General features: G+C 60.8%; 48 protein-coding genes. 22 read left to right on the top strand and 26 right to left on the bottom strand.

All coding sequences use genetic code 11. The features are described from left to right. Positions 1 to 848: 848 nt before the first annotated feature. Together NTD85_RS09190 and purL are read right to left on the bottom strand one after the other, a co-directional pair. On the bottom strand, positions 849 to 1,160 hold the full coding sequence (locus NTD85_RS09190) for a YqfO family protein (protein WP_064586102.1): 312 nt from the start codon (positions 1,158 to 1,160) through the stop codon (positions 849 to 851). Positions 1,161 to 1,165: 5 nt separating this feature from the next. After that, entirely contained in the window at positions 1,166 to 5,062 is a 3,897-nt protein-coding gene (purL, locus tag NTD85_RS09195; protein WP_262141994.1) for a phosphoribosylformylglycinamidine synthase, read from the bottom strand. Between the two features lie 285 nt (positions 5,063 to 5,347). Between purL and mltF the strand changes: the two genes are divergently transcribed. Next, a complete protein-coding gene (mltF, locus tag NTD85_RS09200) occupies positions 5,348 to 6,808 on the top strand; it encodes a membrane-bound lytic murein transglycosylase MltF (RefSeq protein ID WP_080593223.1) in 1,461 nt (486 codons plus the stop codon). Between the two features lie 125 nt (positions 6,809 to 6,933). On the opposite strand, the gene pdxJ is transcribed toward mltF, so the two are convergent. From pdxJ to lptF, 8 genes are all read right to left on the bottom strand, one after another. Then, positions 6,934 to 7,677, bottom strand: coding sequence for a pyridoxine 5'-phosphate synthase (gene pdxJ, locus NTD85_RS09205; protein ID WP_007957371.1), 744 nt, complete (start codon positions 7,675 to 7,677; stop codon positions 6,934 to 6,936). A 39-nt stretch (positions 7,678 to 7,716) separates the two neighbouring features. Continuing rightward, the gene (gene recO / locus NTD85_RS09210; protein ID WP_103484915.1) at positions 7,717 to 8,406 is read right to left on the bottom strand and encodes a DNA repair protein RecO; all 690 of its coding nucleotides are present in this window, start codon (positions 8,404 to 8,406) and stop codon (positions 7,717 to 7,719) included. A gap of 168 nt (positions 8,407 to 8,574) precedes the next feature. Continuing rightward, positions 8,575 to 9,477, bottom strand: a complete 903-nt coding sequence (era, locus tag NTD85_RS09215; RefSeq protein ID WP_003221935.1) for a GTPase Era — start codon at positions 9,475 to 9,477, stop codon at positions 8,575 to 8,577. Beyond that, positions 9,470 to 10,159, bottom strand: coding sequence for a ribonuclease III (gene rnc / locus NTD85_RS09220; RefSeq protein ID WP_024011703.1), 690 nt, complete (start codon positions 10,157 to 10,159; stop codon positions 9,470 to 9,472). Before rnc ends, era begins: the two co-directional genes overlap by 8 nt. Positions 10,160 to 10,342: 183 nt before the next feature. Next, positions 10,343 to 11,197: a signal peptidase I gene (gene lepB / locus NTD85_RS09225; protein WP_003221931.1), complete on the bottom strand. Its 855-nt coding sequence runs from the start codon at positions 11,195 to 11,197 to the stop codon at positions 10,343 to 10,345. A 9-nt stretch (positions 11,198 to 11,206) separates the two neighbouring features. Next, complete coding sequence (lepA, locus tag NTD85_RS09230; RefSeq protein WP_003221926.1) at positions 11,207 to 13,003, bottom strand: translation elongation factor 4; 1,797 nt, start codon at positions 13,001 to 13,003, stop codon at positions 11,207 to 11,209. A 172-nt stretch (positions 13,004 to 13,175) separates the two neighbouring features. After that, positions 13,176 to 14,237 (bottom strand): LPS export ABC transporter permease LptG, encoded by a 1,062-nt coding sequence (gene lptG / locus NTD85_RS09235; RefSeq protein WP_003221924.1) that lies wholly within the window; start codon positions 14,235 to 14,237, stop codon positions 13,176 to 13,178. Beyond that, positions 14,230 to 15,351, bottom strand: coding sequence for an LPS export ABC transporter permease LptF (gene lptF / locus NTD85_RS09240; protein ID WP_003221922.1), 1,122 nt, complete (start codon positions 15,349 to 15,351; stop codon positions 14,230 to 14,232). Before lptF ends, lptG begins: the two co-directional genes overlap by 8 nt. 308 nt (positions 15,352 to 15,659) lie before the next feature. Between lptF and NTD85_RS09245 the strand changes: the two genes are divergently transcribed. The 5 genes from NTD85_RS09245 (at position 15,660) to rlmF (ending at position 22,411) form a co-directional block, all read left to right on the top strand. Further along, on the top strand, positions 15,660 to 17,150 hold the full coding sequence (locus NTD85_RS09245; RefSeq protein WP_103520578.1) for a leucyl aminopeptidase: 1,491 nt from the start codon (positions 15,660 to 15,662) through the stop codon (positions 17,148 to 17,150). 60 nt (positions 17,151 to 17,210) lie between these two features. After that, a complete protein-coding gene (locus NTD85_RS09250; RefSeq protein WP_262141995.1) occupies positions 17,211 to 17,639 on the top strand; it encodes a DNA polymerase III subunit chi in 429 nt (142 codons plus the stop codon). An 8-nt stretch (positions 17,640 to 17,647) separates the two neighbouring features. Further along, complete coding sequence (locus NTD85_RS09255) at positions 17,648 to 18,043, top strand: hypothetical protein (RefSeq protein WP_003221916.1); 396 nt, start codon at positions 17,648 to 17,650, stop codon at positions 18,041 to 18,043. A gap of 267 nt (positions 18,044 to 18,310) precedes the next feature. Then, positions 18,311 to 21,157, top strand: coding sequence for a valine--tRNA ligase (locus NTD85_RS09260; RefSeq protein WP_262141996.1), 2,847 nt, complete (start codon positions 18,311 to 18,313; stop codon positions 21,155 to 21,157). A gap of 234 nt (positions 21,158 to 21,391) precedes the next feature. Further along, positions 21,392 to 22,411 carry a 23S rRNA (adenine(1618)-N(6))-methyltransferase RlmF gene (gene rlmF, locus NTD85_RS09265; RefSeq protein ID WP_103519983.1) on the top strand — a complete coding sequence of 340 codons (1,020 nt, stop codon included), beginning with the start codon at positions 21,392 to 21,394 and terminating at the stop codon, positions 22,409 to 22,411. A gap of 200 nt (positions 22,412 to 22,611) precedes the next feature. Here rlmF and NTD85_RS09270 read toward each other — a convergent pair whose 3' ends face one another. Next, the gene (locus NTD85_RS09270) at positions 22,612 to 22,893 is read right to left on the bottom strand and encodes an HU family DNA-binding protein (protein ID WP_003221909.1); all 282 of its coding nucleotides are present in this window, start codon (positions 22,891 to 22,893) and stop codon (positions 22,612 to 22,614) included. Between the two features lie 395 nt (positions 22,894 to 23,288). Here NTD85_RS09270 and yejK point away from each other — a divergent pair, with 395 nt between their 5' ends. Then, the gene (yejK, locus tag NTD85_RS09275; RefSeq protein ID WP_003221908.1) at positions 23,289 to 24,293 is read left to right on the top strand and encodes a nucleoid-associated protein YejK; all 1,005 of its coding nucleotides are present in this window, start codon (positions 23,289 to 23,291) and stop codon (positions 24,291 to 24,293) included. Further along, positions 24,293 to 24,643 carry a glutaredoxin family protein gene (locus NTD85_RS09280; protein ID WP_003221906.1) on the top strand — a complete coding sequence of 117 codons (351 nt, stop codon included), beginning with the start codon at positions 24,293 to 24,295 and terminating at the stop codon, positions 24,641 to 24,643. The genes yejK and NTD85_RS09280 overlap by 1 nt, the downstream gene beginning before the upstream one ends. A 117-nt stretch (positions 24,644 to 24,760) precedes the next feature. On the opposite strand, the gene NTD85_RS09285 is transcribed toward NTD85_RS09280, so the two are convergent. From NTD85_RS09285 to NTD85_RS09325, 9 genes are all read right to left on the bottom strand, one after another. Next, the gene (locus NTD85_RS09285; protein ID WP_262141997.1) at positions 24,761 to 25,696 is read right to left on the bottom strand and encodes a glutathione S-transferase family protein; all 936 of its coding nucleotides are present in this window, start codon (positions 25,694 to 25,696) and stop codon (positions 24,761 to 24,763) included. An 84-nt stretch (positions 25,697 to 25,780) separates the two neighbouring features. Then, on the bottom strand, positions 25,781 to 26,083 hold the full coding sequence (locus NTD85_RS09290; RefSeq protein WP_003221903.1) for a GIY-YIG nuclease family protein: 303 nt from the start codon (positions 26,081 to 26,083) through the stop codon (positions 25,781 to 25,783). 39 nt (positions 26,084 to 26,122) lie between these two features. Further along, on the bottom strand, positions 26,123 to 26,593 hold the full coding sequence (locus NTD85_RS09295) for a nuclear transport factor 2 family protein (RefSeq protein ID WP_262141998.1): 471 nt from the start codon (positions 26,591 to 26,593) through the stop codon (positions 26,123 to 26,125). A gap of 236 nt (positions 26,594 to 26,829) precedes the next feature. After that, the gene (locus NTD85_RS09300) at positions 26,830 to 28,116 is read right to left on the bottom strand and encodes a CynX/NimT family MFS transporter (RefSeq protein ID WP_003221898.1); all 1,287 of its coding nucleotides are present in this window, start codon (positions 28,114 to 28,116) and stop codon (positions 26,830 to 26,832) included. Then, the gene (locus NTD85_RS09305) at positions 28,106 to 28,765 is read right to left on the bottom strand and encodes a FadR/GntR family transcriptional regulator (protein ID WP_045122305.1); all 660 of its coding nucleotides are present in this window, start codon (positions 28,763 to 28,765) and stop codon (positions 28,106 to 28,108) included. The genes NTD85_RS09300 and NTD85_RS09305 overlap by 11 nt, the downstream gene beginning before the upstream one ends. A 136-nt stretch (positions 28,766 to 28,901) precedes the next feature. Beyond that, a complete protein-coding gene (locus tag NTD85_RS09310; RefSeq protein ID WP_003221897.1) occupies positions 28,902 to 29,666 on the bottom strand; it encodes an amino acid ABC transporter ATP-binding protein in 765 nt (254 codons plus the stop codon). 13 nt (positions 29,667 to 29,679) lie between these two features. Then, a complete protein-coding gene (locus NTD85_RS09315; protein ID WP_003221895.1) occupies positions 29,680 to 30,777 on the bottom strand; it encodes an amino acid ABC transporter permease in 1,098 nt (365 codons plus the stop codon). A gap of 10 nt (positions 30,778 to 30,787) precedes the next feature. Then, positions 30,788 to 31,969, bottom strand: a complete 1,182-nt coding sequence (locus NTD85_RS09320) for an amino acid ABC transporter permease (protein WP_103484922.1) — start codon at positions 31,967 to 31,969, stop codon at positions 30,788 to 30,790. A 65-nt stretch (positions 31,970 to 32,034) separates the two neighbouring features. Continuing rightward, positions 32,035 to 33,066, bottom strand: coding sequence for an amino acid ABC transporter substrate-binding protein (locus NTD85_RS09325; RefSeq protein WP_047292688.1), 1,032 nt, complete (start codon positions 33,064 to 33,066; stop codon positions 32,035 to 32,037). Positions 33,067 to 33,534: 468 nt separating this feature from the next. Between NTD85_RS09325 and NTD85_RS09330 the strand changes: the two genes are divergently transcribed. The 5 genes from NTD85_RS09330 to NTD85_RS09350 all read left to right on the top strand — a co-directional run bounded on the left by NTD85_RS09330 (position 33,535) and on the right by NTD85_RS09350 (position 38,838). Beyond that, complete coding sequence (locus NTD85_RS09330) at positions 33,535 to 34,191, top strand: alpha/beta hydrolase (RefSeq protein ID WP_262141999.1); 657 nt, start codon at positions 33,535 to 33,537, stop codon at positions 34,189 to 34,191. 96 nt (positions 34,192 to 34,287) lie between these two features. Continuing rightward, entirely contained in the window at positions 34,288 to 35,760 is a 1,473-nt protein-coding gene (gene rhlB, locus NTD85_RS09335) for an ATP-dependent RNA helicase RhlB (protein WP_003221889.1), read from the top strand. A 137-nt stretch (positions 35,761 to 35,897) separates the two neighbouring features. Beyond that, positions 35,898 to 36,842, top strand: a complete 945-nt coding sequence (locus tag NTD85_RS09340) for an ornithine cyclodeaminase family protein (RefSeq protein WP_262142000.1) — start codon at positions 35,898 to 35,900, stop codon at positions 36,840 to 36,842. 149 nt (positions 36,843 to 36,991) lie between these two features. Then, the gene (locus tag NTD85_RS09345) at positions 36,992 to 38,119 is read left to right on the top strand and encodes an NAD(P)/FAD-dependent oxidoreductase (protein WP_003221885.1); all 1,128 of its coding nucleotides are present in this window, start codon (positions 36,992 to 36,994) and stop codon (positions 38,117 to 38,119) included. A 92-nt stretch (positions 38,120 to 38,211) separates the two neighbouring features. Continuing rightward, on the top strand, positions 38,212 to 38,838 hold the full coding sequence (locus tag NTD85_RS09350) for a transcriptional regulator (RefSeq protein ID WP_003221883.1): 627 nt from the start codon (positions 38,212 to 38,214) through the stop codon (positions 38,836 to 38,838). Positions 38,839 to 38,947: 109 nt separating this feature from the next. Here the strand turns inward: NTD85_RS09350 and NTD85_RS09355 are convergent, their stop codons facing one another. The 6 genes from NTD85_RS09355 to NTD85_RS09380 form a co-directional block, all read right to left on the bottom strand. Further along, positions 38,948 to 39,724 (bottom strand): ABC transporter substrate-binding protein, encoded by a 777-nt coding sequence (locus tag NTD85_RS09355; protein ID WP_103521385.1) that lies wholly within the window; start codon positions 39,722 to 39,724, stop codon positions 38,948 to 38,950. Between the two features lie 272 nt (positions 39,725 to 39,996). After that, complete coding sequence (moaE, locus tag NTD85_RS09360) at positions 39,997 to 40,449, bottom strand: molybdopterin synthase catalytic subunit MoaE (protein ID WP_262142001.1); 453 nt, start codon at positions 40,447 to 40,449, stop codon at positions 39,997 to 39,999. A gap of 3 nt (positions 40,450 to 40,452) precedes the next feature. Then, a complete protein-coding gene (gene moaD / locus NTD85_RS09365) occupies positions 40,453 to 40,695 on the bottom strand; it encodes a molybdopterin converting factor subunit 1 (RefSeq protein ID WP_003221876.1) in 243 nt (80 codons plus the stop codon). Further along, a complete protein-coding gene (gene moaC / locus NTD85_RS09370; RefSeq protein WP_095138249.1) occupies positions 40,692 to 41,165 on the bottom strand; it encodes a cyclic pyranopterin monophosphate synthase MoaC in 474 nt (157 codons plus the stop codon). Before moaC ends, moaD begins: the two co-directional genes overlap by 4 nt. A 238-nt stretch (positions 41,166 to 41,403) precedes the next feature. Next, positions 41,404 to 42,798 carry a PhoH family protein gene (locus tag NTD85_RS09375; protein ID WP_003221872.1) on the bottom strand — a complete coding sequence of 465 codons (1,395 nt, stop codon included), beginning with the start codon at positions 42,796 to 42,798 and terminating at the stop codon, positions 41,404 to 41,406. 337 nt (positions 42,799 to 43,135) lie between these two features. Further along, positions 43,136 to 44,212, bottom strand: a complete 1,077-nt coding sequence (locus NTD85_RS09380; protein ID WP_410017534.1) for a polysaccharide deacetylase family protein — start codon at positions 44,210 to 44,212, stop codon at positions 43,136 to 43,138. A gap of 313 nt (positions 44,213 to 44,525) precedes the next feature. On the opposite strand from NTD85_RS09380, the gene yaaA reads away from it, so the two are divergent. The 9 genes from yaaA (at position 44,526) to NTD85_RS09425 (ending at position 57,419) form a co-directional block, all read left to right on the top strand. Further along, the gene (gene yaaA, locus NTD85_RS09385; protein ID WP_003221868.1) at positions 44,526 to 45,305 is read left to right on the top strand and encodes a peroxide stress protein YaaA; all 780 of its coding nucleotides are present in this window, start codon (positions 44,526 to 44,528) and stop codon (positions 45,303 to 45,305) included. A gap of 811 nt (positions 45,306 to 46,116) precedes the next feature. Continuing rightward, entirely contained in the window at positions 46,117 to 47,433 is a 1,317-nt protein-coding gene (locus NTD85_RS09390; protein WP_003221866.1) for a nucleotide sugar dehydrogenase, read from the top strand. 106 nt (positions 47,434 to 47,539) lie between these two features. Then, on the top strand, positions 47,540 to 49,021 hold the full coding sequence (gene alg8 / locus NTD85_RS09395) for a mannuronan synthase (protein WP_207198942.1): 1,482 nt from the start codon (positions 47,540 to 47,542) through the stop codon (positions 49,019 to 49,021). A 36-nt stretch (positions 49,022 to 49,057) separates the two neighbouring features. Further along, positions 49,058 to 50,227 (top strand): alginate biosynthesis protein Alg44, encoded by a 1,170-nt coding sequence (locus NTD85_RS09400; protein WP_262142002.1) that lies wholly within the window; start codon positions 49,058 to 49,060, stop codon positions 50,225 to 50,227. Positions 50,228 to 50,236: 9 nt separating this feature from the next. Continuing rightward, entirely contained in the window at positions 50,237 to 51,748 is a 1,512-nt protein-coding gene (algK, locus tag NTD85_RS09405) for an alginate biosynthesis TPR repeat lipoprotein AlgK (RefSeq protein ID WP_410017533.1), read from the top strand. After that, positions 51,745 to 53,226, top strand: a complete 1,482-nt coding sequence (locus NTD85_RS09410; RefSeq protein ID WP_003221858.1) for an alginate export family protein — start codon at positions 51,745 to 51,747, stop codon at positions 53,224 to 53,226. Before algK ends, NTD85_RS09410 begins: the two co-directional genes overlap by 4 nt. A gap of 26 nt (positions 53,227 to 53,252) precedes the next feature. Continuing rightward, positions 53,253 to 54,824: a mannuronan 5-epimerase AlgG gene (gene algG, locus NTD85_RS09415; RefSeq protein ID WP_103484933.1), complete on the top strand. Its 1,572-nt coding sequence runs from the start codon at positions 53,253 to 53,255 to the stop codon at positions 54,822 to 54,824. A 10-nt stretch (positions 54,825 to 54,834) separates the two neighbouring features. Then, entirely contained in the window at positions 54,835 to 56,286 is a 1,452-nt protein-coding gene (locus NTD85_RS09420) for an alginate O-acetyltransferase (protein WP_003221844.1), read from the top strand. An 8-nt stretch (positions 56,287 to 56,294) separates the two neighbouring features. After that, positions 56,295 to 57,419, top strand: a complete 1,125-nt coding sequence (locus NTD85_RS09425; RefSeq protein WP_103484932.1) for a mannuronate-specific alginate lyase — start codon at positions 56,295 to 56,297, stop codon at positions 57,417 to 57,419. Positions 57,420 to 57,671: the final 252 nt, after the last annotated feature.

Consider the following 57,671-nt stretch of genomic DNA (forward strand, 5'->3'; position numbering starts at 1 on the left):
TACCCGGTGTATTCAGGTAGAGATTGGTCGGCTGTCAGGCCGCCATCGCTGGCAAGCCAGGCTCCCACAGGGGTTGAGTACATCTGCAATGGATCAGTGAGCTATCAGGACGCCTTCGCGAGCAAGCCCTCTCCCACAATTTCAACCCGGTGTATTCAGGTAGAGATTGGTCGGCTGTCAGGCCGCCATCGCTGGCAAGCCAGGCTCCCACAGAGGTTGAGTACATCTGCGATGGATCCGTGAGCTGGCAGGACGCCTTCGCGAGCAAGCCCGCTCCCACAGTTTGAACCCGGTGTATTCAGGTAGAGATTGGTCGGCTGTCAGGCCACCATCGCCAGCAGGCTGGCTCCTACAATTTAGCAAGCGCACACACCATGCGGCGAAGCCACCCCACTCCAGGATGAGCGCAAGCTCGGCTGTCGCTCTTGATCTTGATCCACGGGCGACGTCGGAAGGCTGAGTGGAGGGATTGATCCGGGGGTGGGAGCGCAGCGACCGTTTGGCGCAGCCAAACACAGCGAGAGGAGGTGCAGCGAAGCAAACCGGAGGCGCTGCGCCCGGATCGATCCCGGAGCGAAGGGACCCCGAGCCTCAGCGAGCGGACCGAACGCAGGAGCAAGACTTTTTGGTTACTTTTGAGGCGTTTGTCAAAAGTGACTCGCTGTAAGAGCGAAACCGCCAGCCGCAGCACCCGCAGAAACGGATATTCACTCAATCAGACAGAGCATGGTCGCCTGTCAGGGCGCCATCGCGAGCAGGCTCACTCCTACAGAAAAGCAAATCGCAGCCAACAAAAAACCCGCAGACGATCACTCATCTGCGGGTTTCCCGTTCCAGCGGCAAAAAGATCAGAAATCCTCCAACCGCCACACCTCATAAGCCGGCGTCTCGTAAGGGTGGCTCAACTTCAAAGCCGCCACCACATCACGAATCAACTCGTCACAAACGACAAGCTCAACCTTCCATTCCTCAACTTGCTCAACCTGCCCCGCTTGCCCAATAAACGGCTGACTGCCATCCAACGGACGAAACTGGCCCAGACCGAGCACCTGCCACGCACAGTGGTCATAGTCACCGATCCGCCCACCACCGGCAGCGAACACAGCCCCCTTGACCACCTCGACATGACTGTCAGGAACAAAAAACGCCAGCTTGTACACAGGCCTTAGTTCACCCAGACGCGCGCGTTACGGAACATGCGCATCCAAGGAGCATCCTCGGTCCAGTCTTCCGAACGCCACGAGTTCTGCACCGCACGGAACACACGCTCCGGGTGCGGCATCATGATCGTCACACGACCGTCGCGGCTGGTGAGACCGGTGATCCCGCGCGGCGAACCGTTCGGGTTGGCCGGGTAGGCTTCGGTGACCTTGCCGTGGTTGTCGACGAAACGCATCGCCACGCAACCGGACAGATCGGCCTCCAGCAACGCCTCTTCGCTTTCGAATTCGGCATGGCCTTCACCGTGAGCGATGGCAATCGGCATGCGCGAACCGGCCATGCCCTGCAGGAAGATCGAGTTCGACTCCTGGATCTGCACCATCGCCACGCGCGCTTCGAACTGCTCGGAGCGGTTGCGCACGAAGTGCGGCCAGAACTCGCTGCCCGGGATCAGCTCGTGCAGGTTGGACATCATCTGGCAACCGTTGCACACGCCGAGGGTGAAGCTGTCGTTACGCTCGAAGAACCCCTGGAACGCATCGCGGGCACGGCTGTTGAACAGGGCCGACTTGGCCCAGCCTTCACCGGCGCCGAGGACGTCGCCGTAGGAGAAACCACCGCAGGCCACCAGACCTTTGAACTCGTTCAGGTCGACACGGCCGGCGAGAATGTCGCTCATGTGCACGTCGATCGCGTTGAAACCGGCGCGGTCGAATGCTGCCGCCATTTCCACCTGACCGTTGACGCCCTGCTCACGCAGCACGGCAACCTGTGGGCGGATGCCTTTCTTGATGTAAGGCGCGGCGATGTCCTGGTTGACGTCGTAGCTCAGCTTGACGCTCAGGCCTGGATTGTCTTCTTCCAGCAGCGCGTCGAACTCTTGCTCGGCGCAGTCGGCGTTGTCGCGCAGACGCTGGATCTGGTAGCTGGTCTCGGCCCACTGACGTTGCAGCAGACGACGCTGGCCTTCGAACACGGTGTCACCGTTGAAGGTGATGTTGATCTGGCCATTGTTCATCGGCTGACCGATCACCGACACGCAGTCACCCAGACCGGCCGCGCTGAACTGCGCGAGGATGTCCGGGGTGGCGTCCTGACGAACCTGGATCACTGCACCCAGTTCTTCGTTGAACAGGATCGCGGCGATTTCGGCCGAGTTTTCGGCAACGCTGTCCAGGTTCAGGCTCAGACCGCAGTGGCCGGCGAACGCCATTTCCACCACGGAGGTCAGCAGACCACCGTCGGAACGGTCGTGGTAAGCCAGCAGGTGACCGTCGGCGTTGAGGCCCTGGATCACCGCGAAGAAGGCTTTCAGGTCTTCGGCGTCATCGACGTCCGGAGCCTGCTTGCCGAGCTTGCCGTGAACCTGAGCAAGGATCGAAGCACCCATACGGTTCTGACCACGACCGAGGTCGATCAGGATCAGGTCGGTGGTGCCCTTGTCCATGCGCAGTTCCGGGGTCAGGGTCTGACGGATGTCAGCCACTGGCGCGAAACCGGTCACGATCAGCGACATCGGCGAGGTCACGGTTTTTTCTTCACCGTTGTCGTTCCAGCGGGTGGCCATGGACATCGAGTCCTTGCCGACCGGAATGGTGATGCCCAGCTCAGGGCACAGTTCCATGCCGACCGCTTTCACGGTGTCGTACAGACGCGCGTCTTCGCCCGGATGGCCGGCGGCGGACATCCAGTTCGCCGACAGTTTGATGTCGGAGATCTTGTTGATGCGCGAGGCGGCAATGTTGGTCAGGGTTTCGCCGATGGCCATGCGGCCCGACGCCGGAGCGTCCAGCAACGCCAGCGGAGTCCGCTCGCCCATCGCCATCGCTTCACCGGTGTAGACGTCGAAACTGGTGGCGGTAACTGCGACGTCGGCCACCGGAACCTGCCATGGGCCAACCATCTGGTCACGGGCCACGAGGCCAGTGATGGTGCGGTCGCCGATGGTGATCAGGAAGCTTTTGCTCGCCACGGCCGGGTGATGCAGGACGCGCTCGATGGACTCGCTGACGTCGAGGTTCGACGGATCGAAATCATCGCCCAGCTCGGCTTCGCGAACCACCGAACGGTGCATGCGCGGGGCCTTGCCCAGCAACACTTCCAGTGGCATGTCCACCGGGTTGTTGCCGAAGTGGCTGTCGGTCACGGTCAGTTGTGGCTCGGCAGTGGCTTCGCCGACCACGGCGAACGGGCAACGCTCGCGTTCGCAGATCGCCTTGAAGCGCTCGAAGTCGGCCGGACCGACCGCCAGAACGTAACGTTCCTGCGATTCGTTGGACCAGATTTCGTGCGGGGCCATGCCCGGCTCGTCGTTGGGAATGTTGCGCAGTTCGAAACGGCCACCGCGGTCGCCGTCGTTGACCAGTTCCGGGAAGGCGTTGGACAGACCGCCCGCGCCCACGTCGTGGATGAAGCTGATCGGGTTCTTGTCGCCCAGTTGCCAGCAACGGTCGATGACTTCCTGGCAGCGACGTTCCATCTCAGGGTTTTCACGCTGTACGGAAGCGAAGTCGAGATCCGCCGAACTGGTGCCGGTGGCCATCGAGGACGCAGCACCGCCGCCCAGACCGATGAGCATGGCCGGGCCGCCGAGCACGATCAGCTTGGAGCCGACCAGAATCTCGCCTTTCTTGACGTGTTCTTCACGGATGTTGCCCATGCCGCCGGCGAGCATGATCGGCTTGTGGTAGCCACGAACTTCGTCACCGTGCGGGGTGGTGATCGACTGTTCGAAGGTACGGAAGTAGCCAGTCAGGGCCGGACGCCCGAATTCGTTGTTGAACGCGGCGCCGCCCAGCGGGCCTTCGATCATGATGTCCAGCGCGGTAACGATGCGCTCAGGCTTGCCATACGGCACTTCCCACGGCTGTTCGAAGCCCGGGATCTGCAGGTTGGATACGGTGAAACCGGTCAGACCAGCCTTCGGTTTGGCGCCACGACCGGTTGCACCTTCGTCGCGGATCTCGCCACCGGAACCGGTGGACGCGCCCGGGAACGGGGCAATCGCGGTCGGGTGGTTGTGGGTTTCGACCTTCATCAGAATGTGCACCGGCTCCTGCACCGCGCCGTACTGGCGGGTTTCCGGATCCGGGAAGAAGCGGCCGGCGACGTTGCCGACGATCACCGAGGCGTTGTCCTTGTAAGCGGACAGCACGCCTTCGCTGTGCATCTGATAGGTGTTCTTGATCATGCCGAACAGGCTTTTTTCCTGGCTCTCGCCGTCAATATCCCAACTGGCGTTGAAGATCTTGTGGCGGCAGTGCTCGGAGTTGGCCTGGGCGAACATCATCAGTTCGATGTCGTGCGGGTTGCGCTTGAGACCGTTGAAAGCGTTGACCAGATAGTCGATCTCGTCTTCGGCCAGGGCCAGACCGAGTTCGGTGTTGGCTTTTTCCAGCGCGGCGCGACCACCGCCAAGGATGTCGATCGCGGTCAGCGGCTTCGGCTCGGCGTGGCTGAACAGACCGGCGGCCTGTTCCAGGTTGCCCAGAACGATCTGGGTCATGCGGTCATGCAGCACGTCGGCGATTTGCTGGGCTTCGGTGTCGCTGAACTGGCCGGCCACGTAGAACGCGATGCCGCGCTCCAGGCGCTGGATCTTGCTCAGGCCGCAGTTGCGGGCGATGTCGCTGGCCTTGCTCGACCAAGGCGAGATGGTGCCGAAACGCGGCAACACCAGAAACAGACGACCGGTCGGCTCTTGTACCGGAACGCTTGGGCCGTACTTCAGAAGGCGCGCAAGCACCTGCTGTTCGTCGCCGGTCAGGACGCCGGTGACTTCGGCGAAGTGAGCGAATTCAGCATACAGGCCACTGACAGCTGGAACCTTCTGGCTCAGTTGCTCAAGGAGTTTGCTGTGGCGAAAGGCAGAAAGGGCAGGAGCGCCGCGCAGGATCAACATCTTCGGGACAGCCTCGGGAAGGGGTGTGCTTTGAGGCCGTGCATTCTAGCCTAAACCGCCCTCAACATCACCCGAAACGCTACGCACGGTTGCACTCGGATATCAATCTGTGTTTCTGCCTTTGAAGTCAAATTTCGAGGGTGTGCGAGCAGCGCTTATTTTTTCTGTCACAAAATGCCGTTCAGCCCCATTCCTGCGGGGTTTCGTGCGGTTTTGTGATCTCTAGCAGACAAGCCCTTCACTGTCGAGATATGGCGCCCGCAGCCGTTTGCGTATACTGCGCAGATGTTTTTCCCAACGGCTTTGCGTCCGCGGTACGCCAAATGGCTGATCGCAACCGGACTCTTCCTGATGCTCGGTGGTTGTGTTGATAAACCCAACACACTCGAGCGCGTAAAGGAGGATGGTGTGCTGCGGGTGATTACCCGTAACAGCCCCGCCACCTACTTCCAGGATCGCAGCGGTGAAACCGGCTTCGAATACGAGCTGGTGAAGCGCTTCGCCGACGATTTGGGGGTCGAGCTGAAGATCGAGACCGCCGACAACCTCGATGACCTGTTCAACCAGATCGGCAAGCCGAACGGCCCGGTGCTGGCCGCGGCCGGCCTGGTCAGCAGCGAGGAGCGCAAGAAACAGGTGCGCTTCTCCCACTCCTACCTCGAAGTCACCCCACAGATCATCTATCGCAACGGCCAGTCGCGACCGACCGACCCGGCCGATCTGGTCGGCAAGAAGATCATGGTGCTCAAGGGCAGCACCCACGCCGAACAGCTGGCGGAGCTGAAAAAGAAATTTCCCGGCATCGAATACGAAGAGTCCGACGCCGTTGAAGTGGTCGACCTGTTGCGCATGGTCGATGAAGGCCAGATCGACCTGACGCTCGTCGACTCCAACGAAGTGGCGATGAACCAGGTGTACTTCACCAACATCCGCGTGGCCTTCGACCTCGGCGATGCGCGCAGCCAGAGCTGGGCAGTGGCCGCCGGCGAAGACAACAGCCTGCTCAACGAGATCAATGCCTACCTCGACAAGGTGCAAAAGAACGGCACCCTGCAGCGCCTGAAAGACCGCTATTACGGCCACGTCGATGTCCTCGGCTACATGGGCGCCACTACCTTCGCCCAGCACTTGCAGCAGCGTCTGCCCAAATACGAACAGCACTTCAAGACCTACGCCAAGAAAGAGAAAGTCGACTGGCGCCTGCTGGCGGCTATCGGTTATCAGGAATCGCTGTGGCAACCGGCGGTCACGTCGAAAACCGGCGTGCGCGGCCTGATGATGCTGACCCAGAACACCGCTCAGGCCATGGGCGTATCGAACCGTCTCGATCCCAAGCAGAGCATCATGGGCGGCGCCAAGTACCTGGCCTACATGAAGGATCAGCTCGACGAGTCGATTCAGGAGCCGGACCGCACCTGGTTCGCGCTGGCGGCGTACAACGTCGGCAGCGGTCACCTCGATGACGCACGCAAACTGGCGTCCCGCGAGGGCCTGAACCCGGACAAGTGGCTGGACGTGAAGAAGATGCTGCCGCGCCTGTCGCAGAAGCAGTGGTACAGCAAGACCCGCTACGGCTACGCCCGGGGCGGCGAACCGGTGCATTTCGTAGCGAACATCCGTCGCTACTACGACATCCTGACCTGGGTGACCCAGCCGCAGCTTGAAGGCGATCAGGTGGCCGAGGGCAATCTGCATGTGCCCGGTATCGACAAGACCAAGCCGGCGCAGGAGCCTGCGCCGCTCTAATCAGCACCCCAAATCAATTGTAGGAGTGAGCCTGCTCGCGATAGCGATGTGTCAGCCAAGGTGATGGTGTCTGACACACTGCTATCGCGAGCAGGCTCACTCCTACAGGGGTTTTGTGTTGATTGTTAAGCCTTGGCAGCCGCCAGAATCAGCGCCTTCATCTCGGACACTGCCGACTTGAACCCGACGAACAACGCATGCGCCACCAGCGCATGGCCGATGTTCAGTTCGTTGATGCCCTTGATCGCCGCCACGGCTTCGACGTTGTGATAATGCAGGCCATGCCCGGCATTGACGATCAGGCCTTGCGCCAGACCAAACGCCACGCCGTCCGCCACGCGTTTCAACTCTTCAGCGACTTCGGTCGGGGTCTCGGCGTCGGCGTAGCGCCCGGTGTGCAGCTCGATGGCCGGCGCACCGACGCGCTTCGACGCAGCGATCTGGCGTTCGTCGGCATCGATGAACAGCGACACTTCGCTACCGATCTTCGACAGGCGCTCGACCGCTGCCCTGATGCGTTCCTCCTGCCCCGCTACGTCCAGGCCGCCTTCAGTGGTCAGTTCCTGACGGGTTTCCGGCACCAGACAGATGTGCGCCGGACGGATGCGCTCGGCGAACGCCATCATTTCTTCGGTGACGCCCATTTCAAAGTTCATGCGAGTCTGCAGCACATCCTTGAGCAGCAACACGTCGCGCTCCTGAATGTGCCGGCGGTCTTCGCGCAGGTGCACGGTGATGCCGTCGGCGCCCGCCTCTTCCGCGTCCAGCGCAGCCTTGACCGGATCCGGGTAGCGCGTGCCACGGGCCTGACGCAGGGTGGCGACGTGGTCGATGTTCACGCCAAGAAGAATGCGATTGCTGGTGGTCACGGATGCGCTCCTGAAGGGAAAGATTCGGCGCACAGCATATCAGGGCTTGCGAAAGAGCTCGCGGCTGACTAGGGGGCGACCGCCCAGATGAACGGCCAGTGCCTGACGCATCAGACGCTTGGCCGCCGACAGTGCGCCGGGGGCGGACCAATCGGCTTCAGCCATGGCCAGTAATTCAACGCCGTTGAACAAGCCCGGTTGCAGCAGGTAGACCCGCTCAAGCCCGGCATCCACTTGCAGGCGATAGAGACCGTCCGGCGCGACCGGTTCGCTGTGGATATCGGTGTTCAGGGAGAAGCCGTAACCGAGATCGTCCAGCAGGCGCCATTCAAAGGAGCGCAACAACGGCTCCAGCGGGCGACCTTCGGCCAGCGCCAACAGCGTGGCAGCATAGTGATCGAACACCGCCGGGTGCGGGTCTTCGGCGGGCAGCAGGCGGATCAGCAGTTCATTGAGATAGAGGCCGCTGAACAGCGCCTCGCCGACCATCCAGGTCGCATTACCGGCACTTTCCATGCGCCCGACATTCTTCAGCTCACCCTTGCCACGAAACTCGACTTCCAGCGGCACGAACGGTCGCGCCAGTGTCCCGGCCTTGCCCCGCGCACTGCGCAACACCGCCCGCAGCCGACCTTGCGGCGTGAGGAAGTCGACCAGCGCGCTGGTTTCGCGGTAGGCGCGCGAATGCAGGACGTAGGCGAGTTGGGCGGGAGGCGGGGTTTGCGACATGAAGTTCTCGATGAAGAAACGCGGTTTTGCACACAACCCAAAACTACTGTGGGAGCGGGCTTGCTCGCGAATGCGGTGAATCAGTCAAAGTATATGTCGACTGACACTGCGCATTCGCGAGCAAGCCCGCTCCCACAGGGGGGTCTCTGAAGGATCAGAAAACCGCTATTACAGGTCGCCGTAACCCAGCGAACGCAGTGCACGCTCGTCGTCGGACCAGCCGCCCTTCACCTTGACCCACAGGTTGAGCATGATCTTGGAGTCGAACAGCAGCTCCATGTCCTTGCGCGCTTCGGTGCCGATGCGTTTGATGCGCTCGCCCTTGTCGCCAATGATGATCTTCTTCTGGCCGTCACGTTCGACGAGGATCAGCGCATGGATGTGCAGGGTCTTGCCCTGCTGCTTGAACTCTTCGATCTCGACGGTGATCTGGTACGGCAGCTCGGCACCCATCTGGCGCATGATTTTCTCGCGCACCAGTTCGGCGGCGAGGAAACGGCTGCTGCGGTCGGTGATCTGGTCTTCCGGGAAGAAGTGATCGTTCTCCGGCAGATGATCGGCGATGACCTTTTCCAGCGCGTCGAGGTTGTGCCCGTGCTGCGCGGAAATCGGGATGATCTGCGCGTTCGGCAGCTGTTCCTGCAACCACGACAGATGCGGCATCAGCTCGGCCTTGTCTTCGATGCGGTCGGTCTTGTTCAGCGCGACGATCAGCGGGCCGGTCACGTACTGCACGCGCTCCAGGACCATCTGGTCTTCTTCGGTCCACTTGGTGCGGTCGACCACGAAGATCACCACGTCGACGTCTTTCAACGCCGCCGAAGCGGTCTTGTTCATGTAGCGGTTCAGCGCCTTTTCGCCACCCTTGTGCATGCCGGGGGTGTCGACATAGATCGCCTGCACGTCACCCTCGGTCTTGATCCCGAGCATGTTGTGGCGAGTGGTCTGCGGCTTGCGCGAGGTGATCGCGAGCTTCTGGCCGAGGATGTGGTTCAGCAGCGTCGACTTACCGACGTTGGGACGGCCGACGATGGCAACGTAGCCACAGCGAGTTGCGTTTGTATCAGTCATTGCCATTCTCCACGCCCAGGGCAATCAGTGCTGCGGCGGCCGCTACCTGTTCGGCAATACGACGGCTCACACCCTGACCCCGGCTTTTTTCATTCAATAAGACAACTTCGCACTCGACGAAGAAGGTACGGCAGTGCGGCTCACCCTGGATGTCCACCACTTCGTAGCGTGGCAGTTCGCAACCGCGCGATTGCAGGTGTTCCTGCAGACGGGTCTTGGGATCCTTGTTGGTGTCGACCAGCGTCAGACCTTCGAACTCGCCGGCCAGCCAGGCCAGTACGCGCTCGCGGGCGACATCCATGCCGGCATCGAGGTAGATCGCACCGATCAGCGCTTCGAGGGCATCGGCCAGAATCGATTCGCGACGGAAGCCACCGCTTTTCAGTTCGCCCGAACCCAGACGCAGGTAATCGCCCAAGTCGAAACCACGGGCCAGCACGGCCAGTGTCTCACCCTTCACCAGGCGTGCGCGCAAACGCGACAACTGGCCTTCGCGGGCCAGCGGGAAGCGATCGAACAACGCCTCGCCGGCGACGAAATTGAGGATGGCATCGCCGAGGAATTCCAGGCGTTCGTTGTTACGCCCGGCAAAGCTGCGGTGCGTGAGGGCCAGCAGCATCAGCTCCTGATCCTTGAAGGTATAACCGAGCTGGCGCTCGAGACGGCTTAGAGAAACGCTCACGGTTTACCCACGCTGAGTTCGTGGCTGGATTCCACCGCCATCGCCGGGGTACGGCGCAGGCCTGGGACAATTAACGCTGTGTTCAAAAATTACATCCTGAATATCGTGGCTTCATGCCCCGGAGCCGATTTGTGTCGACTCCAGAAATGCATTCGGCGCTGTGGTCAACAGCGCCGTGTTTGATTACTTGATCAGGCCAACCCGCGAGAAATTCGGCAGGTGGCTGAGTTTCGGTTCCGGCCAGCTCATCCAGACAGCGAAGGCTTTGCCGACGATATTCTGGTCGGGAACCATGCCCAGCAGATCCTTGGGAATGTTCGGGTCATCCCAGTAGCGACTGTCGTTAGAGTTGTCGCGGTTGTCGCCCATCATGAAGTAGTGCCCGGCCGGCACGGTCCAGGTATGGTCCGGCGTAGCGCGGTAGCGGCTCATTTCCTTGCGGATCAGGTGCTCGGCGGCGCCGAGTTTTTCCTTGTAGAGTTCCGCGCTGCCCAGCGTGCCCGGCTCGGAGCCGACCAGTTGCTCGGCAATCGACTCGCCATTGACGAACAGACGCTTGTCAGCGGTGTAACGCACCGTATCGCCCGGCAGGCCGACTACACGCTTGATGTAGTTGACGTTCGGGTCGCTCGGGTAGCGGAACACCATCACATCGCCACGCTGTGGATCACCGACTTCGATGACTTTCTTGTCGATCACCGGCAGGCGGATCCCGTAAGAAAACTTGTTCACCAGAATGAAGTCGCCGACGTCCAGGGTCGGTTTCATCGAGCCGGACGGGATCTGGAACGGTTCCACCAGGAACGAACGCAGCACCAGCACGATGAACAGCACCGGAAAGAACGACTTGCCGTATTCAACCAGCAACGGCTCTTTGTTCAGCTTCTCGACCACCACGGGCTCGGGCTGGCTGACACTGCCTTGATAAGAGGCAATGGCAGCACGCCGACGCGGCGCCAGGAACAGCAGATCGAGCAACGCCAACAGGCCGCAGACGAACACGGCGATGACCAGCAACAGCGGGAAATTTAGTGACATAGGACCTGACTATTCCAACCTGAGCACGGCAAGGAAGGCTTCTTGTGGAATTTCCACGTTGCCGACCTGCTTCATGCGTTTCTTACCGGCCTTTTGCTTTTCAAGCAGCTTTTTCTTACGGCTTACGTCACCGCCGTAGCATTTGGCCAATACGTTCTTTCTGAGTGCCTTGACGGTGGTCCGGGCGACGATCTGACCGCCAATGGCAGCCTGGATGGCCACGTCGAACATCTGACGAGGAATCAGTTCTTTCATCTTCTCGGTCAACTGGCGACCTTTGAAGTGCGAATTGTCACGGTGCACGATCAACGCCAGGGCGTCGACCTTGTCACCGTTGATCAGCACGTCCAGTTTCACCAGATTAGCCGATTGGTAACGATCGAAATGGTAATCCAGCGAAGCATAGCCGCGACTGGTGGATTTGAGGCGGTCGAAGAAGTCCAGGACCACTTCGTTCATCGGCAAGTCATAAGTGACCTGCACCTGATTGCCGAGGAACAGCATGTCGACCTGTACGCCGCGTTTCTCGATGCACAGGGTGATGACGTTACCCAGGTGCTCCTGCGGAACCAGGATGTTGGCACGCACGATTGGCTCGCGCATGTCTTCGATCGCCGACACATCCGGAAGCTTGGATGGGTTGTCGACGTAAATCGTTTCACCGGTTTTCAGCACCAGCTCGAAAATTACCGTTGGCGCGGTGGTGATCAGGTCCAGGTCGTATTCGCGCTCCAGGCGCTCCTGGATGATCTCCATGTGCAGCATGCCGAGGAAGCCGCAACGGAAGCCGAAGCCCAGTGCATCGGAACTTTCCGGGGTGTACTGCAGCGACGAGTCGTTCAGGGTCAGTTTCTGCAGCGCTTCGCGGAAGTCCTCGAAGTCGTCGGAGCTGACCGGGAACAGACCGGCGTAAACCTGTGGCTGAATGCGTTTGAAGCCGGGCAGCACCGGGACATCCGGAGTCGAGCTCAGGGTCAGGGTGTCACCGACCGGCGCACCGTGAATGTCCTTGATGCTGGCAATGATGAAGCCCACTTCACCGGCCTTGAGGTCAGCGGTGGCGGTGTGTTTCGGGTTGAACACACCGACGCTGTCGACCAGGTGGATCTTGCCGGTGGATTTCACCAGAATCTTGTCGCCCTTCTTCACGCGGCCATGACGCACGCGCACCAGGGAGACAACGCCCAGGTAGTTGTCGAACCAGGAGTCGATGATCAACGCTTGCAGCGGATCTTCGATGTTGCCGGTCGGCGCAGGAATGGTCGCGACCAGACGCTCGAGCACTTCGTCGACACCCAGGCCGGTTTTGGCGCTGCAGGTGACGGCGTCGGTGGCGTCGATGCCGATGATCTTCTCGATCTCGTCCTTGACGCGGTCCGGCTCGGCCTGTGGCAGGTCGATCTTGTTCAGCACCGGCATGACTTCGAGGCCCTGCTCGATCGCGGTGTAGCAGTTGGCCACGGACTGGGCTTCAACACCCTGACCGGCATCGACCACCAGCAACGCACCTTCACACGCCGCCAGGGAACGGCTGACTTCGTAGGTGAAGTCGACGTGGCCCGGGGTGTCAATGAAGTTCAGCTGGTAGGTGACGCCATCTTTGGCTTTGTAATAGAGAGTAACGCTGTGGGCCTTGATGGTGATCCCGCGTTCGCGCTCCAGATCCATGGAATCCAGTACCTGGGCTTCCATTTCACGCTCGGCCAGGCCACCGCACATCTGGATGAAACGGTCAGCCAGCGTCGACTTGCCATGGTCAATGTGGGCGATGATGGAGAAATTGCGGATATGACTCAAATCACTCACGGATCAACACTCAAAAAGGCTGCAGGCTTGGCCCGCCGAAAAATAGCCGGGAATTGTACCTGATACACGGCGCAAGCGTCACGTTCGCCTGTCACCCGGATTGCATACGAAAACGCCCCGATCTGTCGACCGAGGCGTTTTCGCGATTAAAGCATTGGCAACAACGCGGCCATCAACCGGCCCGTCGCAACAACCAGACGCCTGCCAGCGCACAGACCGTGGCCGGCACCAGCACCGCGAACAGCGGCGAGAAACCGAACACCAGGCTTGATGGACCGAGCAAATCCTGGACGATGCGGAAGGTGAAGCCCACCAGCACACCGGTGAACACCCGCTGACCGAGGGTGACCGAGCGCAACGGACCGAAAATGAAGGAAATCGCCATCAGCACCAGTGCGGCGGTGACCAGCGGCTGCAACACCTTGACCCAAAATGCCAGCCAGTAACGACCGTTGCTCAGGCCCTGATCCGCCAGATAGTGGATATAGCCCCACAGACCGGAAATGGACAGTGCTTCAGGCGCCATCACCACCGTGTTGAGCAATTGCGGACTCAGCGACACGTCCCACTCCTCGCTCGGCGCGTTCACCACTTCGGTACTGCGTTCGTGGAAAACCGTGGTAGCTACGTCGGTGAGCAGCCAGCGCTTGCCGTCGAAATCCGCACGTTTGGCGAAACTGGAGCTCAGCAGGTGGCGTTCTTTGTCGAAGTGATAGCGGGTCACGCCATACAACAGGCCGTTGGGTTGCACGGCGTTGATATGGATGAACTCCTCACCCTGACGGTGCCACATGCCGTGCTTGGCGCTCTGCGCGTCGCCGCTGCCTTGCGCCAGCGAGCGATTGGCCTGGGCCATGCTTTCGGTGGCCGGGGCCACGTACTCGCCAATCAGCACGCCGGCCAGCATCAGCACCAGCATTGGCTTCATGACCGCCCAGACGATGCGCCCGATGGACACACCCGCCGCACGCATGACCGTCAGCTCACTGCTGCTGGCCAGACTGCCGAGGCCGATCAGACAGCCGATCAGCGCGGCCATCGGCAGCATTTCATACAAGCGACGTGGCGCGGTGAGGATGACGAAGCTCAGCACATCGGTCAGCGTATAGGTATCGCTGACGTCGCCCATCTCGTCGATGAAAGCGAACAGTGTCGCCAGACCCAGAATGATCGCCAGCACGGCGATGATCGCCATGAACACACTGCTGCCGATGTAGCGGTCGAGTTTAACCACGGGCCACCTCCAGCGCAGCGCTGCGACGACTGGCCAGTTTCAGGCGCATGGGCTCCCAGTACAGCAGGCCGAGACCGATGACCAGGAAGATCCCGTGCACCCACCACAAGCCGAGGCCCGACGGGATCTTGCCTTTTTCGAGGGCGCCGCGGGCGGCAATCAGGATGGTCAGGTAAGCCATATAAAGAAGAATCGCCGGCAGCAGCTTCAGGAAACGGCCCTGACGCGGATTGACCCGCGACAGCGGCACCGCCATCAGAGTCACGATGAATACCAGCAACGGCAGCGAAAGGCGCCATTGCAGTTCGGCCTTGGAGCGCACGTCGTCATTGCTCAGCAGGGTCGAAGTGGGGATCGCATCACGGTCGGTGACTTCGTCACTGGCATCAGGTTTGGGCAGCAATACGCCGTAGGTGTCGTATTTGATCGCACGATAATCGGCCTGGCCCGGACTGCCGTCATAGCGATAGCCATTGTGCAGGATCAGGTAGCGGTTGCCGTCCGGACGGATTTCCTGACGGCCCTTCTCGGCCACCAGCACGGAAATCCCTCGGTCTTTCTGATCGGAACCGAGGTTCTTCTGCGAGATGAACACGCCGCTGAGGTTGACGCGATCATCAGTCAGCGTTTCGGTGTAGGTCACCCGGGTGCCGTCACGCAACTCCTGAAAACGGCCAGGCTCTAGGGTATCGAACTCGGTCAGGGCGTCCTGCTTGTTCAGCAACAGCTGAAACTGGGTGGCGCCCTGCGGGGCCAGGCTCAGGCTCAGCCACGCGACCACCAGTGCCACCAGCGTTGCCGGGAACAGGGTCATGCGCAGCAGACGCTGCTGACTCATGCCGGTGGCCGAGAGCACGGTCATTTCGCTTTCGAGGTACAACCGGCCGTAAGCCAGCAGGATCCCGAGAAACAGCCCCAATGGCAGGATCAGTTGCATGAAACCCGGCAGACGGTAACCCATGATCAGGAACAGCGATCCCGGATCGAGTTGGCCCGCAGCGGCCTGGGCAAGGTATTTGATGAAGCGACCGCTCATGATGATGACCAGCAGCACGGCGCTGACGGCGCTCAGGGTCAACATCACTTCACGGGACAGATAACGGAAGACGATCAAACCAGACACTCCAGGGTTGTCAGGCTAAGGCGGCCAAACAAGCAAACGTTTCAAGCGGCCCGCAAGGCAGAGCCGTCGAAAAAAGATGCGGCATTATCCTGTGATTGAGGGCGCCTGTCACTGCGCACACTCACCCAAGCGTGTAATCGGTTGAAGATCGTGCCGCCGAGGGTTGTCAGGCGCAGGGAGCGAGGTTCAAACTGCCGCCTTTGTCGCAGGCACTGGCCTGCGTCTCTTCTATCTATAAGCAGGCGACTGCGGACACCGTCGAACGCCTGTGTGTTGACCATTCATTCAGGGATCCGGACATGGAACTGGTTGTAAAAAGCGTTAGCCCAGAAACGTTGAAAACCGCCACCCTGGTGGTTGCCGTCGGCGAAGGCCGCAAACTCGGCGTGGCCGCCAGACAGGTCGACGAGCTGAGCGGCGGCGCGATCAGCGCCGTACTCAAGCGTGGCGATCTGGCCGGCAAGGTCGGTCAAAGCCTGCTGCTGCACAGCCTGCCGAACCTCAAGGCCGAGCGCGTGCTGCTGGTCGGCGTGGGCAAGGATGAAGAACTGGGCGACCGTCCGTTCCGCAAAATCGTTGCCGGCATCCTCAATACCCTGAAAGGTCTGGGCGGCAGCGACGCCGTACTGGCCCTGGATGAAATCATCGTCAAAAACCGCGACAGCTACGGCAAGACCCGTCTGCTGGCGGAAACCCTGGTGGACGGCGAATACACTTTCGACCAGTTCAAGAGCCAGAAAGCCGAACCGCGCGCCCTGAAGAAAATCACCCTGCTGACCATCAAGGCCGCCCAAGCTGAAGTGCAGCGCGCCGTGACCCACGCCACCGCGATCGCCAACGGCATGGCCTTCACCCGCACGTTGGGCAACCTGCCGCCGAACATCTGTCACCCGACGTTCCTTGGCGAGCAAGCCAAGAACCTCGGCAAAGAGTTCAAGGATCTGAAAGTCGAAGTCCTCGACGAGAAGAAGATCAAAGCGCTGGGCATGGGTTCGTTCTACGCCGTCGGCCAGGGCAGCGCCCAGCCGCCGCGCCTGATCGTCATGCAATACAACGGTGGCAAGAAGTCCGAGAAGCCTTACGCGCTGGTCGGTAAAGGCATCACCTTCGACACCGGCGGTATCAGCCTCAAGCCGGGCGCCGGCATGGACGAGATGAAATACGACATGGGCGGCGCCGCCAGCGTGTTCGGCACCCTGCGTGCGGTGCTCGAGCTGAAGCTGCCGATCAACCTGGTGTGCATCCTCGCCTGCGCCGAAAACATGCCGAGCGGCACTGCTTCGCGTCCGGGCGACATCGTCACCACCATGAGCGGCCAGACCGTGGAAATCCTCAACACCGACGCCGAAGGCCGTCTGGTGCTGTGCGACGCGCTGACCTACTCCGAGCGCTTCAAGCCGCAAGCCGTGATCGACATCGCCACCCTGACCGGTGCCTGCGTGGTTGCACTGGGCGCCCACACTTCGGGCCTGCTGGGCAACAACGACGAGCTGATCGGGCAACTGCTCAGCGCCGGTAAAGCCGCTGACGACCGTGCCTGGCAACTGCCGCTGTTCGACGAATACCAGGAGCAACTGGACAGCCCGTTCGCCGACATCGCCAACATTGGCGGGCCGAAGGCCGGCACCATCACCGCTGCGTGCTTCCTGTCGCGCTTCACCAAGAACCTCAACTGGGCGCACCTGGACATCGCGGGCACCGCATGGACCAGCGGCGGCAAGGACAAGGGCGCCACCGGTCGTCCGGTGCCGCTGCTGACCCAATACCTGCTGGACCGCGCCAAAGCCTGAAACCGATGAACCTGGGCGGCGTCACTTTACGGTGACGCCGCTCAAGGCTCAGGAACCGCAATGACCAAAGTCGACTTCTATATCCTGCCCAGCGCCGATCCTTCGGCTCGCCTGGATTTTGCCTGCAAGCTCACCGAGAAAGCCTGGCGCATGGGTCATCGCATCTACCTGCATTGCAGCGATGCTGCCCAGTGTGACGATCTCGATGCGCGCCTGTGGGCGTTCAAGGGCGAAACGTTCGTGCCCCACGGCCCTGCCGAGAGCGAACCGGACGGTTTGATCGTGCTGGGAGTGGGCGCTGACTGCGGCGCGCATCAGGACCTGCTGGTCAACCTCGACCTGAAAGTCCCGGCCTTCGCCAGCCAATTCGCCCGCGTGGCGGAAGTGGTGGTGGAAGATCCGGTGATTCGCGCGGCGGCACGGGAGAGTTTCCGTTTCTACCGCGAACAGGGCTATCCTCTGCAAGATCACCGTTTACAGCGACTCTGAGTACGCCGATGGACACTCCAAAACCGCTGCAAAAGCCTGCGCACCTGCTGGACGATCTCGAATCGATCCGCCAGTTGCTCGGCGATGACAACCTGCAACCGCCACTGCTGACCGACACGGTCGATGACGGTGAACAGGAACAGATTCCGATGCTGTTCGAGGCCGTCGACACCGCGCCGCCCGCCATCGAACCGCCCCAAGCTCCGGCCCCGGCGCCTGCTGCCAAACCGGCAGCACCTGTGGATAAAGGCCCGGACGCCCTGCTGCACCTGGACAGCGAACTGCGCGCCGCCGCGCAATTGATCATGCAGGACGTGATCGACGACTTCGCGCCGCACATCGAAACCGAAATCAAACGCCGCCTCGAGGCGCGGATGGAGCGGTTGCTGAGCCAATACGAATAACCCGGCCTCCGGTATTTTTTGTGGCGAGGAAGCTTGCTCCCGCTGGGGTGCGAAGCGCCCCCAAAACCATTCAACAGTGTTTTGTCCGCGAAGCCTGCGTGGCAGTTTTTACGACTGCTGCGCAGCCGAGCGGGAGCAAGCTCCCTCGCCACAGAGTTCGCGATCACATTTAGATCTCCACCCGGCCCGCCCCGCTCGCCCTCGGCCCCATGCCCCGCTATACTTCCCGGCTTTTCCTGAATAAATGCCAATAGGGTCCCGCCGCGCATGGATAAGACCTACCAGCCGCACGCCATTGAAACTTCCTGGTACAACACCTGGGAGTCCGAGAACTATTTCGCACCGCAAGGCGCGGGCGATTCCTACACCATCATGATCCCGCCGCCGAACGTCACCGGCAGCCTGCACATGGGTCACGGTTTCAACAACGCGATCATGGACGCCCTGATCCGTTTCCGCCGCATGCAGGGTCGCAACACCCTGTGGCAGCCGGGCACCGACCACGCCGGTATCGCCACGCAGATGCTGGTCGAGCGTCAACTGGAAGCCACCGGCCAGAATCGTCACGACCTGGGCCGCGAGAAATTCCTCGAGAAAGTCTGGGAGTGGAAGGATCAGTCCGGCGGCAACATCAGCCGCCAGATCCGCCGCCTCGGCTCGTCCGTGGACTGGAGCCGCGAGCGCTTCACCATGGACGACGGTCTCTCGGAAGCGGTTAAAGAAGCCTTCGTGCGCCTGCACGAAGACGGTTTGATCTATCGCGGCAAGCGTCTGGTCAACTGGGACACCAAGCTGCACACGGCGATTTCCGACCTCGAAGTGGAAAACCACGACGAGAAAGGTTTCCTGTGGAACCTCAAGTACCCACTGGCCGACGGCGCGAAAACCGCTGAAGGCAACGATTTCCTGATCGTCGCGACCACCCGTCCGGAAACCATGCTCGGCGACTCCGCCGTCGCGGTTAACCCGAACGACGAACGCTACAAAGCCCTGATCGGCAAATTTGTCGAGCTGCCACTGGTTGGCCGCCGCATCCCGATCATCGCCGACGATTACTGCGATCCAGAATTCGGCACCGGCTGCGTGAAAATCACCCCGGCCCACGATTTCAACGACTACGAAGTCGGCAAGCGCCACAACCTGCCGCTGCTGAACATCTTCGACAAGAACGCCAACGTGCTGCCCGCCGCCCAGGTGTTCAACCTCGACGGCACGCTGAACGACAGCATCGACGGCAAGATCCCGGCCGAGTACGCCGGTCTCGAGCGTTTCGAAGCGCGCAAGCAGATCGTCGCGGCGTTCGACGCCGCCGGCCTGCTGGTGAGCGTCGACGATCACAACCTGAAAGTGCCGAAAGGCGACCGCTCCGGCACTGTCATCGAGCCGTGGCTGACCGACCAGTGGTACGTTTCCACCAAGCCGCTGGCTGAGCCGGCGATTGCTGCCGTTGAAGACGGCCGTATCCAGTTCGTGCCGAAGCAGTACGAAAACATGTACTTCTCGTGGATGCGCGACATCCAGGACTGGTGCATCAGCCGTCAGCTATGGTGGGGCCACCGGATTCCGGCCTGGTACGACGAGTCGGGCAAGGTCTACGTCGGTCGCGACGAAGCCGAAGTGCGTGCCAAGCACAACCTCGGCCCGGACGTTGCGCTGCAACAGGACAACGACGTGCTCGACACCTGGTTCAGCTCGGGTCTGTGGACCTTCTCCACCCTCGGCTGGCCGGAAAAAACCGAATTCCTGAAGAAATTCCACTCCACCGACGTGCTGGTCACCGGTTTCGACATCATTTTCTTCTGGGTTGCCCGGATGATCATGCTGACGATGCACCTGATCAAGAACGAGGACGGCACCCCGCAGGTGCCGTTCAAGACCGTTTACGTGCACGGCCTGGTGCGTGATGGCCAGGGCCAGAAGATGTCCAAGTCCAAGGGCAACGTCCTGGACCCGCTGGACATCATCGACGGTATCGAGCTGGAAGCACTGGTGCAGAAGCGCACCTCCGGCATGATGCAGCCGAAACTGGCGAAGAAGATCGAGAAACAGACCCGCGACGAGTTCGCCGACGGCATCGCCAGTTACGGCACCGACGCCCTGCGCTTCACCTTCTGCTCGCTGGCGTCCACCGGTCGCGACATCAAGTTCGACATGGGCCGCGTCGAAGGCTATCGCAATTTCTGCAACAAGATCTGGAACGCCGCGCGTTATGTTCTGGACAAGGGCGAAGACTGCGGCCAGAACGGCGAAGCCTACGAGCTGTCGCTGGCGGATCGCTGGATCATCTCGCAGCTGCAACGCACTGAAGCCGAAGTGACCCGTCAACTGGATCAATTCCGTTTCGACCTCGCCGCGCAAGCGCTGTACGAGTTCATATGGAACCAGTACTGCGACTGGTACCTGGAACTGTCCAAGCCAGTGCTGTGGGACGAGAACGCCCCGGTCGAGCGTCAGCGCGGCACCCGTCGCACGCTGGTGCGCGTCCTGGAAGTGGCGCTGCGTCTGGCGCACCCGTTCATGCCGTTCATCACTGAAGAAATCTGGCAGCGCATCGCGCCGCTGGCCGGTATTCAGGGCAAGACGATCATGCTGCAACCTTGGCCGGTGGCCAACGAAGAACGCATCGATCCGGCCGCCGAAGACGACATCGAATGGCTCAAGGGTCTGATGCTCGGCACACGCAACATCCGTGGCGAGATGAACATCGGCCCGGGCAAACCGCTGCCGATCTACCTGAAGAACGTCAGCGCTGAAGACCAGCGTCGTCTGACCGAGAACGAAGCGCTGCTGAAGAAGCTGGCGCGTCTGGAATCGATCACCGTTCTGGCCGCTGGCGAAGAAGCGCCACTGTCCGCCACCGCGCTGGTCGGCGAGATGGAAGTGCTGGTGCCGATGGCCGGCCTGATCGACAAGGGCGCCGAACTGGCACGTCTGGACAAGGAAATCCTGCGTCTGCAGGGCGAAGTCCAGCGGGTTGGTGGCAAGTTGTCCAACGCCGGTTTCGTTGACAAGGCCCCGGCCGAAGTCATCGAGAAGGAACGCGCCAAGCTGGCCGAGGCTGAACTAGCCCTGGGCAAACTGGCCGAGCAGCACGCGCGGATTTCCAGCCTGTAACGGCAAGCCGCAATGAGAGAGGGAGGCCCGCAACGGCCTCCCTTTTTTATTCAAGAATCGCTACAAATCCCCTGTGGGAGCGAGCCTGCTCGCGAATGCGGTGTGTCATTCAACCTATGTGTTGGCGGACACACCGCTTTCGCGAGCAAGCCCGCTCCCACAGTTTGAACGGTGTTGCCTTTAGATGTGGGACAATACCCGCCACTTTCAGCCATACCCGAATCGATCACACCCATGAACGCCCCCCGCACACCCAAACCTGCGCGCAAGAAGCCTGATGCCGCGACCCCGACCAAAGCCGTTGAGTCGCGTGAAAAGGCCAGCCTGCATCCGCGCAATCGCCATCAGGGTCGCTATGACTTCCCGGCGCTGATCAAGACCACGCCGGAACTGGCGAAGTTCGTGATCACCAACCCGTACGGCAAGGAAAGCATCGACTTCGCCAGCCCCGATGCGGTGCGTGTGTTCAACCGGGCGCTGCTCAAGTCCTTCTACGGCATCGAGCATTGGGACATTCCCGCAGATTACCTGTGCCCACCGGTCCCGGGCCGTGCCGATTACGTGCACTTCCTCGCTGACCTGCTGGCGAGCATGAACGACGGCAAGGTCCCGCGCGGCGCGATCGTCAATGTGCTGGACATCGGCATGGGCGCCAACTGCGTCTACCCGCTGATCGGCAACAGCGAATACCGCTGGCACTTCCTCGGTTCGGAAATCGACCCGACGGCCGTGGCCGCCGCCCGAGCCATCGTCCAGTCCAACGACCTGAACAAGGTCATCAAGCTGCGCCAGCAGGAAAACCGCAAGCACATCCTGATTGGCTTGCTGGAGCCGGGCGAACGCTTTGACCTGACCATGTGCAACCCGCCATTCCACGCTTCGATGGAGGAAGCGACCAAGGGCAGCGAGCGCAAATGGCGCGCACTGGGCAAGGCCGATCCGAAACGCAAGCTGCCAGTGCTGAACTTTGGTGGTCAGTCCGCCGAACTGTGGTGTGAGGGCGGTGAAGCGCGTTTCGTGACGCAACTGATCGCCGAGAGCGCGAACTTCCAGCACAAGGTGCTGTGGTTCAGCACCCTGGTGTCGAAAGCCTCGAACCTGCCCGCCATCGAAACCGCGCTGAAGAAGGCCGGCGTGCTGGAAAGCCAGGTGGTGGAGATGTCGCAAGGACAGAAACAGAGCCGCTTCGTGGCGTGGACCTTCCAGACCAAGTCCGAGCAGCAGATCTGGCGTCGCGAGCGCTGGGTTCGCTGACACTGAGCTACTTGTGGGAGCGGGCTTGCTCCGGGCGGCACTCCGACGAAAGCGGTATATCACCCGACATCAAGGTGACTGACACACCGCTATCGCGAGCAGGCTCACTCCTACAAAGGTTCGAGGTGCATCGCCAAATCTCAGACACAAAAAAACCGTGCCCGGATCGCTCCGGTGCACGGTTTTTTTATCGCTGCGTCTTACTTGTTCACAGCGTCGGTCAGGCCTTTGGCCACAACCAGCTTGATCACTTTCTTGGCAGGGATTTCGATGGCAGCGCCAGTCGAAGGGTTACGGCCAGTGCGGGCAGGACGCTCGGTCACTTTCAGCTTGCCGATACCTGGCAAGGTGATTTCGCCGCCGTTTTCCAGCTGATCGGCAACGATTTGGCCCAGTTGGTCCAGAGCGTTACGCGCGGTGGTTTTCGGCGCGTCGATAGCTTCAGCGATGTCGGCGATCAGTTGGTCTTTAGTAAGAGCCATGTAGTGTTCCTTCCCTATCAAATTCATATGGATTGCAGAGTGCAGTGTCAGCCATCGAGCCCGATCTTCTGGATCTGGCACCCTCGGCGATAACCACGACGAGTCGGGTTATAGATGCCGAAATCAGGGTTTGGTTCGACCTGACAAATGCTGATTGCACGCTTAACGCAGTGACTTCGCGTAAGACCGGGCAAAACTAGCACAGAGACGGGGAAATATCCGCCTCTAGCTACCCATTTGGTCAGGTTTATTGCTCTAAATCGGTAAAAAACTGCATAAGGACCGCCACCCGCCCCGGATTTGCCCTTCACCCCGCGCCAAAACCAGTGGTTGCGGTACACTGGGCGCTTTTTCGGGGGAGCCTGCCCTCCTCCCTTCCACCAGCCGAGAAGCCCATGCCGATCCGTCATTGCATCGTCCACCTGATCGACAAAAAACCCGACGGCACGCCCGCAGTTCTGCACGCCCGTGACTCTGAACTGGCTGAGTCCGCGGCCATCGAGAACATGCTCGCCGACCTCAACGAGAGCTACAACGCCAAACAGGGCAAAGCCTGGGGCCTGTTCCATCCGGAATCCGGCGCGTTCCCGTTCAGCGGCTGGCTGAAGGAATACATGGACGGTGGCAAGGACTTCGCCGCGTTCAGCAAAGTCGCGGTCGAGCATCTGCAGAAGTTGATGGAAGAGTCGAACCTGTCGGTCGGCGGCCACGTGCTGTTCGCCCACTATCAGCAAGGCATGACCGACTACCTGGCGATCGCCCTGCTGCACCACAGTGAAGGCGTGGCGGTAACCGATGAGCTGGACGTGACCCCGTCGCGTCACCTCGACCTCGGCCAATTGCACCTGGCGGCGCGGATCAACGTGTCCGAGTGGCAGAACAACAAGCAGTCCAAGCAGTACATCTCGTTCATCAAGGGCAAGAACGGCAAGAAGGTTTCGGAATACTTCCGCGACTTCATCGGCTGCCAGGAAGGCGTCGACGGCCCAGGTGAGACGCGCACCCTGCTCAAAGCCTTCAGTGACTTCGTCGAGAGCGAAGACTTGCCGGAAGACTCCGCCCGCGAAAAAACCAAGACCCTGGTCGATTACGCCAGCAGCCAGGCCAAGCTCGGCGAGCCGATGGGCCTCGAAGAGCTGTCGGAGCTGATCGACGAAGAACGCCCGAAAGCCTTTTACGACCACATCCGCAACAAGGACTACGGTCTGTCGCCGGAGATTCCGGCGGACAAACGCACCCTTAACCAGTTCCGCCGCTTCACCGGCCGCGCCGAAGGCCTGTCGATCAGCTTTGAAGCGCACCTGCTGGGTTCGAAGATCGAGTACGACGAAGAGGCCGGCACCCTGATCATCAAGGGCCTGCCGACCTCGCTCACTGATCAGCTCAAGCGTCGCAACTGATGCTCGGTAATGTGCTGAAGAAGGTCGCACTGGTTCTGCTGGTGGTCGTGGTCTATCAGAACTGGGGCAAGATCGAGCGGGTGTTCAACCCGTCGCAAATGGTCTCGGAGCAGGTTCGTGCCAACGCCAGCGTCGTGCTGTATTCCACCGACTGGTGCGGCTACTGCAAGCAGACCAAGCGTTTTCTCGACAGCAAAGGGATTGCGTTCCAGGAGTTCGACATCGAGAAGGACGCCGAGGCGCGCAAGGCGTATGAAGCGCTGGGTGGACGCGGGATTCCGCTGATTGATGTGAATGGCACGTTGATTCGCGGGTTTGACCCGGACGAGATCCTCGCTGCCCTGAAATAACAACTGTGGGAGCGGGCTTGCTCGCGAAGGCGGTGTGCCAGTCAATAATGATCGCGACTGATTCACCGCATTCGCGAGCAAGCCCGCTCCCACAGGTTTTGTGTCTGACTTGCGAGATCAGCGGGCTTCGATGCGGAAACCAAAGCGCGGGAAGTGCACATGCACCACGCCGCCACGCGGGTCTTCGCGGCGCAGGATCAGCTCTTCGCGGCCGGCAAACAGCAACTCGCCCACCACCGGATCAACCCCGTAATCGGTCGCGGCAATCGCCACCTGCTGCCCGGCCTTGAAGCCGTTCGGATCTTCAAACTGCTCATTCGGCAGCGCCGCCGGCGTCGAACTGCGCGCGACTTCCAGCGCTTCCTCGGCCGTCATCTCACTCGCCGCACCATGACCAAAGCCCAACACGCGCCCCAGCCACGCAGCGACGGCCGGATACTCGTCCACCAACGGCGCAGTGATGTGCGTCGCCTTGAGGAACCACAGCGGATGCGCCAGAGCGAAGTCGGCAATCGACGGCTCACCGAACAGGAAGTCGCCCTGCTCACGCTGCAACTGCTGCTCCAGCCGCGCCATGAGCGTTGGCCACTGATGCTTGGCCTGCTCGGCCGACAGCCGCGTGGCGCTGCCGCCACTGAACAGCCCGGCACGGTCAGCGATAAAGGCCTTGATCGCTTCCGGCGGCAACTTGCCGAAACGCACGGCGACCGATTCCGGCTGGAACACCAGACTCACCGCGTGCTGGAACACCACTGAATCGGCCCACGCGGCGAAGCTGGCGCTGGTCATTTCCTGACCTTCAGGGAAAAACGCCGGCAGGGCTTTTTCCTGCTCCAGACGACGGGCGATCAACGACGTGTCGCAATAGATATCGGCACCGATCTGCAGCACCGGGGTCTTGCGGTAGCCGCCAGTCAGCGCGGTCAGATCCGGCTTGGGCATCACCGGCGAGATGTGCACCGAGCGCCAGGACAAGCCTTTGAAGCCCAACAGCAGACGAGCCTTCTCGGCAAATGGAGAGGTCGGGTAATGATGCAGAATCAACTCGGACATGCTCGGCTCCGCCGCACAAAAAGTGAGTCAGCAGCTTAGCGTGCATTTGGATAGCAGCCTACAGATCTGGCTGATGGGAACCGATCAGTCAGATTGATAAGACGCGACCAGGCATTCCTTGGCGCTCTTGCGCAGCTTCTTGATCAAGCGTTCCTGACGCAACGCATCGCTCTTGTCGCGGCAACGTTCGGTGTAGACCAGCGCCATCGCCGGGCTGGACAGGAAGAAGCGCGCGCCCTTGCCGCTCTGATGCTTGGCGAAGCGGCGCACCGGGTCGTCGCTGATCCCGCAATACAGCGAACCGTTGGCCGCGCGCACGAGGTAGACGAACCAGGACTTGCTCACTGGCTCGACGACATCAAGTGGTTTTTCGCTGAGGCTGGTCACTTCGGGATCTGGACGTGTAGGAAACAGGCCGCGATCTTATCAGCGACCGGCCTGAAATGCCTTCAGCCCTTTCAGCGCCTGCGCACGGACGGTGTTGCGCACCAGCGGCGTCCAGCCCAGCAGCAAGCCTTTGAAACCCAACGCCTGCCGCGACCAGCGCCACAGGTCGAAGTGGTCGTGGTGCTCGCAGATCTTGCCGTCACGAAAGACGAAGCGCGCCTGTATATCGTTGATCACCACGTTGCCGGTCTGGCTGAACAGGTAAGTCGCCACCCAGTGCGCGCCGCCACTGCGTTCGTCGGCGCGGACATTGTCGAAAGTCAGGGAGAAGTCCTTGGCGCGGGTGGTGAGCATGCGCCACATGTCGCCGGCATCGCGCCCGCGCAGTTCACCGAAGGCCGGATCGCTGAACACCACATCGTCGGTGTAGCAAGCGGCCATGGCCTCGGCGTCGAGGCGCTGGAAGGCCTGATAGAAGCGGGTGATCAACGCGGCGTGGGCTTCGCTCATGGGCAAACTCCAGGAAATGTACAGATTGCCAGCACGATAAGCTGCAAATCGCAGAAACACTATCGGCATTCGCGCAGCGAATACCACGCAAGATTTAAAGCACCGCAAAAACTGTGGGAGCGAGCTTGCTCGCGAAGAGGCCGGCACATTCAACATGATCTGTGCCTGAACCACCGTCTTCGCGAGCAGGCTCGCTCCCACATGGGATATCACTGGCCCCAAAAAAGGGCTACGTGTCAGATTTTTTCGCTTTGCACTTGCACGTACAGCGAGCGGCCGGCACCCAGCCCGGCAATGATCGCCCCGGTGCCGATGATGCCGAAAATCCAGCCCACCGCATTCCAGCCGCCGGTCCAGTCATGCACCACGCCGACCGCGAACGGTCCCATCGAAGCCAGCGTATAACCGAAGCCTTGGGACATGCTCGACAGGTTCGCCGCGACGTGCGAATCCCGTGAGCGCAGCACGATCAAAGTCAGCGCCAGGCTGAACGTACCGCCCTGCCCCAGGCCCAGCAGAATCGCCCAGCCCCACAGCCCTTCAATCGGCGCATACAGGCAACCGAACAGACCACCGAGGGTCAGCGCCATCACCACCACGATCGCCAGCCGCTGATCCTTGCCACGGGTCGCCAGCCACGGCGCCGCCAGCGAACTGGCGAGCTGGATGATCACCGAGCCGGACAGCACCAGCCCGGCCTGGGTCGGGGTCAGCCCGCGGCCGATCAGGATCGACGGCAACCAGCCGAACACGATGTACGCCAGCGACGATTGCAGGCCCATGTACAAGGTCACTTGCCAGGCCAGCGGATCGCGCAACAGCCCACGCACCCGATAGGCGACGTGGTGCGCGCCGTGTTTCTGCCCGACCTGCGGCAGCCAGAACAGCGCCGCCACCAGCGCCGGGATCACCCAGAAACCCAGGCCCAGCGCCCAGCTGTGGTCGAAGTGCTCGCTCAACGGCACAGTCGAACCCGCGGCCATTGCCGCACCGAGGCACAGGGCCATGGTGTAGACGCCGGTCATGGTTCCGGCGTGTTTGGCGAAGTCGCGTTTGACGATGCCCGGCAGCAGCACGCCGATAATGCCGATGCTCGCGCCACCGAGAACACTGCCGGCGAACAGGCCGATCTCACCGAAGTTACTGCGCACAATGATGCCGGCGGCCAGGGTCAGCAGAATCCCCAGCACCACCCGTTCAGCGCCGAAACGCCGCGCCAGTATCGGCGCCAGCGGTGCGAACAGGCCCAGGCACAGCACCGGCAACGTGGTCAGCAAACCGGCCTGCGCAGCAGACAGGCCAAGGCTTTTCGACACTTCGCTGAGCAGCGGCGCCATGCTCGACAGCGCCGGGCGCAGGTTCAGCGCCACCAGAATCAGCCCCAGCAGCAACAGCCACGGGCGGCGTACCAGCGGATGGCTTTGCTGCACCTGTTCGTCGTCGGCCTCGGCGTCGATCAGCAGCTCTTCGAGTTCTGCCGTGCGCTTGGGGGTTGAGAGGTTGTTCTCGGTTTCAAGGTTCATTGATCAACTGCCTCGATATGGCTTTGGCCCGCTCCGGGTCGCGTTGTTCGACGGCATCGAGCAACTCGATGTGCAGGTCGAACACTTCCTGACGGCGCGGGACGATGTTCAGCGTCTGGCGCAATTGCGCGCCGACGATGCTGGAGAAATAGCGATACAACTCGCTGAGGGTGGGGTTGTGCGCGGCGTCCACCAGACGGCGGTGGAACACCAGATCGCAGGAAATGTAAGTGTCGAGATCGCCGTGGTAGTGGCTGCCGCTGGTGCCGAGCGCTTCGCGCAACGCGAGCAGGTCTTCATCGGTGCGGCGCAACGCGGCCAGGCCAATCGCCTCGACTTCAAGGATGTGCCGGGTTTCGCGTGCCTGCTCCAGCGAGCAACGGGACAACGCTTTGAGCGTGTCCATCGGATCGACCACTGCGCGCAGATAACTGCCGTCGCCCTGACGGATTTCGATCAGCCCGGAAAACGCCAGCACGCGCATGGCTTCGCGCACGGTGTTGCGGCTGATGCCCAACTCGCTGCACAGCTCCGGCTCGGTCGGCAGCCGTTCGCCGACCTGCCACACGCCATCGGTGATGCGCTGGCGCAGCTGATCCAGGGCCTGATCGACCAGGGATCGCTTGATCAAAGGTGAGATGTCTGTCATGAAATTCGCCCTTTCATCCAATCATAGGATGAATTTCCTGACATGGTAGTCAGGCAGCCGAATCGGCACAAGGGGCAAATCGCGGGCAAAAATAAACCCGGAACAGGTCCGGGTTTATTTCATTGCCTGAATTAGATCAATGCAGGATCTGGCTCAGGAACAGTTTGGTGCGGTCATTCTGCGGGTTGTCGAAGAAGTCGTTCGGTGCTGCCTGCTCGACGATTTCGCCCTTGTCCATGAAGATCACGCGGTTGGCCACGGTGCGGGCGAAGCCCATTTCGTGGGTCACGCAGAGCATGGTCATGCCGTCCTCGGCGAGGCCGATCATGGTGTCCAGCACCTCTTTGACCATCTCCGGGTCGAGGGCCGAGGTCGGTTCGTCGAACAGCATGATTTTCGGTTTCATGCACAGTGCGCGAGCAATCGCCACGCGCTGTTGCTGACCGCCGGACAGTTGCCCCGGGAATTTATGCGCCTGCTCCGGAATGCGTACGCGCTCCAGATAATGCATGGCGATTTCCTCGGCCTTGCGCTTGGGCATCTTGCGCACCCACATCGGCGCCAGCGTGCAGTTCTGCAGGATGGTCAGGTGCGGAAACAGGTTGAAGTGCTGGAACACCATGCCGACTTCACGGCGGATCGCTTCGATCTGCTTGAGGTCGTTGGTCAGTTCCACGCCGTCGACGACGATGCGCCCCTGCTGGTGCTCTTCCAGACGGTTGAGGCAGCGGATGGTGGTCGACTTGCCGGAACCCGACGGGCCGCACAGGACGATACGCTCGCCCTGTTTGACGTTGAGGTTGATGTCTTTCAGCACGTGGAACTGGCCGTACCACTTGTTCACGCCCTGCATCTGAATAATGCCTTCAGGGCCCACAGGCTTTTTGATTGCTTCGCTCATTTACCGAGAACTCCTAACGCTTGTGGCCAGTGTCGAGCTTGCGTTCCAGATGCATGGAATAGCGCGACATACCAAAACAGAAAATCCAGAACACCAGGGCGGCGAACACGTAGCCTTCGGTGGCCATGCCCAGCCATTTCGGGTCGGCAGCGGCTTGTTTGACGCTGTTGAGCAGGTCGAACAGGCCGATGATGATCACCAGGCTGGTGTCCTTGAACAGCGCAATAAACGTGTTGACGATGCCCGGAATCACCAGCTTCAGGGCTTGCGGCAGAATCACCAGGCCCATCGCGCGCCAGTAACCGAGGCCCATCGCCGCAGCCGCTTCGTACTGACCTTTGGGGATCGCTTGCAGACCGCCGCGCACCACTTCGGCAACGTAGGCCGACTGGAACAGGATCACGCCGATCAGCGCCCGCAGCAGCTTGTCGAAGTTCATGCCTTCGGGCAGGAACAGCGGCAGCATCACCGAGGACATGAACAGCACCGTGATCAACGGCACGCCGCGCCAGAACTCGATGAAGGTCACGCAGACCACGCGAATCGCCGGCATGTTCGAGCGACGGCCCAGCGCCAGAATGATCCCCAGCGGCAAAGCGCCGGCGATACCGACCGTGGCAATGACCAGCGTCAGCATCAGGCCGCCCCACTGGCTGGTCGCCACGGTGTCGAGGCCGAACACGCCGCCATGCAGCAGGCACCAGGCGACGATCGGGTAGATCACCAGGAAGCTCAGGCCGTACACGGCTTTGTGCGCCACGCGTTTGATGAACAGTGGTGCCACGCCGATCACCGCCAGCCACACGGTCAGGTCGACGCGCCAGCGCAGTTCCGCCGGGTAGTAGCCGTACATGAACTGGCCGAAACGCTGCTGAATGAACACCCAGCAGGCGCCGTCCTTGGTGCAGTCGGCGCGGGTGGTGCCGACCCAGTTGGCATCGAGGATCGCCCAACTGAGGATCGGTGGGACCACCAGGTAGATCAGGTAGAACGCGAACAGGGTCAGCAGGGTGTTGAGCCAGCTGGAGAACATGTTGGCGCGTATCCAGGCCATCGGGCCGAAGACTTTGGCCGGCGGTGGCATGTCGGGTTTGAAAGTATGGGTTGTCATGCGCGTTTCCTCACCGCTCGATCAGCGCAATGCGCTTGTTGTACCAGTTCATCAGCAGGGAAATGCTGATACTGATCGCCAGGTACACGCTCATGGTGATGGCAATGACTTCGATCGCCTGACCGGTCTGGTTGAGCACGGTGCCGGCGAACAGCGAAACCATTTCCGGATAACCGATACCGGCGGCCAGCGACGAGTTCTTCGCCAGGTTCAGGTATTGGCTGGTCAGCGGCGGAATGATCACTCGCAGGGCTTGCGGAATGATCACCTTGCGCAGGGTCGGGCCGTTGCGCAGGCCGAGCGAACGCGCCGCTTCGGTCTGGCCATGGCTGACCGACTTGATCCCCGAACGGACGATTTCCGCGATGAACGCGGCGGTGTACACGGTCAGCGCCAGGGTCAACGCGAGCAGTTCCGGGATCAGCACCCAGCCACCGACGAAGTTGAAGCCCTTGAGTTGCGGCATTTCCCAATGCAGCGGCGCGCCGAAGATCAGTGCGCACAGGGTCGGGAGCACCAGCAGGATCGCCACGCCAGTCCAGAATTTGTGGAACGGTACGCCGGTGTCTTCGAAACGCTTGTTGGCCCAGCGACACATCAGCACGATGGCGACGATGGCCAGCACCACACTGATGACGAACGCCCAGAAGCCGTCAGCCATTTGCGCGGCCGGCATGTTCAGGCCCCGGCTGCTGACGAAGAAGGTGTCGCCGAAGTTATGGCTGTTACGCGGTCCCGGCATGGTCAGGAACACCGCGAAGTACCAGAACAGGATCTGCAGCAGCGGCGGAATGTTGCGGAACACTTCCACATACACGGTCGCCAGTTTGCTGATGATCCAGTTCGGCGACAGCCGCGCCACACCGATGATGAAGCCCAGCAGGGTCGCCAGGATCACGCCGATGACGGTCACCAGAAGGGTGTTGAGCAAACCGATTACGAACACCCGGGCATAGCTGTCCGCTTCGGTGTAGGAAATCAGGTGTTGAGCGATGCCGAACCCGGCACTGCGCTCCAGAAAGCCGAAACCGGAAGTGATGCCCCGGTGCTGCAGGTTGGTCTGGGTGTTGTCGAACAGATACCAGCCCATGGCGACCACCGCCACGACGGTGATGATCTGAAACAGCCACGCACGCACTCGCGGATCGCTGAGGCTGAACCTCTGCTTTGGTGCGCCGATTGAATTTTGCATGAAGTGCCCCGGAAGAAATGGAACAGAACATCACCCGGCGGTTGGCCCGCCGGGTGATAGAACCATTAGCGCACTGGTGGTGCGTACTGAATGCCGCCGTTGGTCCACAGCGCGTTCAGGCCACGGTCGATTTCCAGCGGAGTGCTCTTGCCGAGGTTTTTCTCGAAGATTTCACCGTAGTTACCGACCTGCGAAACGATTTTCACAACCCAGTCCTTCGGCAGTTTCAGGTCCTTGCCGTATTCACCGTCAGCACCCAGCAGACGAGCGACGTCCGGGTTCTTGGTGGATTTGGCTTCTTCCAATACGTTTTTCGACGTCACGCCGGCTTCTTCAGCGTTCAGCAGCGCGTAGCCAACCCAGCGAACGATCGCCAGCCACTCGTCGTCGCCATTACGCACGACCGGGCCCAGCGGTTCTTTGGAGATGGTTTCCGGCAGTACCACGTAGTCTTTTGGCGAAGCCAGTTTGCTGCGCTGTGCGTACAACTGCGACTTGTCGGAGGTCAGCACGTCGCAACGACCGGATTCCAGCGACTTGGCGCTTTCATCGGAGGTGTCGAAAGTGATCGGGGTGTACTTCAGGCCGTTGGCACGGAAGTAGTCGGACACGTTCAGTTCGGTGGTGGTACCGGCCTGGATGCAGATGGTTGCACCGTCCAGTTCCTTGGCACTCTTCACGCCCAGCTTGTTGTTGGCCAGAAAGCCCACGCCGTCGTAGTAAGTGATGAAGCCCGGGAATTTCAGGCCCATGCCGGCGTCACGCGAGCTGGTCATGGTGGTGTTGCGCGAGAGCAGGTCGATTTCGCCGGACTGCAGCGCGGTGAAGCGCTCCTTGGCGTTCAACTGGCTGAACTTGACCTTGTTGGCGTCGCCGAATACCGCAGCGGCCACAGCGCGGCAAACGTCAGCGTCGATCCCGAGGATCTTGCCCGAAGCGTCCGGCACCGAGAAACCCGGCAGACCGTCGCTCACGCCACATTGCACGAAACCTTTCTTCTGCACGGCATCCAGGGTTGCACCCGCCTGAGCGAACCCGCTGACGCCGAGTACTGCTGCAGCAGTCACGACCGCCAGAGTGGATTTCAACATCTTCATTCAAACCTCCAGTTTTGCTCTTGTTGTGTCGGAGCTTGAGTCCAGTCGCACCCTTTTGAGGCGTTGTTGACCCGTGTTGGCTTTTTTTGGGGTCAACCGACGTAAGACCTTCGCTATGAGTCTAGTAGGAGAAAATCCACATCATGGACAACTCACTTCTCACCAGTCGGCCGAACGGGCTGTAGCCCTTCCACGTTCGCTTTGCCCGTAGCGGCCATTGGCGAACATCCATCACCGGATTCTTTGCAATCCCGTCGCAAGTCGTACACTGATAGTGTTACCGCCACACGCGAGATCGGTTGCACGCTGAGAGCCATAGCAAAGCCCGTACCACACCGCTTGCTGAAGCGATTGTGCGACAGGTCAAGAGCAAAACTTGTAGCCTTGCGACATCTTGTTAACTGATCGACCGGGCGCGCACGCAAATCACGCACTTATTGAGAGCGCCCGCACATTTTTGGAGCAGCCATGACCGAGCCCCTGATTCTTGAACCCGTAAAGCCCGCAGACGCCTGCGTTATCTGGCTGCACGGCCTCGGCGCTGACCGCTATGACTTCCTGCCGGTCGCCGAAGCGCTGCAGGAACGCCTGCTGACGACCCGCTTCGTCTTGCCGCAAGCGCCGACCCTGCCCGTCACCATCAATGGCGGTTACGCGATGCCGAGCTGGTACGACATAAAGGCCATGAGCCCGGCGCGGTCGATTGACCGTGAGCAGTTGGAAGCGTCAGCGGATCGCATCATTGAATTGATCGAAAAGGAGCGCGCCAGCGGAATAGACGCTTCGCGGATTTTTCTCGCCGGGTTTTCCCAGGGGGGCGCCGTGGTGCTGCACACCGCTTATATAAAGTGGCAAGGTCCTTTGGGTGGCGTACTTGCCCTCTCCACCTATGCCCCGACCTTTACCGACGAGATGGAGCTTTCCGCCAGTCAGCAGCGCATTCCCGCGCTGTGCCTGCACGGCCAGTTCGATAACGTGGTGCAGAACGCCATGGGCCGCAGTGCTTACGAGCATTTAAACAAACATGGTGTCACCGTGACATGGCAGGAATACCCAATGGAGCACGAAGTGTTACCCGAAGAAATTCGCGACATCGGCGCCTGGCTGAGTGAGCGCCTGCGCTGATTCGGCCGCTTGCCGGACCGCTTTGATCATCCCACTACGCCGCGCCCGTTTCTTGCATTACACTGGCCGGCGTACATTCCTTAACCAATTGATGAGATGACCGTGCTCGAAGCACTCAAGAAAATGTTCGGTAAAAGCGAGGCTGAGCAGCTCGCGCCAGTTCCCAGTGCGCCGTCGCACGCCCCCGGCCCTCGCAGCGATGCGCCCAAGGTTGAACGTCCGGCACCGGTAGCGACGCCCGAGCCCGAGCCGCAACCCGCCATCGCCGCCGAACCGGTCCGCGCCGAAGCAGCGAAACCGGCCAGACCGCGCCGCGAACCGAAGCCCAAGGCACCGGTCATTCCCTGGAAACTCGAAGACTTCGTCGTCGAACCCCAGGAAGGCAAGACCCGCTTCCACGATTTCAAACTCGCGCCAGAACTGATGCACGCCATCCAGGATCTGGGCTTTCCATACTGCACGCCGATCCAGGCGCAGGTGCTGGGTTTCACCCTCGCCGGCAAAGACGCCATCGGCCGCGCGCAGACCGGCACCGGCAAGACCGCCGCGTTCCTGATCTCGATCATCACTCAGTTGTTGCAGACGCCACCGCCGAAAGAACGCTACATGGGCGAACCCCGTGCGCTGATCATCGCGCCGACCCGTGAGCTGGTGGTGCAGATCGCCAAGGACGCTGCCGACCTGACCAAGTACACCGGCCTCAACGTCATGACATTCGTTGGCGGCATGGACTTCGACAAACAGCTCAAGCACCTCGAAGCGCGCCACTGCGACATTCTCGTCGCCACCCCCGGCCGTCTGCTCGACTTCAACCAGCGCGGCGACGTGCACCTGGACATGGTCGAAGTGATGGTGCTGGACGAAGCCGACCGCATGCTCGACATGGGTTTCATCCCGCAAGTGCGGCAGATCATTCGCCAGACCCCGCCGAAAAGCGAACGCCAGACCCTGCTGTTCTCCGCGACCTTCACCGAAGACGTGATGAATCTGGCCAAGCAATGGACCACCGATCCGGCGATCGTCGAAATCGAAATCACCAACGTGGCCAACGAAAACGTCGAGCAGCACATCTATGCGGTGGCCGCGGCTGACAAGTACAAACTGCTCTACAACCTGGTCAACGATAACGGCTGGGAGCGCGTGATCGTCTTCGCCAACCGCAAGGATGAAGTGCGCCGCATCGAAGAACGCCTGGTGCGCGACGGCATCAACGCCGCGCAGCTGTCCGGCGACGTGCCGCAGCACAAGCGCATCAAGACCCTGGAAGGCTTCCGCGAAGGCAAGATCCGCGTGCTGGTGGCCACCGATGTCGCCGGTCGCGGCATCCACATCGACGGCATCAGCCACGTGATCAACTTCACCCTGCCGGAAGTCCCGGACGACTACGTGCACCGCATCGGCCGCACCGGTCGCGCGGGCGCTGACGGCGTGTCGATCAGCTTTGCCGGCGAAGACGACTCCTACCAGTTGCCGTCGATCGAAGAGAAGCTCGGACGCAAGATCAGCTGCGAAACACCGCCGACGCACCTGTTGCGCGCAGTGGAACGCAAGCGTCCGCAGCCGCAGTAAGCGACCTGTAACGCCAAAAGCGCAGCCGGCAACGGACTGCGCTTTTTTTTGTCCGGCGTTTTCAACAGGCGCTTGCGATAGACAACTAAAAGTCCATAATGGACAAATTAGTTTAGATCTAGACCGCGGAGCCTGACATGTCCAGTACACCCTACGTGATCGACCACACCCAGGCCCGCGAGCTGCTGGCGCGCATCGACGCGCCGCAGATCCTGCGCAAGCTGTTCCGCGACCTCGCCGCCGGCCACGCCGTGCAACCGGCGCAGCAATTGGTGGAGTTTCCACAGGGCGCCGGCGACTTCATCAATTATCTGGGGGTGCTGGCCGAGGACGGCGTGTACGGGGTCAAGACCTCGCCCTACATCGTCCGCGAGCAAGGGCCACTGGTGACGGCGTGGACGCTGCTGATGTCGATGCACAGCGGCCAGCCGTTGCTGTTGTGCGATGCCGGCGAGCTGACCACCGCGCGTACCGCCGCGACCACGGCGGTGGCGGTCGATGCCCTCGCCCCGCTGAATGCCACTCGACTGGCGATCATCGGCAGCGGCAAGGTCGCTCAGGCGCATCTGCATTACGTGAAAGGCCTGCGCGACTGGCAGAGCATCAGCGTGTATTCGCCGAGCCTGTCTGAGGATGCGCACACCCAGGCACTGCTGAAAGAAATTTTCCCGGGGCTGAAGATTGCCGACAGCCGCGAAACCGCCCTCGACGATGCGGACGTGATCATGCTCTGCACCTCGTCCGCCGGCCCAGTGATCGACCCCGCAGCGTTGGCCAAACCGGCGCTGATCACCTCGATCAGCACCAACGCGCCACGCGCCCATGAGGTGCCGCCGCAGAGCCTGGGCGACATGCAGGTGTTCTGCGACTATCGTCTGACCACGCCGGGGTCGGCCGGTGAAATGTTGATCGCCAGTGAACAACATGGCTGGAGCAAGGACTTGATCGTCGGCGACCTCGCCGACCTGCTCAGCGAGAAAGTGCCGCGCCCCGGTTACGACCGTCACGTATTTTTCCGTTCAATCGGCCTGGGTCTGGAAGACATTGCGCTGGCCAATGCGGTTTATCACTTGACCAACTAACACCACAAATCCCCTGTGGGAGCGGGCTTGCCCGCGAAGAGGCCGTGTCAGGCAACGTATTGGCCGAATGACACACCGCCTTCGCGAGCAAGCCCGCTCCCACAGGGGATCAGCCTATTTCCCAATATTGCGAGCCACTGGAGATTTACATGAGCCAGGCAGATTTCATCATCATCGGCGGCGGGATTGCCGGCGCTTCCACCGGGTTCTGGCTGTCGCCCCACGCCAAAGTGATCGTGCTCGAACGTGAATCGCATCCGGCCTACCACTCCACCGGGCGCTCTGCCGCGTTGTACTCCGCGGCCTACGGCACGCCGCAGGTGCGAGCATTGACGCTGGCCAGTCGTGAGTTTTTCGACCATCCGCCGAGCGGCTTCTGCGAGCATCCATTGCTCACGCCGCGCGGTGAAATGACCGTGGATTTCAGCGGTGATGCCGCCGAGCTGCACAACCAGTACCTCAGCGCCAAGGCCACGGTGCCGGAGATGCAACTGCTCAGCGCCGATGAAGCCTGCGCCCGTCTGCCGATTTTGCGTCGGGAAAAAGTCCACGGCGCGATCTACGATCCGACCGCCACCGACATCGACACCGACGCGGTACATCAGGGTTACCTGCGCGGTATCCGCCGCAACAACGGCGAAGTGCACACCGATTGCGAGGTGCTGGGCCTGACACGTGACGCCGATGGCCTCTGGCAGGTGCAAACCAACGGCCAGACCTTCAGCGCTCCGGTCATCATCAACGCCGCCGGCGCCTGGGCCGACAAGATCGGCGCACTGGCTGGCGCGCAAGCGCTGGGCCTGCAACCTAAACGCCGCGCGGCGTTCATTTTCGCCGGCCCCGAGGGCGTGGACATTCATCACTGGCCGATGCTGGTCAGCCTCGACGAATCGTTCTACATGAAGCCCGACGCCGGGATGTTCCTCGGCTCGCCGGCCAACGCCGATCCGGTCGAACCCCACGACGTGCAGCCGGAAGAACTGGACATCGCCATGGGCATCTACCAGATCGAAGAGGCCACGACCCTGACCATCCGCCGTCCGACCCGCACCTGGGCCGGACTGCGCAGCTTCGTCGCCGACGGCGATCTGCTCAGCGGTTTCGATCCACAGGTACCGGGGTTGTTCTGGGTCGCGGCTCAGGGCGGTTACGGCATCCAGACTTCACCGGCCATGGGCCAGGCCAGTGCGGCATTGGTGCGTGGGCAGGCGTTGCCTGAACACCTGCGTCAGTTCGGCCTGAGCAGCGCCATGCTCTCCCCCTCACGGCTGCGCTGAAGGCCCCTGCGGATGACGCGCCCAACGGATTGCGGCACACTCGCAGCGCCCCCGTACACGGGGGCGCTGACGCCGCCTGGAGCTCCACAATCATGACCGCCCCCGAATTCGATCCGGCCCTGGATAACTTCCGTGCCATCGCCGACGCCATCGCCACGTTGTTCTTTCCCCACGCCGAAGTGGTGCTGCACGACCTGCGCACGCAGAAGGTCGACTACATCGCCAACAACCTGTCCAAGCGCGAGATCGGTGACGATTCGTCGCTTGAAGACATGCTCAGCGAGGAGGTCAGCGAGCGCAACATCGGCCCGTACGAAAAGCTCAATTGGGACGGCCAGAAGATTCGCAGCCTGAGCACCGTGCTGCGCGACCGCGACGAGCGGCCGCTGGCGGTGCTGTGCATCAACCTGAATATTTCGCTGTTCGAAAATGCCAAGGCGGCGCTGGACCTGTTCCTGTCGCCAAGCAAACTGATCCCGCAGCCGGACTCACTGTTTCGCGATGACTGGCAGGAACGCATCAACACCTTCCTCCACGCCTGGCTGCGCGAGCGGCAGTTGAGCCTGAATCTGCTGACCCGCGATCACAAGCGCGAACTGGTGTTGGCCCTGCACGCCGAAGGCGCGTTCAAGGGCAAGAGTGCCTCGAACTATGTGGCCAATGTGCTGAACATGGGGCGGGCGACGGTGTACAAGCATTTGAAGGAATTGAAGGGCTAGAGATTTTCATCGGTAGTTCCGGCCTCTTCGCGAGCAAGCTCGCTCCCACAGAGATTTGTGAATGCCATAAATCCAATGTGGGAGCGAGCTTGCTCGCGAAAGCGGTAGATCAGTCGCCGTAGATGTCCGACTTGAAGTACTTCTGGGAAATCGTCTGATACTCGCCACTCGCACGAATCCCGTCGATGGCCGTGTTCAACTCGCTGACCAACTCGGTATTGCCCTTGCGCACCGCGATCCCCGCGCCCTCGCCCACGTACTTCGGATCCTTCAGCTCCGGCCCGACAAACGCGTATCCCTTGCCGCGCGGCATCGACAGGAAATCATTCAACGGAATGGTGTCAGCGAAAATCGCGTCGAGCCGCCCGGCCGCCAGGTCCATGTAGATTTCTTCGTTATTGCCGTAGCGTTTGACGTTGATGCCCTTGGGCTCAAACACCTCGGTGGCATAACGGTCGGTGGTGGTGGCGCGCTGCACACCGACGGTCTTGCCCTTGAGGCTGGCGTACTGGTCGTCGACCGTGGCGCCGTCCTTCATCACCAGTCGCGAGGAAGTGAAGTAGTACTTGTGGGTGAAATCCACCGACTTCTTGCGGTCTTCGTTGATGGTCATCGACGACAAGGCCATGTCGATTTTCTTCACTTTCAGCGAAGGAATCAGACCATCGAACTCACCCTCGACCCACACACACTTGACCTTCATCTGCGCGCACAGGGCATTGCCGATGTCGTAGTCGAAACCGACGATCTCGCCCTTGTCGGTCTTCGAGGCGAACGGTGGATAAGCGGCCTCGATGCCGATGCGCAGGGTTTTCTCGGCAGCGAATGAGCTGGTGCACGCCAACAGGCTCAGGGCCAGACCGGTGATCAGGGGGAGTTTCTTCATGTTCGTTTTCTCGCGGGTTGTTGTTGGTTTGGCAAGACAGAAGAAAAGAGCTGGAACGGTTTTTTTGTACTTGTAAATCCATACTGGACTTTAACGTACACATCGTCAATCAGGCAGCAGAGATTGATCCGCCTCGCTATCCGATGCGGTGTCATTCAGTCTGGGGCGATGCTGATGGCCTCTTCGCGAGCAAGCCCGCTCCCACATTGGAAATGCGTTCTCCTGTGGGAGCGGGCTTGCTCGCGAAGACGGACTTGAAGGCGCTGTAAAAACTACTTCTTCCAGCGATCTGCTGCGGCATGATCACTGTCACGCCCTTCCACCCAGCGCGGGCCGTCGCTGGTGGTTTCTTTCTTCCAGAACGGCGCGCGGGTTTTCAGGTAGTCCATGACAAAGGCACAGGCGTCGAACGCCGCCTGCCGATGGGCGCTGGCGGCGCCGACAAACACGATCGGCTCACCCGGTTCCAGAGCGCCGATGCGGTGCAGCACTTCGAGCTTCAGCAGCGGCCAGCGCTGCTCGGCCTCGACCGCGATCTTGCCAAGGGCTTTTTCGGTCATGCCCGGATAATGTTCAAGGAACATCCCGGCCACATCCAGCCCGTCATTGAAGTCGCGCACGTAGCCGACAAAACTCACCACCGCGCCGACACCGACATCCGCCGCGTGCATCGCGTTGACTTCAGCGCCGGGATCGAACGCCGTGGACTGCACCCGAATCGCCATGCCTCAGCCTCCGGTCACAGTGGGGAAAAACGCCACTTCGTCGCCGTCGCTCACCGGCTCGTCGAGCTGACACAGATCTTCGTTGCGTGCGCACATCAGGTTCTGTTCGCTCAACACCTCGGCGCCCTCGCGTTGCGCGAGCAGCGCACGCACATCGTCGACAGTGGCGAAATCGCCTTCGACCGCGACCGAGTCCACACCCAGCGCTTCACGGTAACGGGCGAAAAATTTCACGGTCAGGTTCATGGCTGCTCCGCCTGGAAATGCCCGCTCTTGCCGCCGACCTTCTCCAGCAGACGCACGCTTTCGATGACCATGCCGCGGTCCACCGCTTTGCACATGTCGTAGATGGTCAGCGCGGCGACGCTGGCAGCGGTCAGCGCTTCCATCTCGACGCCGGTCTGCCCGGACAGTTTGCAGCGGGCGACGATGCGCACGCTGTCGTCACCTTCAGCGCTGAGTTCGACCTTGACCCCGGTCAGCATCAGCGGATGGCACAGCGGGATCAGATCGCTGGTTTTCTTCGCTGCCTGAATGCCGGCAATGCGCGCCACGGCAAACACGTCGCCCTTGGGATGGCCGCCGCTGACGATCATCTGCAGGGTTTCAGGAAGCATGCGCACCAGCGCCTGGGCGGTCGCCTCACGGAACGTCACGGCTTTTTCGGTGACGTCGACCATGTTGGCGCGACCTTGGGAATCGAGATGAGTCAGCACGGGATTACTCCTGATCAGGAGCCGGGATTGTAAACCTGTGGGTCAAATTTCCGCATCACTGATTATGAATCCACCACTATCCCCTGTGGGAGCGGGCTTGCTCGCGAAAGCGGTGTATCAGGCACACATTTGGTGGCTGACACACCGCTTTCGCGAGCAAGCCTGCTCCCACATTGGGTGATGTGTTCATCCATAAAAAAACGGGCGGCTGTGAGGCCGCCCGTTTTCTGGTGGAGGGTTACAGATGCGATTCGGCGTATTCGGCCAGAATCGAGCGTGGCACCCCTTGCAGGGTGATGTGCACACCGTTGGGGAAATCCTTGAAGCGTTCGGTCAAGTACGTCAGCCCGGAGCTGGTCGCGGACAGGTAAGGGGTGTCGATCTGTGCCAGGTTGCCCAGGCACACCACTTTGGAACCGGCGCCAGCCCGGGTGATGATGGTTTTCATCTGGTGCGGCGTGAGGTTCTGGCATTCGTCGATCAGGATCAGGCTCTGCTGGAAGCTGCGACCGCGAATGTAGTTGAGCGATTTGAACTGCAACGGCACTTTGCTGAGGATGTAATCGACGCTGCCATGGGTGTTTTCGTCATCCATGTGCAAGGCTTCGAGGTTGTCGGTGATGGCGCCCAGCCAAGGCTCCATTTTTTCCGCTTCGGTGCCCGGCAGGAAGCCGATTTCCTGGTCCAGACCCTGCACGCTGCGGGTTGCGATGATCCGGCGATAGCGCTTGCTGACCATGGTCTGCTCGATGGCCGCAGCCAGCGCCAGGATGGTTTTACCGGAACCGGCGGCGCCCGACAGGTTGACCAGGTGAATGTCCGGATCAAGCAAGGCGTACAACGCCAGGCTCTGGTAGATGTCGCGTGGCTTGAGGCCCCAGGCTTCCTGATGCAGCAGCGGTTCCTGGTGCAGGTCGAGGATCAGCAGCCTGTCTTCCTGGATTTCCTTGATCCAGCCGACAAAGCCTTGTTCGTCAATGATGAACTCGTTGATGTGCACCGCCGGCAGGTTGTCGATCAGCTGTACCTGATGCCAGGTGCGGCCGTGATCCTGACGGGTTTCAACCTTGCTCACGCGGTCCCAGAAGGAGCCGGTCATGTTGTGGTAGCCGTTGGGCAGCAGGGACACGTCATCGACCAGTTGGTCGGTGCTGTAGTCCTCGGCCGCGATCCCGCAGGCGCGCGCCTTGAGGCGCATGTTGATGTCTTTGGTAACCAGCACCACGGCCTTCTTCGGATCACGGGTGTGCAGGTCGATCAGTTGGTTGATGATTTTGTTGTCGTTCAGATGCTCGGGCAGAATCAGGTTCGACTCGGCCTGTTTACTCATCAGAATTGACAGCAAGCCCTTCGGCCCGCCCTTGCCGCGCTGAATCGGCACACCCAGCTCGACGTCCTCGGGGGAGGCATCGCCCAAGGTCTTGTCGATCAGCCGGATCGCCTGGCGGCATTCGGCAGCAACGCTGTGATGACCGCTCTTGAGCTTGTCCAGCTCTTCGAGCACGGTCATCGGGATCGCGACGTGGTGTTCTTCGAAATTCAGCAGGGCATTTGGATCGTGAATCAATACGTTGGTATCGAGTACATAAAGGATTGGCTGGTTGGAAGAAGGGCTACGTCCGTGATCATCCATACTCGGTCACCTTTGTGGGAGCCATTCGACGCAATACCTGGGCGGTGCTGCGCCTCGAAGTGACTGCCGAACTCATCCACGAGGGCCTGGATGAACTGCACACAAAAGGAGTCTTGGAAGACGCCACCTGTGTTGCAGGTTTCGGCGGTCTGTCTTCGTAATACTCCAAAACCCATGACATAAAAAAGCACTTTGACGGTTTTTTTAAGTTTATTTTGCAGAGTGACGAAAAGCCCTTGGCGGACTGTCCAGACCCCGCTAAAGTCGGAAGTCCGCCTGCATCGAATTCTCTAGAAAAATCGCCCCAAGCCCAATGTTTCCGGGCTTTCTCCGTTTGTCAGCGAAACCCGTCCTGACAGTCCTCAAAGCCGATGCCGCTTTGCGCAGTTTGCGTGATCAGCCAAGGCAACGCGGTCTTCACCGCATCCTGCTTCATGTTGAAATTGATCACCCCGTGGCGCCACAGCAGCATCAGGGTCAGCACCCGCTGCGCACTCGGCGCGCCCTTGAGCTTGCCTGCACCGTCCTGGGCATCGATGTCCCACAGCGCCACTTGCAGGCCCTGATTGCGGAAGAAGCTGCCGGCATCACTGCGGCGCTGACCTTCCGGTGGACGGAACAGCGGTACGTAATTCTCCGGCAACTTGTTCTTTACCAGATCGCTGCTGCGGCGCACCGAGTCCTGCCAGTCCTGCCAGTGGCTGTGGGAGCGGAACTCCCAGCCCTGAACACCGACGCATTGCTTCGAGAACTCCGATTGCAGGTTGCTCACCGAGCGATCGGCCAGCCGCGCCTGCACATCCTTGCCCAACAGGAAGAATGTGCCGCTGAGGTTGGATTTGCGCAGGTAGTCGGCGATCCAGTCGGTGTTGTCCGGCTGCAGATTGGCGGCGCTGTCGAAACTCAGCAGAAACAGCCGATCGTGCATCTCGTCGCCGTTGCGCTCGTAGTCGCCAAAGTGATCGACTTCGCTGCTGGTCTGCGGCGACAGCGCGGCCTTGCGCATCAGCTCGTCCAGGTACTGCAGATGAAACAAGCGGCTCGGCTCGGCCCACTTGGTGTAATAGCTGTCATCGCTGACCACAAACTTGGCGGCCTGCTCGCGCAGGGTCGGCAGGTCTTCGACGAGGAAGCAGAACGAGGCGTCCTGATCGCAGCTCTGCTGGGCGAAGTTGTAGTTGGCCAACAGACGTTCCCAGAGCCGCTGACGCAGGCGGCTGATCGCGTCGACGTTGACCGTACGCAATCCCAGACGCTGGGCCAGCGCGGCCTCGTCCAGCGCTTCGGTGCCGAGCAGGCCACGGGCGAACATGAGGATTTCCGCGCGCGAAGCGACGTCGAACAGCGTCGGGCTGCTCAGTTGTTCGGGCCAGGTGCTGCGATCCAGCGTCGCCACATCACCCGGTGCCGCCATGGCCCCGAAGCTCAACAGCCACGCGGTGAATAAAAGAACAATGCGCAAAGGGGTGTCTCCATAACCAAACCCGCGCGGCACTATAGCTGATCCCGCACGATTCCCCTCAGCCACTCCGATTCCCTGTGGGAGGGGGCTTGCTCCCGAATGCGGTGTGTCGTTCAGCAAATATGGCGACTGACACGGCCTCTTCGGGAGCAAGCCCCCTCCCACAGGGAAATGTGGCGAGCCGTCGATCACCTATGGGCTTGATAGCTGGAGTCAACTCGGCCAACCCCCTAGAATCGCCCCCACGATTAAAGGAGACGACTTCATGCTGATGGTGATTTCCCCCGCCAAGACCCTCGATTACGAAACACCGCCGGCGACCCAGCGCTTCACCCAGCCGCAATACCTCGACCATTCCCAGGAGCTGATCCAGCAACTGCGCGAACTGAGTCCGGCACAGATCAGCGAACTGATGCACGTGTCCGACAAGATCGGCGGCCTGAATGCCGCGCGTTTCGGCAGCTGGACGCCCGCCTTCACCCCGGAAAACGCCAAGCAGGCCCTGCTCGCGTTCAAGGGTGACGTGTACACCGGCCTCGATGCGCAATCGTTCAGCGAAGCCCAGTTCGACTATGCGCAAAAGCATCTGCGCATGCTCTCCGGTCTCTATGGCCTGTTGCGTCCGCTGGATTTGATGCAACCGTATCGTCTGGAAATGGGCACCAAACTGGCCAATGCCCGTGGCAAGGATCTGTACGCGTTCTGGGGCACGCGCATCAGCGAATGGCTCAACGAAGCGCTGGCCGAACAAGGCGACGACGTGCTGCTGAACCTGGCATCCAACGAGTATTTCTCGGCAGTCAAGCGCAGTGCCCTGAACGCGCGGATCATCAATACCGAGTTCAAGGATCTGAAGAACGGCCAGTACAAGATCATCAGCTTCTACGCGAAAAAGGCCCGTGGCCTGATGAGCCGTTTCGTGATTCAGGAGCAGATCAACGATCCGGCCGCCCTGAAACAGTTCGATGTGCAGGGTTATCGCTACAGCGCCGAGCAGTCGAAACCGGACAATCTGGTGTTTCTGCGCGACCACGCTCCGGAATAAAGCATGCCCATTGCACGACTCTTTCCATAAAGAGTCGTGCAGCTCGCACGACGTCAAAAATCCCTCGCGACATTTCGCCGTTTTATTGGCGCCATAAAATCGTCCTCCCCAATTCTAATTTTAGTTTCACTCGACAGCCGCACTTTTTTTCAGTAGTGGCACGTAAATTTTTTTACGGTAGTGGCACAAAACTATCTAGCTCGATTACGCACCGATTAACAAAGGCCCAAATCGAAAGTGCTATCAAATTGAGACCAGTGCCATCTTTGTCAATATTTCAAAAAATTTCAGATTTCGCGATGAGTGGGTAGGAACTATGTCCAAATGCATAGCTCATACCACCGGTAACGATTCTCACCGAGTTTGTACGAGATAACTTACGCAGAGCGGAGAACCATGTAACCAAGTTGTCACAGCAACTTGCCTAGATGGTTCACTCATCTGATCAACTAACGATGGATAGGTGAAACGCACCATAAACATCCTCTACACGGCCAAGGCTGCGCCCCTGTAAACGTGCTCGCCTGAGCACCCAACCGCTTGATCTACGGGCCTTACGCCCGACATCAGGTGGACTAGACACCTGCACAAGCATCTTCCGAAAAGAAGATCAGCTGCATAACAGGGCAAGTCATAACAACTAAGGCCTAGTTGCGCACATCTTGAGTGCACTTATTTAGACACTCGGAACTTAGTATGCCTGCACACGGCATTGTGGCGCCTGTATGCCGCACTTTCGAGTGCACTATGACCGCTGAACACCATTAACTCCGGCCATCTAATGGCTTGATAAAACACAGAGGTAATTGCGATGCGCATCAGCATATTTGGTTTGGGTTACGTTGGCGCAGTGTGTGCCGGTTGCCTGTCTGCACGGGGCCACGACGTGGTTGGCGTCGATGTTGCCAAAGACAAGATCGACATGATCAACGCCGGCAAATCGCCGATTGTTGAACCGGGTCTGGGCGAACTGCTGGCGCAAGGTATCGAGACCGGTCGTCTGCGCGGTACGACCAACTTCGCCGAGGCGATTCGTGACACCGACCTGTCGATGATCTGCGTCGGTACGCCGAGCAAGAAGAACGGCGACCTGGAACTGAACTACATCGAAGCGGTATGCCGCGAGATCGGTTTCGTGCTGCGGGAAAAAACCACCCGCCACACCATCGTGGTGCGCAGCACCGTGCTGCCGGGCACCGTCGCCAATGTGGTGATCCCGATCCTCGAAGACTGCTCGGGCAAAAAGGCCGGCGTCGACTTCGGTGTGGCGGTCAACCCGGAGTTCCTGCGTGAATCCACCGCGATCAAGGACTACGACCTGCCACCGATGACCGTCATCGGCGAGTTCGACAAAGCCTCGGGCGACGTTCTGCAATCGCTGTACGAAGAACTCGACGCGCCGATCATCCGCAAGGACATCGCTGTCGCCGAGATGATCAAGTACACCTGCAACGTCTGGCACGCGACCAAGGTCACCTTCGCCAACGAGATCGGCAACATCGCCAAAGCGGTCGGCGTCGATGGTCGTGAAGTGATGGACGTGGTCTGCCAGGACAAGACCCTCAACCTGTCCCAGTACTACATGCGCCCGGGCTTCGCCTTCGGCGGTTCGTGCCTGCCCAAAGACGTGCGCGCCCTGACCTACCGTGCCGGTTCGCTGGACGTCGAAGCACCGCTGCTCAACTCGCTGATGCGCAGCAACGAATCGCAAGTGCAGAACGCCTTCGACATCGTTGAAAGCCACGACAAACGCAAAGTCGCCTTGCTCGGCCTGAGTTTCAAGGCCGGTACCGACGACCTGCGCGAAAGCCCGCTGGTGGAACTGGCCGAGATGCTGATCGGCAAGGGCTACGACCTGAGCATCTACGACAGCAACGTCGAGTACGCCCGTGTTCACGGCGCGAACAAGGACTACATCGAGTCGAAGATCCCACACGTGTCGTCCCTGCTCAATTCGGACTTCGATTCGGTGATCGACAACTCCGACGTGATCATCCTCGGCAACCGCGACGAGAAATTCCGCGCGCTGGCTCAGGAAGCACCGCAAGGCAAACAGGTCATCGACCTGGTCGGCTTCATGGCCAAAGCCACCAACGCCGGTACGCGCACCGAAGGTATCTGCTGGTAAGTCAGCCTTCCGGCCGGGGGATTTGAATCCCCGGCCGGTTCTTCGCCTGCCTTAACCCCATCGGGCCACCCGACAGGCTCGCCCGAGATAGAGACGGATGCAGATTATGCACAGGCTAAAGCACGGCCTACTTCAGGCCGCCGGTTGGCTGTTTTACCTCAGTTTGTTGTTGGGCCTGGCCTTGATGCTGCCCACGTCCACATTCGACTCCGAGTCGAAGGACTTCATTTTCCTGATTGGCGCCGTGGGTATCTGGCGCTACTCGATGGGTGCAACGCACTTTGTGCGCGGCATGATTTTTCTCTACATCGTTTACCCGCACCTGCGCCGCAAAGTGCGCAAGCTGGGTAAAGCGGCGGACCCGTCGCATGTGTTTCTGATGGTCACCAGTTTCCGTATCGACGCGCTGACCACCGCGCAGGTCTACAGCTCGGTGATCCGCGAAGCCATCGACTGCGAACTGCCGACCACCGTGGTCTGCTCGATCGTCGAAATGTCCGATGAGCTGCTGGTGAAAGCGCTGTGGGCGCGGATGAATCCGCCAGAGCGCGTGAAGCTCGACTTCGTGCGTATCCCCGGCACCGGCAAACGTGATGGCCTGGCCTACGGTTTCCGCGCGATCTCCCGTCACCTGCCAGACGACCGCGCCGTCGTGGCGGTGATCGACGGCGACACCGTGCTCGGCGAAGGCACCGTGCGCAAGACCGTGCCGTGGTTCCAGCTGTTCGGCAACGTCGGTGGCCTGACCACCAACGAATTCTGCGAAGTACGTGGCGGCTACATCATGAGCGAATGGCACAAGCTGCGTTTCGCCCAGCGTCACATCAACATGTGCTCGATGGCCCTGTCCAAGCGCGTATTGACCATGACCGGGCGCATGTCGGTGTTCCGCGCCACCGTGGTCACCGATCCGGAGTTCATCGCCGACGTCGAAAGCGACTCGCTGCAACACTGGCGTCTGGGCCGTTTCAAGTTTCTCACCGGCGACGACAAGTCGAGCTGGTTCAGCCTGATGCGCCTGGGTTACGACACCTTTTACGTGCCGGACGCCGCGATCAACACCGTTGAGCACCCGCCGGAAAAGAGCTTCATCAAGGCCAGCCGCAAACTGATGTTCCGCTGGTACGGCAACAACCTGCGCCAGAACTCGCGAGCACTGGGCCTGGGTGTGAAACGCCTCGGCGCTTTCACCTCGGTGGTGCTGTTCGACCAGCGCGTATCGATGTGGACGTCCTTGCTCGGCCTGACCGTGGCGATCATCGCCAGCTTCAAGTACGGCGGCGCGTTCATCCTCGCCTACCTGCTGTGGATCGGCATCACCCGCCTGATTCTGACCTTGCTGCTGTCGTGCTCCGGTCACCGGATCGGCCCGGCTTACCCGGCGATTCTCTATTACAACCAGATCGTCGGTGCGCTGGTGAAGATCTACGTGTTCTTCCGTCTCGACCAGCAATCCTGGACGCGCCAACCCACTTCCCTGACCCGTGATCTCGCCAGCTTTCAACGTTGGTTCAACACCTGGTCGTCTCGGACCATGACCTTCTCCGCCGGCAGCATTTTCGTCGCCGTGCTGCTGATGATGGTCTGACCGCCCCCTTATTGAATTAACAAGGAAATCGCCCCTATGAATACCGCCGTCAACGCCAACGTAGTGCATGAATCCGAAGCCCAGCGTCAGCACGCCCGAGTGAAAATCCCGGCCAAACTGCGCTTTTTCGGCCACGACCGGACGCCGCTCGAAGCGCGGGTCCTCGACCTGTCCGCCGGTGGTCTGGCGTTCAACGCCGGGCAGATGCCGCTGACCGTGGGTGAGGTGCACAAGGCACGCCTGCAATTCGTCATCGACAACCTCGGCCTGGCCATGGACGTCGAGCTGCAGATCCGCTCCTACGACCGCCAGACCGGCCGCGCCGGTTGCCAGTTCCAGAACCTTGAGCCGCAGGACATCTCCACCCTGCGCCACCTGATCACTTCGCACCTGGCCGGCGACATCGTCAGCATGGGTGAAGTGCTGGCGACCCTGCAGCGCGACAACTTCACCAAGGCGCGCAAGGTCAAGGACGGCGGCAGCGGCATGACCCCGTTCGGGCGTCTGAAAGCCGTGACCTTCAGCGCCGGCATCTTCGCCATCGGCCTGGTGGCGTTCGGTTTCGTCTTCAAGTCGGTGTACGGCATGTACTTTGTCAGCCACGCGCAAGCAGGTCTGGTCAGCGTGCCGGGAATGAACATCACCATGCCGCGTGACGGCACCGTGCAGAGCCTGGTCAAGTCCGACGGCGTCGCCGCCAAAGGCGCCCCGCTGGCGACCTTCAGCACCAGCATGCTCGACGTGCTCAAGGGCCATCTGGACGAAGACCAGTTGCAACCGGCCAAAGTTGAAGAACTGTTCGGCAAGCAAATGACCGGCACCCTGACTTCGCCGTGCGATTGCACGGTGGCCCAGCAACTGGTGGCGGACGGTCAGTACGCGAGCAAGGGCGATGTGATCTTCACCCTGGTGCCGCGCAACACCCAGGCCACCGTCGATGCACGCTTCTCCTATCGCCAGTTCGGCGACGTGCGCCCAGGTACGCCTGTGAGCTTCCAGATCGCCGGCGAAGACCAGATCCGCACCGGCAAGATCGTCAGCAGCACCAGCCTGAAAAGCGCCGACCTGTCCTCCGACATCCGCGTGCAGATCCAGCCGGACGAACCGCTGGACAGCAGCTTCGCCGGCCGCCCGGTGGAAGTGAACAGCGACCGTGGCCCGAACCTGAACTGGCTGATCGACAAAGCCATGGCTGCCGGTCTTTAAGTCGAGGACATGCCTGTGACTACTCCACCCATCTCGAGCACACCACAAACCCTGTGGGAGCGAGCTTGCTCGCGAATGCATTCTGACATTCAGCCTCAGTGCCGACTGACACACCGCTTTCGCGAGCAAGCTCGCTCCCACATGGGTTCAGTGTGCGCCTTGGCACTGGCGGTGAGTCTGGCCGGTTGCGCCGGCCTGCCCGACCAGCGTCTGGCCAACGAAGCGCTCAAGCGTGGCGACACCGCCACTGCCGCGCAGAACTACCGCGCACTGGCAGACCTGGGTTACAGCGAAGCGCAAGTCGGCCTCGCCGATATCCAGGTCGACAGCCGCGACCCCGAGCAGATCAAGCAGGCCGAGGCGACCTATCGTGCCGCCGCCGACGTGTCGCCACGGGCCCAGGCCCGCCTCGGTCGCCTGCTGGTAGCCAAACCGGGTTCGACCGAAGCCGAGCACCACGAAGCCGAAAGTCTGCTGAAAAAAGCAGGCGCCAATGGCGAAGGCAATACGTTGATCCCGCTGGCGATGCTCTACCTGCAATACCCGCACAGTTTCCCCAACATCAACGCGCAGCAACAGATCGATCAGTGGCGCAAATCCGGCTACCCGGAAGCGGGTCTGGCGCAGGTGCTGCTGTATCGCACCCAGGGCACTTACGACCAGCATCTGGATGACGTGGAAAAGATCTGCAAAGCCGCGCTCAACACCACCGACATCTGCTACGTCGAACTGGCCACGGTCTATCAGAAACGGGCCCAGCCGGAGCAACAGGCCGAGCTGATCAAGCAGATGCAGGCCGGTTACAGCCGTGGCAGCGTCAGCGCGCAGCGCGTCGATTCGGTGGCCCGTGTGCTGGCCGATTCGACCCTGGGCAAGACCGACGAGAAGACCGCGCAGTCGCTGCTCGAACCGATCGCCCCGGGCTACCCGGCATCGTGGGTGACCCTCGCGCAATTGCTGTACGACTTCCCGGAACTGGGCGATGTCGATCAGATGATGCAGTACCTCGACAACGGCCGCGCCGCCGATCAGCCGCGCGCCGAACTGTTGCTGGGCAAGCTCTACTACGAAGGCAAGCTGGTGCCGGCCGACGCGAAAGTCGCCGAAGAACACTTCCAGAAAGCCGTCGGCCGCGAAGTCGCCGCCGACTACTACCTCGGCCAGATCTATCGCCGTGGTTACCTGGGCAAGGTCTACCCGCAGAAGGCCCTCGACCACCTGCTGACCGCTGCGCGCAATGGCCAGAACAGCGCCGATTTCGCCATTGCCCAACTGTTTTCCCAAGGCAAGGGCACAAAACCCGACCCGCTCAACGCCTATGTCTTCAGCCAATTGGCCAAGGCGCAGAACACTCCGCAAGCCGATGAACTGGCGACCACCCTCGCAGCGCAATTGCCGCCCGAGCGTCTGGCCGAAGCCCAGCGCCTGCTGCAACAGGAACAGGCCAGCCGTGGCGCCCTGAACCAGAACACGCTGCAACTGCACGCCCTGCAAGAAGAAGACGGCGAGGAAGCCCTATGAAGTTGAATCCCTTTGTGAAGGCCGGCATTGGCCTCACGTTCGCGCTGATCTGGTCTTGCCCGACACTGGCCGCAATCACTGAAACCAAGAACTTCGGCCTGGAAGTGAAAATCACCGGCCAGTCCGAAGACGACCGCGACCTCGGCACCGCACCCGGTGGCGACGTCAACGGTGTGGGCCTGGACCTGCGTCCGTGGATCTACGGCGAAAGCGGCGCGTGGAGCGCCTACGCCATGGGTCAGGCCGTGACCTCGACCGACATCATCGAAACCGACACCCTGCAGCAAGCCGACGGTGCCGAAACCACCGACAACAGCGACCGCAAAACCAAGAAAAACTACTTGGCGATGCGCGAATTCTGGGTCGGCTACAGCGGCCTGACGCCGTACCCTGGCGAAATGCTCAAGCTCGGTCGCCAGCGCCTGCGCAATGACGACGGGCAATGGCGCGACACCAACATCGAAGCGCTGAACTGGACCTTTGACACTACCCTGTTGCGCGCCAACGTCGGTGTCGCCGAACGCTTCAGCGAATACCGCACCGACCTCAAAGAGCTGGCGCCAAAAGACAAGGATCGCCTGCACGCCTACGCCGATGCCGCCTACCAGTGGACACCGGGCAACTGGGTCGGCATTCGCGGGCACCACACCCACGATGACGGCAAGCTCGATTACGCCGAACCGGGCGTACCCCGCGACACCCTCGACAAAACCCAGAACGGCGACATCAGCTGGCTCGGCCTGACCGCCGACAGCGACGCCTACAACTGGCGCAACACCAATACCGTCAACTACTGGGGCAGCATCACTGGCATGAGCGGCGACCTCGATTCGGTCAACCCGCTGAACGCCGATGGCAGCCGTCCGGCGCAAGCCAAGCGCAGTGATGACATCAACGGCTGGGCCACCGACCTTGGCGTGCGTCTGCGCCTCGACCCGCAGTGGCAGGTCGGTGCGGCCTACGCCCGCGCCAGCGCCGATTACCAACAGAACGGTCTGGAAAGCAACCGCTCCAACTACACCGGTACCCGCTCGCGCGTGCACCGTTTCGGCGAAGCGTTCCGTGGCGAAATGAACAACATGCAGACCGCGACCCTGTTCGGTTCGTGGATGCTCAACGACCAGTACGACGCCAGCCTGATCTACCACAAGTTCTGGCGCGTGGACGGTAACAAGCCGGTGGGCAGCAACGGCATCAACGCCGTGGAAAACAACACCGACGACGTCACCGGCGCGATCCTCTCCAGCACCTCGCTGCCGCTGCAGGATGGCAACAAGGACCTGGGTCAGGAAATGGACCTGGTGGTGACCAAGTACTTCAAGCAGGGCCTGTTGCCGGCGGCGTTGAGCCAGTCGATCGACGAACCTTCGGCGCTGGTGCGTTTCCGTGGCGGCGTGTTCAAGCCCGGTGATGCCTATGGCAGCCAGGTCGATTCGTACATGCACCGCGCGTTCATCGACGTGATCTGGCGCTTCTGATGCAAACCGCCAAGGGAGTGCCCGACATGCACCATGCAAGGAAAGGCTCGCTCAGCCTGTTGGCCGGCGCCATGCTGCTGGCCTCCGCTGGCGCCTTCGCCACGGTGGAACCGGCGAAGCCTGTGACCACCACCAAAGAGCTGCAACAAGCCAAGACCTACACCGTCAGCAGCGCGCCGACCGAGGCGCTGGAACTGGCCAAGCCGACACTGCCCGACCTGTCCGGCTTCACCGCCGAGGCGGCTGCCGCGAAGATCAATCGCAGCAAACCGGGCAAGATCAGCGTGCGCCGGATGATGCAGGAAGACGCGCTGAAGGACTTCATCGGCGGCGACAACAAGATGGCCGAGTGGGTGGTGCGTCAGCACGGCATCCCGCAGGCGATCTTCGTTGACGACGGCTACCTGAACCTCAAGGATCTGGCGCAGAAGCTGCCCAAGCAGTACTTCAGCGAGACCGCGCCGGGCGTGTACCTGGCGAAGCTGCCGATCGTGGTCGGCCGCAAAGGCATCCTTGAAATCGATGGCCAGACCCAGGAACTGCGCCTGTCGCAAGAGGCCGGTTCGTTCCTGGTCAACGACGGTCAGCTGTTCGTGCGCGACACCAAAGTCACCGGCTGGCGCGAGAAGGACAACGGCCCGGCGACCTTCCGTTCGCCGAAGGAATTCCGTCCGTTCCTGCTGGCCTGGGGCGGCACCGAGACCTACATCGTCAACAGCAAGATGGCCAGTTTCGGCTACGCCAACAGTAAGTCGTACGGGGTGAGTATTTCCCAGTACACGCCGAACATGGCCAAGGTGCTCAAGCGTCCCGAGCCGACCGGCTGGATCGTCGGCTCCGAGTTCTCCGACATGTGGTACGGCTTCTACTGCTACGAGACCCGCGACTTCGTGGTCAAGGGCAACACCTACAAGGACAACATCGTCTACGGCATCGACCCGCACGACCGCTCCCACGGCCTGATCATTGCCGAGAACACCGTCCACGGCACGAAGAAGAAGCACGGCATCATCATTTCCCGTGAAGTGAACGACAGCTTCATCTTCAACAACAAGAGCTACGACAACCACCTCTCGGGCCTGGTGATCGACCGTAACAGCGTCAACAACATCATCGCCTACAACGAGATCTACAAGAACCACACGGACGGCATCACCCTCTACGAGTCCGCCGACAACCTGCTGTGGGGCAACAAGGTCATCAGCAACAAGCGTCACGGCATCCGCATTCGTAACAGCGTGAACATCCGCCTCTACGAAAACGTCGCCATGGCCAACGGCCTGACCGGCGTCTACGGCCACATCAAGGACCTGACCGACACCGACCGTGACATCAAGCTCGACCCGTTCGACGCGCAAGTCTCGCTGATCGTGGTCGGCGGTGAACTGGCGGCCAACGGCAGCGGCCCGATGGCCATCGACTCGCCATTGAGCGTCGAGCTGTATCGCGTATCGATGCTGGCGCCGACCAAATCCAGCGGCATCAGCTTCAACGGCATCCTCGGCGAGCGCCAGGATGAAATTCTCGACCTGCTGGTGCGCCAGCAGAAAGCCGTGCTGATCGACCCTGTCGAACGCCAGACCGAAATGCGGGACTGAGGATAATTTTATGCACCCACACTTGATCAAATTACTCAGCCTGTCGGCCCTGACCGTGGGCATTCTGGCGGCCAGCAATGCGGCTCGTGCAGACGAGACCGCAGCACCGAAGTTCACCGCCGAACCGTGCTGCAACCTGTGCCCGGCCGCGCATGACGCGAAGAACTACACCACGCGTTATCAGCAGAACTTCACCACGCTGGTGCAGGCGCAGGGCGACTGGTTGTTCCGTACGCAGGAAGATTTGCGCACCGAGTTCAACACCACCCCGGCCGGCTACAAACGCCTGCAACAGCTGCACGATGCGTTCAAGGCCAAAGGCGTCGAACTGGTGATCGTCTATCAGCCCACCCGTGGCCTGGTGAACCGCAACAAGCTCAACCCGCAGGAAAAAGCCGCGTTCGATTACGAGAAAGCGCTGGGCAACTACAAGACCATGCTCGGGCGTTTCGCGCAGATGGGTTACGTGGTGCCTGACCTGTCGCCGCTGACCAACGAATCGCTGCCGGACACCCTGCCCGCCCACGATTTCTACTTCCGCGGCGACCAGCACTGGACGCCATACGGCGCTCAGCGCACGGCGAAAATCGTCGCCGAGAAGGTCAAGCAGATCCCGGCCTTCGCCGACATTCCCAAGCGTGAATTCGAGACCAAGCGCACCGGGCGCATGGGCAAGACCGGCACCCTGCACAACATGGCCGGGCAACTGTGCGGCACCAGTTACGCGATCCAGTACATGGACCAGTTCACCACCGAGCCGAAAGGCGAGGCCGGTGACGGCGACCTGTTCGGTGATTCCGGCAACCCGCAAATCACCCTCGTGGGCACCTCGCACAGCGGCAAGAACTACAACTTCGCCGGCTTCCTCGAAGAGGCCATTGGCGCCGACATTCTCAACGTCGCCTTCCCCGGCGGCGGTCTCGAAGGTTCGATGCTGCAGTACCTCGGTAGCGACGAATTCCAGAAGACGCCACCGAAGATTCTGATCTGGGAATTCTCGCCGCTGTACCGCCTCGACCAGGAGACCATCTACCGCCAGATGATGTCGCTGCTCGATAACGGCTGCGAAGGCAAAGACACGCAAATGTCCGCCAGCACCACGCTCAAGCCCGGCGGCAAACAGGAACTGCTGGTCAACAGCAAAAACCTGAACCTGCAGAACAGCAGTCATCAGGTCGACATCCGCTTCGCCGACACCTCGGTGAAAACCCTGCAAGCCACCCTCTGGTACATGAACGGTCGCCACGAGGACATCAAGATCGAGAAACCGGAAACCTCCGACACCGACGGTCGTTTCGCCTTTGAGCTGCGCACGGACGAAGACTGGGCCTCGCAAAATCTGCTGGCAGTCGAAGTCCAGGGCCCGGAAGCGGGTACCGCGCCGCAAAAAGTCGAAGCGAAAATCTGCAAACGCAACGTATTCCCGGGCGCTGGGCCACAAACCGCTCAGGTCGGGCAATGAGGTCTGCTATGCGAAATCGAACGATCAAACACTTGCTTGCACCATCCCTCCTGACCCTGGCGATGTTCGCCGGGGCCACTCAGGCCGCCGCGCCACTGCGTCCGCCGCAGGGCTACTTCGCCCCTGTGGATAAATTCAAGAGCGGCGACAAGAGCGAAGGCTGCGACGCGATGCCCGCGCCGTACACCGGGCCGCTGCAATTTCGCAGCAAATACGAAGGCTCGGACAAGGCCCGCGCAACGCTGAACGTGCAGTCGGAAAAAGCCTTCCGCGACACCACCAAGGACATCACCACGCTGGAGCGCGGCACCGCCAAACGGGTGATGCAGTTCATGCGCGACGGTCGTCCGGAACAGCTCGACTGCACCCTCAACTGGTTGACTGCGTGGGCCAAGGCCGATGCGCTGATGTCGAAAGACTTCAACCACACCGGCAAGTCGATGCGCAAATGGGCGCTGGGCAGCATGGCCTCTTCGTACATTCGCCTGAAGTTCTCCGACTCGCATCCACTGGCCGAACATCAGCAAGAAGCGCAGTTGATCGAGGCGTGGTTCAGCAAGATGGCCGATCAGGTGGTCAGCGATTGGGACAACCTGCCGCTGGAAAAAACCAACAACCACTCGTACTGGGCCGCCTGGTCGGTGATGGCGACCTCGATCGCCACCAACCGTCGCGACCTGTTTGACTGGGCGGTGAAGGAATACAAGGTCGGGGTCAATCAAGTCGACGCCGACGGCTTCCTGCCCAACGAACTCAAGCGCCAGCAACGCGCCCTCGCCTATCACAACTACGCCCTGCCGCCACTGGCGATGATCGCCAGTTTCGCTCAGGTCAATGGTGTCGATCTGCGTCAGGAAAACAACAGCGCGCTGAAGCGTCTGGGTGACCGGGTGCTGGCCGGGGTGAAAGACCCTGACCAATTCGAGAAGAAGAACGGCAAAGAGCAGGACATGACCGACTTGAAAGAGGACATGAAATTCGCCTGGCTCGAACCGTTCTGCACCCTCTACACCTGCCCGCCGGATGTGATCGAGAAGAAGCACGGCATGCAACCGTTCAAGACCTTCCGCCTCGGCGGCGACCTGACCAAGGTCTACGACCCGTCGCATGAGAAGGGCAACAAGGGTTCATGAAAGGCGAACAGCAAAAGCCCCTCACCCTAACCCTCTCCCGGAGGGAGAGGGGACTGACCGAGGTGTTTTTGAGAAATCCGCCGACCTGATACATCGAGTCGATCTCAGGTGTTGAAAAACAATCGAGATCAGGCTGCACAGAAATACCGAGCCGATCTCGATATTGGCAGCGCCAGAGATCAGGCTCCCTCTCCCTCCGGGAGAGGGCGGGGGGTGAGGGTAAGATTTCAAGTCCCTCCGTAACCCTGAAAG

This window comes from Pseudomonas sp. 13B_3.2_Bac1, assembly GCF_025466205.1.
In the GTDB taxonomy this organism is placed as follows: domain Bacteria; phylum Pseudomonadota; class Gammaproteobacteria; order Pseudomonadales; family Pseudomonadaceae; genus Aquipseudomonas; species Aquipseudomonas fluorescens_H.

Excerpts from the sequence above, each read along its gene's own strand:
- purL (WP_262141994.1), bottom strand. The coding sequence starts at position 5,062 with ATGTTGATCCTGCGCGGCGCTCCTGCCCTTTCTGCCTTTCGCCACAGC.
- mltF (WP_080593223.1), top strand. The coding sequence starts at position 5,348 with ATGTTTTTCCCAACGGCTTTGCGTCCGCGGTACGCCAAATGGCTGATC.
- recO (WP_103484915.1), bottom strand. The coding sequence starts at position 8,406 with ATGTCGCAAACCCCGCCTCCCGCCCAACTCGCCTACGTCCTGCATTCG.
- era (WP_003221935.1), bottom strand. The coding sequence starts at position 9,477 with ATGACTGATACAAACGCAACTCGCTGTGGCTACGTTGCCATCGTCGGC.
- lepB (WP_003221931.1), bottom strand. The coding sequence starts at position 11,197 with ATGTCACTAAATTTCCCGCTGTTGCTGGTCATCGCCGTGTTCGTCTGC.
- NTD85_RS09245 (WP_103520578.1), top strand. The coding sequence starts at position 15,660 with ATGGAACTGGTTGTAAAAAGCGTTAGCCCAGAAACGTTGAAAACCGCC.
- NTD85_RS09250 (WP_262141995.1), top strand. The coding sequence starts at position 17,211 with ATGACCAAAGTCGACTTCTATATCCTGCCCAGCGCCGATCCTTCGGCT.
- NTD85_RS09255 (WP_003221916.1), top strand. The coding sequence starts at position 17,648 with ATGGACACTCCAAAACCGCTGCAAAAGCCTGCGCACCTGCTGGACGAT.
- NTD85_RS09260 (WP_262141996.1), top strand. The coding sequence starts at position 18,311 with ATGGATAAGACCTACCAGCCGCACGCCATTGAAACTTCCTGGTACAAC.
- rlmF (WP_103519983.1), top strand. The coding sequence starts at position 21,392 with ATGAACGCCCCCCGCACACCCAAACCTGCGCGCAAGAAGCCTGATGCC.
- NTD85_RS09270 (WP_003221909.1), bottom strand. The coding sequence starts at position 22,893 with ATGGCTCTTACTAAAGACCAACTGATCGCCGACATCGCTGAAGCTATC.
- yejK (WP_003221908.1), top strand. The coding sequence starts at position 23,289 with ATGCCGATCCGTCATTGCATCGTCCACCTGATCGACAAAAAACCCGAC.
- NTD85_RS09280 (WP_003221906.1), top strand. The coding sequence starts at position 24,293 with ATGCTCGGTAATGTGCTGAAGAAGGTCGCACTGGTTCTGCTGGTGGTC.
- NTD85_RS09285 (WP_262141997.1), bottom strand. The coding sequence starts at position 25,696 with ATGTCCGAGTTGATTCTGCATCATTACCCGACCTCTCCATTTGCCGAG.
- NTD85_RS09295 (WP_262141998.1), bottom strand. The coding sequence starts at position 26,593 with ATGAGCGAAGCCCACGCCGCGTTGATCACCCGCTTCTATCAGGCCTTC.
- NTD85_RS09300 (WP_003221898.1), bottom strand. The coding sequence starts at position 28,116 with ATGAACCTTGAAACCGAGAACAACCTCTCAACCCCCAAGCGCACGGCA.
- NTD85_RS09305 (WP_045122305.1), bottom strand. The coding sequence starts at position 28,765 with ATGACAGACATCTCACCTTTGATCAAGCGATCCCTGGTCGATCAGGCC.
- NTD85_RS09310 (WP_003221897.1), bottom strand. The coding sequence starts at position 29,666 with ATGAGCGAAGCAATCAAAAAGCCTGTGGGCCCTGAAGGCATTATTCAG.
- NTD85_RS09315 (WP_003221895.1), bottom strand. The coding sequence starts at position 30,777 with ATGACAACCCATACTTTCAAACCCGACATGCCACCGCCGGCCAAAGTC.
- NTD85_RS09320 (WP_103484922.1), bottom strand. The coding sequence starts at position 31,969 with ATGCAAAATTCAATCGGCGCACCAAAGCAGAGGTTCAGCCTCAGCGAT.
- NTD85_RS09325 (WP_047292688.1), bottom strand. The coding sequence starts at position 33,066 with ATGAAGATGTTGAAATCCACTCTGGCGGTCGTGACTGCTGCAGCAGTA.
- NTD85_RS09330 (WP_262141999.1), top strand. The coding sequence starts at position 33,535 with ATGACCGAGCCCCTGATTCTTGAACCCGTAAAGCCCGCAGACGCCTGC.
- rhlB (WP_003221889.1), top strand. The coding sequence starts at position 34,288 with ATGACCGTGCTCGAAGCACTCAAGAAAATGTTCGGTAAAAGCGAGGCT.
- NTD85_RS09340 (WP_262142000.1), top strand. The coding sequence starts at position 35,898 with ATGTCCAGTACACCCTACGTGATCGACCACACCCAGGCCCGCGAGCTG.
- NTD85_RS09345 (WP_003221885.1), top strand. The coding sequence starts at position 36,992 with ATGAGCCAGGCAGATTTCATCATCATCGGCGGCGGGATTGCCGGCGCT.
- NTD85_RS09350 (WP_003221883.1), top strand. The coding sequence starts at position 38,212 with ATGACCGCCCCCGAATTCGATCCGGCCCTGGATAACTTCCGTGCCATC.
- NTD85_RS09355 (WP_103521385.1), bottom strand. The coding sequence starts at position 39,724 with ATGAAGAAACTCCCCCTGATCACCGGTCTGGCCCTGAGCCTGTTGGCG.
- moaE (WP_262142001.1), bottom strand. The coding sequence starts at position 40,449 with ATGGCGATTCGGGTGCAGTCCACGGCGTTCGATCCCGGCGCTGAAGTC.
- moaD (WP_003221876.1), bottom strand. The coding sequence starts at position 40,695 with ATGAACCTGACCGTGAAATTTTTCGCCCGTTACCGTGAAGCGCTGGGT.
- NTD85_RS09375 (WP_003221872.1), bottom strand. The coding sequence starts at position 42,798 with ATGGATGATCACGGACGTAGCCCTTCTTCCAACCAGCCAATCCTTTAT.
- NTD85_RS09380 (WP_410017534.1), bottom strand. The coding sequence starts at position 44,212 with ATGGCGGCACCGGGTGATGTGGCGACGCTGGATCGCAGCACCTGGCCC.
- yaaA (WP_003221868.1), top strand. The coding sequence starts at position 44,526 with ATGCTGATGGTGATTTCCCCCGCCAAGACCCTCGATTACGAAACACCG.
- NTD85_RS09390 (WP_003221866.1), top strand. The coding sequence starts at position 46,117 with ATGCGCATCAGCATATTTGGTTTGGGTTACGTTGGCGCAGTGTGTGCC.
- alg8 (WP_207198942.1), top strand. The coding sequence starts at position 47,540 with ATGCACAGGCTAAAGCACGGCCTACTTCAGGCCGCCGGTTGGCTGTTT.
- NTD85_RS09400 (WP_262142002.1), top strand. The coding sequence starts at position 49,058 with ATGAATACCGCCGTCAACGCCAACGTAGTGCATGAATCCGAAGCCCAG.
- algK (WP_410017533.1), top strand. The coding sequence starts at position 50,237 with ATGCCTGTGACTACTCCACCCATCTCGAGCACACCACAAACCCTGTGG.
- NTD85_RS09410 (WP_003221858.1), top strand. The coding sequence starts at position 51,745 with ATGAAGTTGAATCCCTTTGTGAAGGCCGGCATTGGCCTCACGTTCGCG.
- algG (WP_103484933.1), top strand. The coding sequence starts at position 53,253 with ATGCACCATGCAAGGAAAGGCTCGCTCAGCCTGTTGGCCGGCGCCATG.
- NTD85_RS09420 (WP_003221844.1), top strand. The coding sequence starts at position 54,835 with ATGCACCCACACTTGATCAAATTACTCAGCCTGTCGGCCCTGACCGTG.
- NTD85_RS09425 (WP_103484932.1), top strand. The coding sequence starts at position 56,295 with ATGCGAAATCGAACGATCAAACACTTGCTTGCACCATCCCTCCTGACC.